The organism is Flavobacterium kochi (assembly GCF_048286715.1).
Lineage (GTDB): Bacteria > Bacteroidota > Bacteroidia > Flavobacteriales > Flavobacteriaceae > Flavobacterium.
This window is the reverse complement of the sequence record NZ_JBLVPW010000014.1, coordinates 57,672-115,342: the sequence shown is the minus strand read 5'-3', so window position 1 is coordinate 115,342 and position 57,671 is coordinate 57,672. Positions and strand designations below refer to the sequence as shown.

General features: G+C 36.4%; 53 protein-coding genes and 3 pseudogenes (2 of these 56 cut by a window edge). 37 read left to right on the top strand and 19 right to left on the bottom strand.

Annotated features, from left to right (window positions below):
- From ACNQGH_RS13690 to ACNQGH_RS13550, 29 genes and pseudogenes are all read left to right on the top strand, one after another.
- Positions 1-2,933, top strand: partial view of a CusA/CzcA family heavy metal efflux RND transporter gene (locus tag ACNQGH_RS13690; protein WP_417956572.1) — the 3' portion only. It extends 1,378 nt beyond the left edge of the window; only the last 2,933 of its 4,311 coding nucleotides appear in the window; the start codon falls outside the window, past its left edge; its stop codon occupies positions 2,931-2,933.
- Positions 2,934-2,942: 9 nt separating this feature from the next.
- Entirely contained in the window at positions 2,943-4,196 is a 1,254-nt protein-coding gene (locus ACNQGH_RS13685) for an efflux RND transporter periplasmic adaptor subunit (RefSeq protein WP_417956571.1), read from the top strand.
- Between the two features lie 12 nt (positions 4,197-4,208).
- Positions 4,209-4,940: a ZIP family metal transporter gene (locus tag ACNQGH_RS13680; RefSeq protein WP_417956570.1), complete on the top strand. Its 732-nt coding sequence runs from the start codon at positions 4,209-4,211 to the stop codon at positions 4,938-4,940.
- Positions 4,941-4,964: 24 nt separating this feature from the next.
- Entirely contained in the window at positions 4,965-7,007 is a 2,043-nt protein-coding gene (locus ACNQGH_RS13675; protein ID WP_417956569.1) for a heavy metal translocating P-type ATPase, read from the top strand.
- A 14-nt stretch (positions 7,008-7,021) separates the two neighbouring features.
- Positions 7,022-7,324 carry a hypothetical protein gene (locus ACNQGH_RS13670; protein ID WP_417956568.1) on the top strand — a complete coding sequence of 101 codons (303 nt, stop codon included), beginning with the start codon at positions 7,022-7,024 and terminating at the stop codon, positions 7,322-7,324.
- Positions 7,325-7,438: pseudogene (locus tag ACNQGH_RS13665) on the top strand (cadmium transporter); the annotation flags it as partial.
- 157 nt (positions 7,439-7,595) lie between these two features.
- Positions 7,596-7,865 (top strand): hypothetical protein, encoded by a 270-nt coding sequence (locus ACNQGH_RS13660; RefSeq protein ID WP_417956567.1) that lies wholly within the window; start codon positions 7,596-7,598, stop codon positions 7,863-7,865.
- Between the two features lie 215 nt (positions 7,866-8,080).
- Positions 8,081-8,464 (top strand): DUF3943 domain-containing protein, encoded by a 384-nt coding sequence (locus ACNQGH_RS13655; protein WP_417956566.1) that lies wholly within the window; start codon positions 8,081-8,083, stop codon positions 8,462-8,464.
- Positions 8,465-8,674: 210 nt separating this feature from the next.
- Positions 8,675-9,043, top strand: a complete 369-nt coding sequence (locus ACNQGH_RS13650) for a hypothetical protein (RefSeq protein ID WP_417956565.1) — start codon at positions 8,675-8,677, stop codon at positions 9,041-9,043.
- A gap of 157 nt (positions 9,044-9,200) precedes the next feature.
- On the top strand, positions 9,201-10,061 hold the full coding sequence (locus tag ACNQGH_RS13645; protein ID WP_417956564.1) for a DUF3347 domain-containing protein: 861 nt from the start codon (positions 9,201-9,203) through the stop codon (positions 10,059-10,061).
- 19 nt (positions 10,062-10,080) lie between these two features.
- The gene (locus tag ACNQGH_RS13640; RefSeq protein ID WP_417956563.1) at positions 10,081-10,698 is read left to right on the top strand and encodes a heavy metal-binding domain-containing protein; all 618 of its coding nucleotides are present in this window, start codon (positions 10,081-10,083) and stop codon (positions 10,696-10,698) included.
- A 59-nt stretch (positions 10,699-10,757) separates the two neighbouring features.
- Entirely contained in the window at positions 10,758-11,102 is a 345-nt protein-coding gene (locus tag ACNQGH_RS13635; protein ID WP_417956562.1) for a heavy metal-binding domain-containing protein, read from the top strand.
- Positions 11,103-11,335: 233 nt separating this feature from the next.
- Positions 11,336-12,055, top strand: coding sequence for a DUF3347 domain-containing protein (locus ACNQGH_RS13630; protein ID WP_417956561.1), 720 nt, complete (start codon positions 11,336-11,338; stop codon positions 12,053-12,055).
- A 78-nt stretch (positions 12,056-12,133) separates the two neighbouring features.
- Entirely contained in the window at positions 12,134-12,646 is a 513-nt protein-coding gene (locus ACNQGH_RS13625) for a DUF3347 domain-containing protein (protein ID WP_417956560.1), read from the top strand.
- Between the two features lies 1 nt (position 12,647).
- Entirely contained in the window at positions 12,648-13,118 is a 471-nt protein-coding gene (locus ACNQGH_RS13620) for a heme-binding domain-containing protein (RefSeq protein ID WP_417956559.1), read from the top strand.
- Between the two features lie 5 nt (positions 13,119-13,123).
- A complete protein-coding gene (locus ACNQGH_RS13615; protein ID WP_417956558.1) occupies positions 13,124-14,413 on the top strand; it encodes an efflux RND transporter permease subunit in 1,290 nt (429 codons plus the stop codon).
- 88 nt (positions 14,414-14,501) lie between these two features.
- Positions 14,502-16,439, top strand: a complete 1,938-nt coding sequence (locus ACNQGH_RS13610; RefSeq protein WP_417956556.1) for an efflux RND transporter permease subunit — start codon at positions 14,502-14,504, stop codon at positions 16,437-16,439.
- Positions 16,426-17,679, top strand: a complete 1,254-nt coding sequence (locus ACNQGH_RS13605; RefSeq protein ID WP_417956555.1) for a TolC family protein — start codon at positions 16,426-16,428, stop codon at positions 17,677-17,679. The genes ACNQGH_RS13610 and ACNQGH_RS13605 overlap by 14 nt, the downstream gene beginning before the upstream one ends.
- Before the next feature lies 1 nt (position 17,680).
- Entirely contained in the window at positions 17,681-18,928 is a 1,248-nt protein-coding gene (locus ACNQGH_RS13600; RefSeq protein WP_417956554.1) for a heavy metal-binding domain-containing protein, read from the top strand.
- 2 nt (positions 18,929-18,930) lie between these two features.
- On the top strand, positions 18,931-20,145 hold the full coding sequence (locus tag ACNQGH_RS13595; RefSeq protein WP_417956553.1) for a heavy metal-binding domain-containing protein: 1,215 nt from the start codon (positions 18,931-18,933) through the stop codon (positions 20,143-20,145).
- Between the two features lie 18 nt (positions 20,146-20,163).
- Entirely contained in the window at positions 20,164-20,250 is an 87-nt protein-coding gene (locus tag ACNQGH_RS13590) for a cation transporter (protein WP_417956607.1), read from the top strand.
- 163 nt (positions 20,251-20,413) lie between these two features.
- On the top strand, positions 20,414-20,953 hold the full coding sequence (locus ACNQGH_RS13585) for an AAA family ATPase (protein WP_417956551.1): 540 nt from the start codon (positions 20,414-20,416) through the stop codon (positions 20,951-20,953).
- Positions 20,950-23,487, top strand: a complete 2,538-nt coding sequence (locus ACNQGH_RS13580; RefSeq protein ID WP_417956550.1) for a heavy metal translocating P-type ATPase — start codon at positions 20,950-20,952, stop codon at positions 23,485-23,487. The genes ACNQGH_RS13585 and ACNQGH_RS13580 overlap by 4 nt, the downstream gene beginning before the upstream one ends.
- 34 nt (positions 23,488-23,521) lie before the next feature.
- Positions 23,522-24,766, top strand: coding sequence for a hypothetical protein (locus ACNQGH_RS13575; RefSeq protein ID WP_417956549.1), 1,245 nt, complete (start codon positions 23,522-23,524; stop codon positions 24,764-24,766).
- Between the two features lie 47 nt (positions 24,767-24,813).
- A complete protein-coding gene (locus tag ACNQGH_RS13570) occupies positions 24,814-25,842 on the top strand; it encodes a Vgb family protein (protein WP_417956548.1) in 1,029 nt (342 codons plus the stop codon).
- A 147-nt stretch (positions 25,843-25,989) separates the two neighbouring features.
- The gene (locus ACNQGH_RS13565) at positions 25,990-26,475 is read left to right on the top strand and encodes a DUF305 domain-containing protein (protein WP_417956547.1); all 486 of its coding nucleotides are present in this window, start codon (positions 25,990-25,992) and stop codon (positions 26,473-26,475) included.
- Positions 26,476-26,513: 38 nt separating this feature from the next.
- Positions 26,514-29,177 (top strand): multicopper oxidase domain-containing protein, encoded by a 2,664-nt coding sequence (locus ACNQGH_RS13560; RefSeq protein ID WP_417956546.1) that lies wholly within the window; start codon positions 26,514-26,516, stop codon positions 29,175-29,177.
- A gap of 656 nt (positions 29,178-29,833) precedes the next feature.
- Positions 29,834-29,962 (top strand): annotated as a pseudogene (locus ACNQGH_RS13555) (heavy metal-binding domain-containing protein); the annotation flags it as partial.
- 60 nt (positions 29,963-30,022) lie between these two features.
- The gene (locus ACNQGH_RS13550) at positions 30,023-30,466 is read left to right on the top strand and encodes a universal stress protein (RefSeq protein ID WP_417956545.1); all 444 of its coding nucleotides are present in this window, start codon (positions 30,023-30,025) and stop codon (positions 30,464-30,466) included.
- Positions 30,467-30,693: 227 nt separating this feature from the next.
- Here ACNQGH_RS13550 and ACNQGH_RS13545 read toward each other — a convergent pair whose 3' ends face one another.
- The 3 genes from ACNQGH_RS13545 to ACNQGH_RS13535 all read right to left on the bottom strand — a co-directional run bounded on the left by ACNQGH_RS13545 (position 30,694) and on the right by ACNQGH_RS13535 (position 32,671).
- Positions 30,694-31,329, bottom strand: coding sequence for a DUF4136 domain-containing protein (locus ACNQGH_RS13545; protein WP_417956544.1), 636 nt, complete (start codon positions 31,327-31,329; stop codon positions 30,694-30,696).
- Between the two features lie 61 nt (positions 31,330-31,390).
- Positions 31,391-31,960 carry a hypothetical protein gene (locus ACNQGH_RS13540; protein WP_417956543.1) on the bottom strand — a complete coding sequence of 190 codons (570 nt, stop codon included), beginning with the start codon at positions 31,958-31,960 and terminating at the stop codon, positions 31,391-31,393.
- 90 nt (positions 31,961-32,050) lie between these two features.
- A complete protein-coding gene (locus ACNQGH_RS13535) occupies positions 32,051-32,671 on the bottom strand; it encodes a c-type cytochrome (protein ID WP_417956542.1) in 621 nt (206 codons plus the stop codon).
- Between the two features lie 890 nt (positions 32,672-33,561).
- Between ACNQGH_RS13535 and ACNQGH_RS13530 the strand changes: the two genes are divergently transcribed.
- The 6 genes and pseudogenes from ACNQGH_RS13530 (at position 33,562) to ACNQGH_RS13505 (ending at position 43,285) form a co-directional block, all read left to right on the top strand.
- Positions 33,562-37,890, top strand: coding sequence for a CusA/CzcA family heavy metal efflux RND transporter (locus ACNQGH_RS13530; protein WP_417956541.1), 4,329 nt, complete (start codon positions 33,562-33,564; stop codon positions 37,888-37,890).
- Positions 37,891-37,902: 12 nt separating this feature from the next.
- A complete protein-coding gene (locus ACNQGH_RS13525; protein WP_417956540.1) occupies positions 37,903-39,747 on the top strand; it encodes a heavy metal translocating P-type ATPase in 1,845 nt (614 codons plus the stop codon).
- A 106-nt stretch (positions 39,748-39,853) separates the two neighbouring features.
- The gene (locus ACNQGH_RS13520) at positions 39,854-40,981 is read left to right on the top strand and encodes an efflux RND transporter periplasmic adaptor subunit (RefSeq protein ID WP_417956539.1); all 1,128 of its coding nucleotides are present in this window, start codon (positions 39,854-39,856) and stop codon (positions 40,979-40,981) included.
- 24 nt (positions 40,982-41,005) lie between these two features.
- Positions 41,006-41,620, top strand: coding sequence for a class I SAM-dependent methyltransferase (locus tag ACNQGH_RS13515; RefSeq protein ID WP_417956538.1), 615 nt, complete (start codon positions 41,006-41,008; stop codon positions 41,618-41,620).
- A gap of 189 nt (positions 41,621-41,809) precedes the next feature.
- Positions 41,810-42,756: pseudogene (locus tag ACNQGH_RS13510) on the top strand (HAD-IC family P-type ATPase); the annotation flags it as partial.
- Positions 42,757-43,012: 256 nt separating this feature from the next.
- Positions 43,013-43,285, top strand: a complete 273-nt coding sequence (locus ACNQGH_RS13505) for a hypothetical protein (RefSeq protein ID WP_417956537.1) — start codon at positions 43,013-43,015, stop codon at positions 43,283-43,285.
- A 40-nt stretch (positions 43,286-43,325) separates the two neighbouring features.
- Here the strand turns inward: ACNQGH_RS13505 and ACNQGH_RS13500 are convergent, their stop codons facing one another.
- From ACNQGH_RS13500 to ACNQGH_RS13425, 16 genes are all read right to left on the bottom strand, one after another.
- Positions 43,326-43,610: a molybdenum ABC transporter permease gene (locus ACNQGH_RS13500; protein ID WP_417956536.1), complete on the bottom strand. Its 285-nt coding sequence runs from the start codon at positions 43,608-43,610 to the stop codon at positions 43,326-43,328.
- A 141-nt stretch (positions 43,611-43,751) separates the two neighbouring features.
- Positions 43,752-44,210, bottom strand: coding sequence for a DUF3872 domain-containing protein (locus ACNQGH_RS13495; RefSeq protein ID WP_417956535.1), 459 nt, complete (start codon positions 44,208-44,210; stop codon positions 43,752-43,754).
- An 11-nt stretch (positions 44,211-44,221) separates the two neighbouring features.
- Positions 44,222-44,734, bottom strand: coding sequence for a conjugal transfer protein TraO (locus ACNQGH_RS13490; protein WP_417956534.1), 513 nt, complete (start codon positions 44,732-44,734; stop codon positions 44,222-44,224).
- 73 nt (positions 44,735-44,807) lie between these two features.
- Complete coding sequence (gene traN / locus ACNQGH_RS13485) at positions 44,808-45,701, bottom strand: conjugative transposon protein TraN (protein ID WP_417956533.1); 894 nt, start codon at positions 45,699-45,701, stop codon at positions 44,808-44,810.
- 25 nt (positions 45,702-45,726) lie between these two features.
- On the bottom strand, positions 45,727-47,052 hold the full coding sequence (traM, locus tag ACNQGH_RS13480; protein ID WP_417956532.1) for a conjugative transposon protein TraM: 1,326 nt from the start codon (positions 47,050-47,052) through the stop codon (positions 45,727-45,729).
- Complete coding sequence (locus tag ACNQGH_RS13475; RefSeq protein WP_417956531.1) at positions 47,039-47,326, bottom strand: nitrogen regulatory IIA protein; 288 nt, start codon at positions 47,324-47,326, stop codon at positions 47,039-47,041. The genes traM and ACNQGH_RS13475 overlap by 14 nt, the downstream gene beginning before the upstream one ends.
- Positions 47,327-47,337: 11 nt before the next feature.
- Entirely contained in the window at positions 47,338-47,961 is a 624-nt protein-coding gene (traK, locus tag ACNQGH_RS13470; RefSeq protein ID WP_417956530.1) for a conjugative transposon protein TraK, read from the bottom strand.
- A gap of 20 nt (positions 47,962-47,981) precedes the next feature.
- Positions 47,982-48,977, bottom strand: coding sequence for a conjugative transposon protein TraJ (gene traJ, locus ACNQGH_RS13465; RefSeq protein WP_417956529.1), 996 nt, complete (start codon positions 48,975-48,977; stop codon positions 47,982-47,984).
- 3 nt (positions 48,978-48,980) lie between these two features.
- Positions 48,981-49,613 (bottom strand): DUF4141 domain-containing protein, encoded by a 633-nt coding sequence (locus ACNQGH_RS13460; RefSeq protein ID WP_417956528.1) that lies wholly within the window; start codon positions 49,611-49,613, stop codon positions 48,981-48,983.
- Between the two features lie 27 nt (positions 49,614-49,640).
- Positions 49,641-52,145: a TraG family conjugative transposon ATPase gene (locus ACNQGH_RS13455; RefSeq protein ID WP_417956527.1), complete on the bottom strand. Its 2,505-nt coding sequence runs from the start codon at positions 52,143-52,145 to the stop codon at positions 49,641-49,643.
- Positions 52,142-52,474, bottom strand: a complete 333-nt coding sequence (locus ACNQGH_RS13450) for a DUF4133 domain-containing protein (protein WP_417956526.1) — start codon at positions 52,472-52,474, stop codon at positions 52,142-52,144. Before ACNQGH_RS13450 ends, ACNQGH_RS13455 begins: the two co-directional genes overlap by 4 nt.
- 10 nt (positions 52,475-52,484) lie before the next feature.
- Positions 52,485-52,790 (bottom strand): DUF4134 domain-containing protein, encoded by a 306-nt coding sequence (locus ACNQGH_RS13445; protein WP_417956525.1) that lies wholly within the window; start codon positions 52,788-52,790, stop codon positions 52,485-52,487.
- A 198-nt stretch (positions 52,791-52,988) separates the two neighbouring features.
- Entirely contained in the window at positions 52,989-53,813 is an 825-nt protein-coding gene (locus ACNQGH_RS13440; protein WP_417956524.1) for a hypothetical protein, read from the bottom strand.
- A gap of 38 nt (positions 53,814-53,851) precedes the next feature.
- On the bottom strand, positions 53,852-54,484 hold the full coding sequence (locus ACNQGH_RS13435; RefSeq protein WP_417956523.1) for a conjugal transfer protein TraD: 633 nt from the start codon (positions 54,482-54,484) through the stop codon (positions 53,852-53,854).
- A gap of 2 nt (positions 54,485-54,486) precedes the next feature.
- Positions 54,487-54,894 (bottom strand): DUF3408 domain-containing protein, encoded by a 408-nt coding sequence (locus tag ACNQGH_RS13430; protein WP_417956522.1) that lies wholly within the window; start codon positions 54,892-54,894, stop codon positions 54,487-54,489.
- Positions 54,895-54,898: 4 nt separating this feature from the next.
- Positions 54,899-55,666, bottom strand: a complete 768-nt coding sequence (locus tag ACNQGH_RS13425; RefSeq protein WP_417956521.1) for a ParA family protein — start codon at positions 55,664-55,666, stop codon at positions 54,899-54,901.
- Positions 55,667-56,371: 705 nt separating this feature from the next.
- Here ACNQGH_RS13425 and mobA point away from each other — a divergent pair.
- Positions 56,372-56,809 (top strand): conjugal transfer protein MobA, encoded by a 438-nt coding sequence (mobA, locus tag ACNQGH_RS13420; protein ID WP_417956520.1) that lies wholly within the window; start codon positions 56,372-56,374, stop codon positions 56,807-56,809.
- A 1-nt stretch (position 56,810) separates the two neighbouring features.
- A protein-coding gene (gene mobB / locus ACNQGH_RS13415) for a conjugal transfer protein MobB (RefSeq protein ID WP_417956519.1) crosses the window boundary here: on the top strand, positions 56,811-57,671 show its 5' portion. 438 nt of this gene lie beyond the right edge of the window; the window shows 861 of its 1,299 coding nt (coding positions 1-861); it begins with the start codon at positions 56,811-56,813; the stop codon falls past the right edge of the window.

The following is a 57,671-nucleotide window of genomic DNA, read 5'->3' as shown; positions in this document are numbered from 1 at the left end:
ATTTTCCTATTTTATCATTAGTAGGAATTGAAGGAAAAATGTTTGGCCCAATGGCAAAAACGGTTTCGTTTGCAATCATAGGTGCAATGATACTATCACTAACCTATATCCCTATGATGAGTGCCTTATTTTTACCTAAACACATAAGCCATAAAAAAACATTTTCTGATAAAATGATGGCTTTTCTGTATAAAAAATACGAACCTCTTTTAGTAAAAGTTATAGATATAAAATACAAAGTTGTTGGTATTACTGTTGCTTTGTTATTAGTTACCTTTTTTGTTTTCAGTAAAATGGGAGGCGAGTTTATCCCAAATTTAGCTGAGGGAGATTATGCATTTGAATTTAAAATGCCTCTCGAAACTTCTTTAACTCAAAGTATCGAAACTTCAATGCAAGCCTCAAGAATTGTCAAGCAATTTGAAGAAGTAAAAATTGTAGTAGGAAAAACTGGTTCTGGAGAAGTGCCTACTGACCCAATGCCTCCCGGAGCAACAGATTTAATGATTATTCTGAAACCACAAGACGAATGGAAATCTGGAAGATCCTATGATGAACTGGGTGATGCATTAGAAGAAAAATTAAGTGTGATACCGGGCGTGTTTGTCGAAAAAAGCCAACCCATTCAAATGCGTTTCAATGAACTAATGACGGGAATTAAACAAGATGTTGCCATAAAAATATTTGGAGAAAACTTGGATAGTCTTTCTGTATACGCCAAAAAAGTGGAAAATGTGATTGTAAATGTAAAAGGGGTTTCATCACCCCAAGTGGAACAAGTCGATGGTTTACCGCAAATTAATATCGAATACGACCGTTTACGTATTGCAAATTATGGATTAAATGTTGAGGACATCAACAGTATTGTAAGTACCGCTTTTGCAGGAAAAGCTGCAGGTGTAGTTTACGAAAACGAACGAAAATTCGATTTAGTGGTACGTTTAGACAGTACGTCAAGAAGAAGTATCGACGATGTAAATAATCTATTGATACCAACACCTACAGGCAATCAAATACCGTTATCACAAGTGGCAAAAATAGATTTCAAACTTGGTCCGGCACAAATAAGTCGTGAAGCAGGAAAACGCAGAATTGTAATTGGTTTTAATATCCAAGATAGAGATGTACAAAGTGTGGTTAAAGAAATTCAGGATAAGTTGGCTACGAAAGTAAAGTTACCATCGGGTTATTATTTTACTTATGGTGGAACTTTTGAAAATCTGCAAAAAGCATCCAATCGTTTGATGATTGCTGTACCAATATCGTTACTGCTTATTTTTATGCTTTTATATTTTACGTTTAGTTCTATGAAACAAGCCAGTTTAATATTTTCAGCAATTCCAATGAGTGCCATTGGTGGCGTGTTCGCTTTGCTAATTCGAGGAATGCCTTTTAGTATTTCCGCAGGTATTGGTTTTATCGCATTGTTTGGTGTAGCCGTATTAAACGGAATTGTATTAGTGGGCACATTCAACCAACTCGAAAAGGAAGGTTGGGATGATGTCATAAAACGAGTAATTGAAGGGACAAAAATCAGACTACGCCCAGTATTAATGACGGCTACCGTTGCCTCTTTAGGCTTTTTACCAATGGCATTGTCACACAGTGCGGGTGCCGAAGTACAAAAACCATTAGCAACCGTAGTTATTGGCGGACTAATCACAGCCACATTCTTAACCTTATTTGTATTGCCTTTGCTTTACATCATATTCAACACAAAAATTAAATTGAAAAGAAAATCAATTACTACCGTTCTTATTATTGGACTATTATTTTCATCAAATATTGGTCAGGCGCAATCCCGAAAAACCATTGATGAAGTGTTGAATTTGGGTTTAAAAGACAATTTGCAATACAACATCAATCAATCTCAAATCTCAAAAAATCAGCTTTTGATAAAGGCAAACAAGGAATTTCCCAAAACGGGCATCTTTGTGGAAAATGAAGATTTGCGACCTTCGGATAAAACGGGTATTTGGAAAATAGGTTTACAACAAAGTTTCTATATGCCACAGGTAAATCAAGCCAAGAAAAATTACTATCGGGAGCAAACCAAATATTATGAATTCAACAAAGAAGTAATCAATACTGAATTGAAGAAAAATATTCGTTCGGTATATTATAAATTATGGTATTTACAAGATAAAACGGCTTTGTATCAGCGATTAGACAGTATTTATATTGGATTGCTAAAAACTACAATTGTAAAAGTAAAAACCGGTGAAAGTGCAGGTATCGAAAAAATTTCGGCAAACGTAAAGTTGAAAGAAATTGAAACCAACATCACCCAACTTCAAAAAGAAATGGTAATGCAACAACAGGCATTAATGCAATTATTGAATAGTTCAGAAGCCATTTTGCCCCTTTCTAAATCGTTGGAAAAGTTAGAATATGGTTTACAAAATGCAACAGAAAACCATCCGAATCTTCTTTTATTACAGCAAAATGTAGCTATAGCCAATAGTGAAATTGCAATACAAAAAAGCAATCGCTTACCAGAATTTTCGGGTCGGTTTTTTTCGCAAAAATTATATGGTGTAGATGACCCATTTAGCGGTTTTTCATTCTCAACTTCATTCCCAATATTTGGAAGCGGTGCCAATAGAAACAAAATAAAAGCAGCCAAAACAGAGAAAGAAGTGCAAGAACAACAATTGCAATACCAAACGCAAATACTGAAATCTTCTTTAGCGCAGCGTCAAACCGAAGTCGAAAAAAGTGTTTCGGGTTTACAATTTTATGAAACTTCGGGTTTGCAACAAGCCGAAGAAATTATAAAAGCCGCTAATCAATCCTATCGAGCAGGAGAAATAAGTTATGCCGATTTTTCATTGTATTTAAGCCAAGCTATCGAAATACGAAAAAATTATTTAGACAACCTAAATGCGTACAACCAAGCGATTATTGAATACAATTATTTCACAAACAAATAAATTAAAAAAATGAAATCTTTAAAAATAAAATATAAAAATTGCCTATTTCTAATTGTCCTTTGCCTATTTCTAATTTCCTGCGGTAATAAAGAGAACAAACCCCAAGAGGAGGAACAAAAAGTAGTAAAAGAAGAAGCAGAACCAACAATTGCTTCGCTCACAGCCGAACAAATAAAAACGGTTGATGTTCAATACGGAACAATCGAGCAAAAACAGTTAACGGCAATACTCAAGGCAAATGGTGCTTTGCGGGTTCCTAATAATAACAAGGCCAATGCAACTTCACTGTATGGTGGCGTTATCAAAACCATCAATGTACAGTTAGGAGATTTTGTAAAAAAAGGACAAGTAATTGCTACAATCGCCAATCCACAATTCATACAATTGCAAGAAGAATATTTGAGTATCGCCAGTAAAATAATCTTTGCAGAACAAGAAGTAGCAAGACAAAAAGAGCTCAACGAAGGCAATGCAGGCGCATTGAAAAATTACCAAAGTGCCAATGCGGAACTAAAATCAATGCGAACTCGAAGAGCCTCTTTACAGCAACAAATTCAAATGATGGGTATCAATCCAAATAGTTTAAACAACAGTAATTTGCGTTCGGCATTGTCAGTGACAAGTCCTATAAGTGGTAGTATAAGCAATGTATTTGCAAAAATTGGAAGTTATGTTGATGTCTCTTCACCAGTTGCTGAAATTGTGGACAACTCACAATTACATTTAGATTTGAATATATTCGAAAAAGATTTGCCAATGCTAAAAGTGGGACAAATTATTCATTTTAGAATAACCAATAATTCAGGCCAAGACTATAATGCAAAAGTGTATTCAATAGGTGCTTCTTTTGAAAGTGACAGTAAGTCAATACCAGTTCACGCGACAGTTCAAGGCAATAAATCGGGACTAATTGATGGAATGAATATAACCGCAATTGTAAGTTTAAATGATGTTACTACTAATGCAGTCCCAACAGATGCCATAGTAAGTGCAGATGGCAAAGACTATATTTTTGTTGTTACCAATAAACAAGCCGAAGAAGAAAAACCGGAAGAAGGTGAAGTGGAGAAAGAAACGGAAACAAAAGATAAAGAACAAGAAGCTAAAAAAACCAATTACGAAAAAATTGAAGTGGTAAAAGGCGTTTCCAATATGGGCTATACCGCAATCACGTTAGTAAAAGACATTCCAACCAATGCCAAAATTGTAACAAAAGGAGCCTTCTTTGTAAACGCAAAACTGACGAATAAAGGAGAAGAATAATAAAAATGCAATATGACAGCAATTTCAGATGTTTATTTATATGCCTTAATACCTGTAATCTCTATCCTTTTGGGTGGAGTTACAGGGTTATTCAAAAATCCAAGTGGCGCTTTCAAAAGTTCCGTTCTTCATTTTGCAGGTGGTGTAGTTTTTTCGGTAGTTGCTGTAGAATTATTACCCGATATTGTCAAATACCACAAACCTATTGAAGTTGCTATTGGCTTCGGATTAGGAATATTTACTATGTTATTAGTAAAATATTTCGCAGAAAAATTTGAAGCAAAACAAGAAGGTAAAATGACTAAAAATGCTTTACCAATGGGTCTATTAATTGCATTGGGCGTCGATTTAGCAATTGATGGTTTACTTTTAGGAGTAGGTTTTGCCGCAGGAAATACCGAAGGAATTTTATTGTCAGTAGCATTGGCATTAGAAACCTTTTCCTTGGGTTTAGCAGTAGTTTTGGCGTGTAAGGATTATCATTTTACAAAACAAAAAAACATATTAATTCTATTTATTTTAGGTTTAATATTTTTCGTTGGAGCTATTTTAGGAATTACTTTGTTGTCACATTTATCGCAAGAATGGTTAGAATTGGTTTTATCATTTGGTTTAGCCGCATTATTATTTCTTGTAACCGAAGAATTGCTTATAGAAGCCCACGAGGAAAAAGAAACCTTGTTACAAACTGCAATGTTTTTTGTAGGGTTTCTAATATTTTTATTAATTGGAATGGTAGCATAATATAAATTTAAAAATAAAATAACAATGATAAATACAGACCCAAAACACAAACATACTTTTGACGCTCAAGGCAAACAGCTTTGTTGCACACTCGAAGAAAAAATAAATCGTAAAACCGACAATCAAACAGGATGTTGTTCAACTCACAATGAACCCGAAAACCATTCTGATGATGACGAACACGACCACGACCATTCCGGCGGAGAACAAACTATATTTCAAATGTTCTTGCCGGCAATCATAAGTTTTTCATTATTGATTATTGCAATTGGTTTTGATAATTATTTTGCACAAACTTGGTTCATTGGTTGGCTACGCATAGCTTGGTATATCGTTGCCTATATTCCAGTAGGTTTACCGGTTCTAAAAGAAGCGTTTGAAAGCATCCGCAAAGGTGAAATATTCTCCGAGTTTTTATTAATGAGTATTGCCACAATCGGAGCATTTGGCATTGGTGTATATCCCGAAGGTGTTGCCGTTATGCTGTTTTACGGCATTGGCGAAATATTCCAAACATTAGCAGTGCAAAGGGCCAAATCAAATATTAAAGCATTATTAGACCAAAGGCCAGATACTGCAACTATAATGGAGGGTAAAAATGCTATTTCTAAAAAAGCATCTGAAATCACAATTGGGGAAATTATTCAATTACGACCAGGAGAAAAATTAGCGTTAGATGGAAAATTGCTTTCTGATACAGCCTCGTTCAACACCGCAGCACTAACAGGAGAAAGTAAACCCGATACCAAGCAAAAAGGTGAAACTGTTCTTGCAGGAATGATTAACCTTAATACCGTTGTTTTGGTTGAGGTAACTACCGCTTACTCCGATAGTAAATTATCTAAAATCCTTGAAATGGTGCAGGAAGCAACCGCCAAAAAAGCGCCAACCGAGTTATTCATAAGAAAATTTGCCAAAATCTATACGCCATTAGTTGTGTTTCTGGCAATTGGAATTTGTTTGCTTCCAATACTATTTGTTGATAATTATGTGTTCAACGATTGGTTGTACAGGGCTTTAATTTTCTTGGTGATTTCTTGTCCTTGTGCGTTGGTTATCTCTATCCCATTAGGTTATTTTGGTGGTATTGGCGCAGCGAGTAAAAACGGAATTTTGTTCAAAGGTTCTAATTTTCTTGATATAATGGCTTCCATTCAAGTGGTGATTATGGACAAAACAGGAACATTGACCAAAGGTGTTTTTAAAGTTCAAAAAGTAGTTGCCGTAGGTATTCCGGAAGCAGATTTAGTAAAATTTACAGCAGCACTCGAAACTAAATCCACACATCCGGTTGGAACTGCTATTATCGAATATGCAAAAGGTTCAGAAAAAAACGCAACTGTTACTGATGTAGAAGAAATTGCAGGACACGGACTAAAAGGAAAAGTGGACGGAAACGAAATCTTGGCAGGAAATGTAAAACTGATGAAGAAATTCAATATCAGTTATGATGCAGAAATTGACAACACACCTTTTACAATTATAGTTATTGCAATCGATCAAAAATATGCCGGCTATTTTCTAATTGCTGACGAGATTAAAGAAGATGCAAAAGAAGCCATACAAAGTTTACACAAGTTAAATATCAAAACCGTAATGCTTTCAGGCGATAAACAAGCAGTAGTTTCAGCAATTGCCAAAGAATTAAACATTGACCAGGCTTTTGGAGATTTGTTACCCGAAAACAAAATCCAAAAAGTTGAAGAACTTAAAAAGCAAAACCTAAGAATTGCCTTTGTGGGTGATGGGGTAAACGATGCGCCGGTTGTAGCCCTTGCCAATGCAGGAATTGCAATGGGTGGCTTAGGGAGCGATGCCACTATCGAAACTGCCGATATCGTAATTCAAAACGACCAACCCACAAAAATTTTTACAGCCATAAATATTGGTAAAAAGACCAAACAAATTGTTTATCAGAACATAGGCTTGGCATTTGCAGTAAAAGCCATTGTTTTGGTTCTTGGTGCAGGAGGTTTAGCCACTATGTGGGAAGCCGTTTTTGCCGATGTCGGAGTTGCTTTATTGGCGATTTTAAACGCAGTTAGAATACAACGAATGAAGTTTTAGATAAAATAAAGTTTATGGGAATAGAATTAGAATTAATAATACTATTGATTATACAGACAATTGGTAGTTCGTTTTTTGCAAAATTTGAAATAGAAACACCTATCCTAAAAAAAGTATTCAAATGGCTGGCGATTGATGCTGTTACCATTGGTTTATACTATTTAATAAACCATTATGCAATTCTGTTTCCAGTAATAATGATTGCAATAGGCTCAATTGTACATTTCAGAATTTGCAAAAAAAATGGAATTGACCCGTTCTTAGCTACGCCAAGAAAAAAATATTACAAATTAAGAGGATGGAAATGGAAAGAATAGCTAATTTTTGGTGTAGGAAGTTTAGCCACAATGTGGGAAGCTGTTTTTGCCGATGTTGGTGTAGCACTATTGGCAATTTTGAACACGGTTAGAATACAACGAATGAAGTTTTAAAAATCGATAAAAATTATAGCTTTGGATAAATACTCTTTCCTGCTTAAATAACTCTATTTAAGCAGGAAATCTTTTTACAAGCTATTTGAAAGAACACTAAATCTGAGATTTACACTTGACAATAACAATATTACCGAAGTATATTTTTATATTACAGATGATTCAAACAAAGAAAAAAAAAATTTACAGCTTACTTTTTACATTCATAGGAGTTGTCACATTTGGGCAACAATTCAATACGACTGGCACTAATCAATTCTCAATTGACAACTCATTAGCCAGTTTCAATTCTAGTAGCGATATAGCAGAGAAGACCAATACTGCGGCTTATAGTATTGACCAAAATAATTCTTTTCAATTAAATACTTCTTTACAACTTAAAGATTCTATTCTATATCCTCCTGTAACGAGAGATTATAAATACTAGGCTACAATACTTCTATTGTTCTTGGAACTACTATTGTTGCTTTTGGTATTTTATGGGCACTCCCAGAAAGCTTCACAAAATGGGATAAGGAAGAAATGAAAAAAAATGGCATCGGAGCCAAATGGAAAGAAAACGTTAAGGCAGGTCCCGTGGTAGACGAAGATAATTTCTTTTTAAATTATGTAATGCATCCTTACTTTGGAGGGTTATATTAGATGACTGCCAGAAGCAATGGTTTTAATATTTTTGAATTCTTTGCTTACTCGGCTATAATGTCAACTTTCTTTTGGGAATATGGGATTGAAGCTTTTGCAGAGATTCCATCTGTGCAGGATTTAATTGTCACACCTGTCTTGGGTTCCGTAGTAGGAGAAGGCTTTTTCTATGCCAAGAAAAGCATTCTTAAAAATGATTCCAGAGTTTTAAATTCGAGATTCTTGGGTAAAACCTCTTTGTTATTGATGGATCCACTTAATACTATTCTTGATGGCTGTGGGTATAAACCAAAAGTTAAGCCTTCATTGAACGTTGTCCCTGTCGGATTCAATCCAAATACCAAAAGTGCCACTTGGGGGCTTAGTTTTTCGGCTAATTTTTAATTCTTTCTGCTATTTGTAGTAAAAGTAATTGTTCTTGTAGCCGGAGGTCTGGCAACAATTTAGGAAGTTTTAGAGATTATAATTATTTAGATTAAAGGTGTTTGACTTTAAAATTCAAACACTTTTTTCAATTGCTAAAACTATGTTTTAACACATAATTAGTAATCAATAAATATAATTTGATTACATTTGATTCAAATTAAAGTACAAATGAAAAAGTTTCACATTATAGTAATCGCATTATTTGGTTTCTTATTGATGCCAAGTAATTCTTTTGCATGTGGAAACAATTCTTCTAAACATTCTTCTACAAAAGAAACATCCTCAAAAATGGATAAAGATGATTGTTGCAAAAACGACAATCATTCCAAAACGAATAACCACGATGGTTGTGGAGGAAAATGTAGTCATTCAAAATGTGGCTGCGCTTCTTCATGTAATAGTTCAATTTCAATTAATGGATTGAATTTAAACAACAATATTTTTAATTTTTCATGCGAAAAACAAAATTTCTATAATTCAGAAACCTTCATTTCTTCTGGTTTCTATTCTCTTTGGCTTATACCAAAAATAAGCTAAATTCCAATTTTGACAGCCCTAATTGTGTCAAATCAAAAGCAATTATTGCTTTAAAATCATTTATTTTATCAGTTAATTTCATTTTCAAAAGGTTGGCTTTGTTATGCTTTCATTTTGTTATTGTTTAGCTAATTCAATTTAAAATTATTTACATACAATGAACTCATTAAAAAAAATGATGATGGCAATAACTCTATTGTCATCCGTCATGGTATCCAATGCGCAAATCAAAAACGCTAAAACCGAAACCGTAAAAATATTCGGGAATTGCGCAATGTGCGAAACTACAATAGAAAAAGCAGGAAGTCTCAAAAAAATTGCCAAAGTAGATTGGAATAAAGATACCAAAATGGCTACACTTACTTATGATGCTAAAAAAACCAATCAAGACGAAATACTAAAACGTATTGCACTTGCAGGTTATGATAGCGAAAAATTCCTTGCTCCAGATGCTGCATATTCAAAACTTCCTGAATGTTGTCAATATGTTCGTGAAGCAAAAGTAGCAGTAAAAACGGAAACAAAATCCGAAGAAACTAAAATGGAAATGGCAGGAATGAAAATGTCTAACGATTCTTCTATGTCTGAAAATCAAGAAATAAATCAACTAAAACCAGTTTTCGACAATTATTTTTCATTGAAAGATGCCTTGGTAAAAACAGATAGTAAAACGGCTTCCGCAAAGTCAAAAGATTTATTAACAGCTATCACTTCTGTAAAAATGGAAACATTGAAAATGGATGTACATATGGTTTGGATGAAAGTTTTTAAATATTTAACTGCTGATGCTAAAAGTATTTCTGAAACACAAGATATCAAAAAGCAAAGAGAACTTTTCAAATCATTATCTAAAAATACGTATGAGCTGATAAAAGTTTCAAAATTTACTGAACCAGTTTATTATCAATACTGTCCTATGCAAGATGCCAATTGGTTAAGCAAAGAAAATGCAATCAAGAATCCATATTATGGATCTCAAATGCTTTCTTGTGGTAAAACAGTAGAAACAATAAAATAATATTAAAAATAGTAAAAAGATGAAAACAATAATTATCGTATTAAGTGCATTTTTTGCATTTAATTCAACCGTAATAGCACAAACAGCTACAAAAAATGATGAACAGAAAGCAATTTACATTTGTCCAACACATCCTGACGAGATGAATCCAAGCTCTGGAAAATGTCCAAAATGTGGAATGGAATTGACAAAAATCACCGAAAAAATAGATACTCACGCTACAAAAGGAAGTCAACCTATGAGTAAAACTGTGACAAAATATGTTTGTCCTATGGATGGCTCAACTTCTGATAAACCAGGGGAATGTTCTAAATGTGCAATGAAGATGATAAAAACCACCGAAAAAATAGACACCCACGCTCTAAAAGGGAGTCAGCCTAGAAGTGAAATTGTGACAAAATATATTTGTCCAATGGATGGTTCAACTTCAGAAACTGAAGAAAAATGTTCTAAATGTGGAACGAGAATGGTAAAAATTACCGAAAAAATAGATACCCACGCTACAAAAGGAAGTCAACCTAAAAGTGAAATTGTGACAAAATATGTTTGTCCAATGGACGGTTCAACTTCTGATACCAAAGGGGAATGCCCTAAATGTGGAATGGAAATGACTAAAAAAGAGTCCAATAAAAAGTAAAAAACTAACAATGAAAAATGTTGCCAATAATAACAATAAACAATTTAAAATTAAATAAAATGAAAAATCTAATTATCGTACTAAGCGTATTCTTAGCAGTTAGCACAGTAGCATCAGCTCAAAAAGTTACAAAAAACTCAAAAAAAGAGGTTCAAAAAACAACTTACACCTGTCCGATGCATCCCGAAGAAGTGAGTTTAATACCAGGAGGTTGTAGTAAATGTGGAATGACAATGGTAAAAACAACCAAACGCAAACACAATCCAGCTATTAAAGGAAGTCAAACAAGCAGTGAAGTTACTACAAAATATGTTTGTACAATGGATGGCGCAACTTCTGATAAACCAGGAAAATGTCCTAAATGTGGGATGGAAATGACCAAAATGGAGGATAAGAAAAAATAATCCAGTCGCATAAATTTTTAATTTCCTTTTAGTTTAATTCAATGCACATGATACCAAATTATCAAAGGTGTATTTATGATACCAATTATAAGGATACAATGATTTTAATGATCCTATAAAATGAAAAAAATAGTTTCGATATTAAAATAGATTTTCAAAAAAATATTTATCAAAAAATGTTGTCAATAGCTGCATACTTTCTAATAATTAACAATTAATAAATTTCAAAAAAAATGAAAAATATAATTCTTTCAGCCATAGTAACGGTATTAATATTAATGTCTTGTAACCAAAAAAACAAAGAAGGGGTGACAACTGATTCAGAAAAAACTGAAAGTATCTCACAATTGTATGCGTGTTCAATGCACCCGGAAATTACAGGTAAAAAAGGCGAAAAATGTTCTAAATGTGGTATGGAATTAACAGAACTGGTGGCTCAAACAGAAGCTACTCACGAACACCACGATGGAGACAAACACGAAGAAGCAAATGCAGAAACTACAAACGTAACTGCCCAATCTACGTTTTCTATCAACACAATCGTAAGTAATTATTTGACTTTAAAAAATGCATTAACGAAAGATGACACAAAAGGAGCTGCAAACGCAGGAGAAGCATTATACGCAACTTTTAATAGTGTAAACCCCAATTCAATAGATGCAAAATTAAAAAAAGAATATCTAGACATTGCTGATGATGCCAAAGAACACGCGGAACATATTGGTGCTAATGGTGGAAAAATTGAGCACCAAAGAGAACATTTCGCCATGTTGAGTAAAGACATAAATGATTTAGTAAAAATTTTTAAATCAGAGCAAAAATTGTATCAAGATTTTTGCCCTATGTATGATGGTGGAAAAGGAGCTATTTGGATAAGCGAAACTAAAGAAATCAAGAATCCATATCAAGGAAAAAAAATGTCCACCTGTGGTTCAATGAAAAAAGAACTATAAAGCAGTAAACGACTTACAAATATATTTCCAGAAAAATCTATAACAACATATTTTTTTAAACAATTAAAAATCAGCAAAATGAAAAATGTAATTCTTTCAGCCATAGTAATGGTATTCGTAATGGTTTCTAGTAATGCACAAAGCAAAAAAGCAGAAGCAAAATTTTCAACTTCAGAAATTATAAGTAATTATTTAGCTTTAAAAAATGCTCTGACAAAAGACGATTCCAAGGCAGCAGCCAGTGCAGGGAAAAAATTGTATGCAGTTTTTAATAAAATAGATGTAAAAAAAATGGATGTGAAATTGAAAACAGCGTATTTGGATATTGCAGAAACTGCCAAAGAACACGCAGAACATATTGGTTCAAATGGAGGAAATATTGAACACCAAAGAGAGCATTTTATTTTGTTGAGCAAAGACGTAAATGATTTAATTAAGATTTTTGGGACAAAACAAAAATTATATCAAGATTTTTGTCCAATGGCTAACGATGGTAAAGGGGCTATTTGGATAAGCGAAACTAAGGACATCAAAAACCCATATTACGGAAAAAAAATGTCTACATGTGGTTCAATAAAAAAAGAATTGTAAAATGAAAAAAACCATCAAAAGAATATTCATTGTTGGGTTTATTCTTTTTTTATTGATACAATTGTATCAACCTGCTCGTAATGAATATTATGGGCGAGTTTTACCTATCGATTTTACAGAAGTCTATAAAGTTCCTAAAAATGTAGAAACCATTTTAAGGACTTCCTGCTACGATTGTCATAGCAATAATACAAACTATCCTTTGTATTGCTACGTTCAGCCAATAGGTTTTTTTATGGAAAAACATATTAAAGAAGGGAAAGAAAATTTAAACTTTAGTGAATGGGGAAATTATAGTAGCCGTAAGCAAAGTAATAAATTAGATAGAATTGCCAAACAAATAAAATCAGATGAGATGCCTTTGGTATCGTACACTTTAATTCATAAAAATGCAATACTTTCTAGTAGTCAAAAACAGGAAGTAATTAATTGGATTCAAAAAACAGCCGATAGCCTTTCAATAGAAAACTAAAAATAATGGTAGAAAAATTAATAACATTCTCACTACGAAATCGATTTGTAGTCTTGCTTGTTTCAGCCTGTTTATTTGGCTGGGGTATTTATAGCGTGCAACAAAACCCTATTGATGCCATTCCAGATTTGTCCGAAAATCAAGTCATTGTTTTCACGGAATGGATGGGAAGAAGCCCGCAGGTTATAGAAGCACAAGTAACCTATCCTTTGGTCTCTAACCTGCAAGGCATTCCAAAAGTCAAAAACATTCGGGGTGCATCAATGTTTGGAATGAGCTTCGTGTATATTGTTTTTGAGGATGATGTTGATATCTATTGGGCTAGAACCCGGGTTTTAGAAAGGTTAAATTATGCACAAAGATTGTTGCCACAAAATGTTGTCCCAACATTAGGACCAGATGGTACAGGTGTTGGTCACGTTTTTTGGTATCATTTGAATGCTAATGGTATGGACTTGGGAGAGCAAAGAGCGTTGCAAGATTGGTATGTAAAATTTGCATTGCAAACCGTTCCCGGTGTGGCAGAAGTGGCTTCCTTTGGAGGTTTTGAAAAACAGTACCAATTGGTGTTGGATCCTCTAAAAATGCAGTACTATAATGTAAGCATGATGGAAGTGATGAATGCGGTCAAGGCGAATAACAACGATGTAGGGGGACGGAAATTTGAGATGAGCAATATGTCCTATATCGTAAGAGGTTTAGGCTACATAAAAAACATAAAAGATGTAGAAGACATTGCCATCAAAAATTACAATTCTGTTCCCGTAAAGGTAAAAGACATTGGTTCAATACAAATGGGTGGCGATTTGCGGTTGGGAATTTTTGATGAAAATGGTACAGGCGAAGTAGTAGGCGGAATTGTAGTGATGCGTTATGGCGAAAATGCTGATAAAGTAATCACAGCGGTAAAAGAAAAAATGAAAGAAGTCGAAAAAGGATTACCCGAAGGCGTTACTTTTAAAACTTCTTATGACAGAAGCGAATTGATTGAAAAAGCTATCGCATCGGTTAAAGGAACTTTAATCGAAGAAATGATTACCGTTTCTATAATAGTTCTTCTTTTTCTTTTTCATTGGCGAAGTGCCTTAATCATTTTGATCCAAATACCAATATCCGTTGCGGTTGCATTTATCTTTCTACAAGCTTTTGGAATATCTTCCAATATTATGTCACTAACGGGTATTGCGCTGGCAATAGGTGTTATTGTTGATGACGGAATTGTGATGGTAGAGAATGCTTATAGGACAATTTCGGAGAGACAGGAAGAAATGGATAATAATCAACAATCGACTTAAAAATGAAATCGCCATGATTCAAAAATATAAGCACTAATGAAGAATGGCGATTACATATGACCGATAAAAAACAATAAATACCAGCCATATGAAAGATAAACTAAAAAAAATATTCAAAAAAGAAAACGACCCGTTGTCTTCTGATGAAAAGTTGCAACTTATTGAAAGCTCTTCTAAACTAGTTGGACCAGGTGTTTTTTATTCAACCGTAATTATAATTACATCTTTCCTGCCAGTCTTTCTACTTACGGGCATGGAGGGAAAACTCTTTAGCCCATTGGCTTGGACAAAATCGTTTATACTCATTGTCGATGCTTTTTTTGCCATTACACTTACGCCTGTTCTAATTAGTTTTTTACTCAAAGGCAAACTTCGCCCAGAAAACAAAAATCCAATTAATAGAAAACTGGAAAGCATCTATACTCCAATTTTAACACTTTGTTTAAAATGGCGAAAAACAGTATTGGGCATCAATATAATTGCTCTATTAATTGGTGTATTGATGTTTACGCGTCTGGGCTCAGAATTTATGCCACCATTGGATGAAGGTTCCATATTGTTCATGCCTGTAACCTTGCCTGATGTTTCCAATTCTGAAGTAAAAAGGATTTTGCAGATTCAGGACAAGCTGATAAAATCGATACCCGAAGTGGCTCACGTTTTGGGAAAAGCCGGACGCGCTAATACAGCAACCGACAACAGCCCGATAAGCATGATTGAAACGATTGTTTTACTAAAACCCCAACAAGAATGGAGAGCAGGCAAAACAAAAAATGATGTTGTTAATGAAATAAACAACAAACTGCAAATTCCTGGTGTAACTAATGGCTTCACACAACCCATCATCAATCGCATCAACATGCTTTCGACAGGTATCAGAACCGATGTTGGAATTAAAATTTACGGAGCAAGTTTAGATACAATAAACGCATTATCCCAAAAAATAAAAAAAGCACTCGAAGGCACAGCCGGAGTAAAAGATTTATATGCCGAACCCATAACCGGAGGAAAATACATTGACATAGAAGCAAAACGGGAAGTAATTGGTAGATACGGCCTTTCAATTGACGATATCAATACTGTTGTTGAAGCGGCTATTGGAGGAATGAAACTCACCACAACTATCGAAGGAAGACAACGTTTTTCGGTAAATGCAAGGTATGCACAAGAATATCGAAACAGCTTGGAAGCCTTGAAAAAACTGCAAGTCCAAACGATGCAATTTGGACCAATTCCGTTAGAAACGGTTGCGAATGTAAAAATAAGTGATGGTCCGCCCATGATAAACAGTGAAAATGCAATGCTTCGTGGCAGCGTATTGTTTAATGTTCGGGAGCGTGATTTAGGAAGCACAGTGAAAGAAGCACAGAAAAAACTGAATGCGATGATGACTAAAATGCCAAAAGGGTATTATATAGAATGGAGCGGACAATGGGAAAACCAAATTAGAGCCAACAAAACTTTAAGTATGATTTTGCCTATAGTAGTTATCATTATTTTTCTTGTTTTATACTTTACGTATCGTTCCATGAAAGAAGCTCTGATAACTATGATAACGGTGCCGTTTGCTTTAATTGGAGGTGTTTTTATGGTCTATTTTTATGGTATTAATTTATCGGTAGCCGTTGCCGTTGGTTTTATTGCACTGTTTGGTTTGGCTGTAGAAACGGCTATGCTAATAACAATTTATTTAAATGAGGCGATGAACAAAATGGTAGCAAAACATGGGAACAGTACAGCAACAATTACAGAAGATATTTTGAGAGAATATATTATTGATGGTTCAGCCAAAAGATTGCGACCAAAACTAATGACTGTTTCCGTTTCATTATTTGGATTAATACCTATTCTTTGGGCAACTGGGACGGGTGCTGATGTGATGCTTCCTATCACGGTTCCTCTCATTGGTGGTACAATCACCTCGACTATTTATGTATTATTAGTAACACCGGTTGTTTTCGAAATGTCAAAACTTCGTGAATTAAGAACAAAAGGTAAAATAGATCTTATCGATGCAAAACATTAAATATTATTTCGTTGTAAGTTGTTTGATTTTATGCACTGCTAATGTATCTGCACAAACACTTTCGTTGGATACCGTTTTGACGACTATCAAAACGAATAATCCACAGTTAAAAATGTACGATGCTGATATACAAAGTATGGATGCAGCGGCAAAAGGTGCAAAAAGCTGGATGGCACCACAAGTGAGTACAGGTTTTTTTATGACTCCTTACAATACTAAATTATGGAAAGCCGATGACATGGGGTCTGGTATGGGATTCTATATGTTAGGTGTAACCCAAATGATACCTAATGCTTCAAAACTAAAAGCCGATTTTAATTATATGAATGCGATGTCTTCGGTCGAAGCCGAAAACAAAAATTACACCATCAATCAGTTAAATGCCATTGCAAAAACGAATTATTACCAATGGCTGGTACTGAATAAAAAAATGCAACTTGCCAACGATAATTTATTACTTCTGGACTATATGATTAAAAGTATGGAAATTCGCTACCAGTATAATATGGATAAATTGCCAACGTATTACAAAGCCAAATCGCAATACAGCGCATTACAAAGCATGATAGTTATGCTACAAAATGACATCTCCCAAAAACGGATTATGCTTAATACTTTGATGGCAAGGGATAAAAATATCTCATTTGATATTGATACAACCTATAAACTAAATGAATTTAATGTGATGCCATCAGATACAACATCACTTTCTCAAAACAGAAGCGATGTTAGGGCTATTGAAAAAACAATGGCGTTAAATCATCTGAAAATAGAGGCCGAAAAGACAAAATTATTACCCGATTTTGGTGTCAGATATGAACATATGTTTGCATTTGGTCAACAACCGCAACAATTTACTTTAATGGGAATGGTTACTATCCCTATGCCTTGGTCTACCAAAATGAATAAAGCCAATATCAATAGTTTTCGAATTAAAAACGAAAGCCTTAATTGGCAAAAACAAATGATTCTTAATGAGGCCTCCGGCATGATTTCAGGCATGCAAACTGAATTGGTAAACCTGAAAAAACAATATGATATTGCTGAAAAAAATATCATTCCAGCCTTACGAAGAAATTATGATACTGCCATTTTAGCATGGCAAAATAATACGGGAGATCTGTTTGTTGCTCTCGATGCTTGGGAAGCATTAAATATGGCACAGATTGACGCTTTAGATAAATTACAATCCATTTTGAATGCACAAGTGGAAATTGAAAAACAACTGGAAACTAAATAATATGAACAGATATTTAAAATATGGGTTGGTAGTTATAGTCCTTTCAATTATTGGATTGGCAATATATTTCTTTGCAACAAAGTCAAATGAACCAGTAGAAAATAAGCATCAAAAAGAAGTATACACCTGTCCTATGCATCCGCAAATTATCCGAGATAAGCCTGGTAATTGCCCCATTTGCGGAATGGCATTGGTGAAAAAAACAGTCCAAAATCATGTTGTGGAAAGCAACTTAATTGAAAACCTTTTAAAACCAACCGATAATTTTATCGTCGGGAATTATCAAACTACAACAGCTAAAGACACTACATTAAGTAGTGAGATAAACTTACCTGGTATAGTCGCTTACGACCCAAATTCGTCTGTAAATATTGCGGCAAGAATAAGTGGCAGAATAGAAAAAATGTATGTAAACTATAAGTACCAAAGAGTAGCTAAAGGACAGAAATTATTTGATTTATACAGCCCTGAATTATTGACAGAACAGCAAAATTTTATTTATTTAGTTTCCAATGATTCCGATAATACATCAATTATTAAAGCCTCAAAGCAAAAATTATTGCTTTATGGAATGACTAAAAATCAGATAAATTCATTGTCTTCCGCCAAAAGAGTAAACCCGGTAATTTCCATTTATAGTCCTGCTAACGGAATTATACAGGGAACGGAAAGCATGACCAAAAGTGCCGATGTGACAATGCAAAATTCTAATACAATCACAGAAAATTTAGCAATAAAAGAAGGTGACTACATCAAAAAAAGTCAGATTGTTTTTAAATTAGGGAATACCGATAAAGTATGGGGCGTTTTTAATGTCTTACAAGGATACAATAACCTAATCAAAACAAATCAATCTATTGCTATTACATCAGAGTTAGACGAAAATGAAATCATCAACGCACAAATAAATTTTATAGAAACACAATTCAATCCAACGGATAAATCCAATAGAATTAGAGTTTATTTAAACAACAATAAATTAAAATTACCTATTGGTATCCGATTACAAGGCATTGTGAAAACAAATCCCATTAAGGCTATTTGGTTGCAAAAACAGGCATTAGTGAGTATTGGAAACAAAAAAATAGTTTTTATAAAAATGGACAATGGCTTTAAAGCAGCAGCAATAAAAACAGGAATTGAAATCAATGATTTTGTTCAAATTATTAATGGGATTTCTATTCAAGATACCATTGCCAACAATGCACAATATTTAATTGATAGCGAAAGCTTTATTAAAACCGAGTAATCATGAAGGCATTAAAAAAAATCAGTATTCTATTTATACTATTCTCTGCGCTTGTAGCTTGTAATACTAAAAATAAGGAAGACCAAAGTACTCATCAAGCTAAAGGAAGTGGTTTCTACACTTGCTCGATGGATCCACAGGTAAAGGAAGACAAACCGGGTAAATGCCCTATTTGCCATATGCCTTTAACCCAAATAAAAAGTGGTGATACGGAAGCTAACGAAATAAGCTTGAGTAAGCAACAAATACAATTGGGAAACATCACCACACAAACTATTGCAGAAAGTCAAAGCAGTTTAGAACAAGCCTATACGGGAGTTTTAACGATTAATCAAGAAAAAATCAAAACCATTTCTGCTAGAGCAATGGGGCGAATTGAAAAGTTATACTTCAAAACGGTTGGAGATTATGTTGCTAAAAACGAACCAGTATATCAATTATATAGTGAAGATATTGCCATAGCCAAACAAGATTACTTCACAGCATACAAACAACTTACCATGCCAGGTGATTTTGGAAAAAATGCACGTACGATGCTCATTGCTGCCAAACAAAAACTATTATTCTTTGGTTTATCCAATGCCCAAATTGAAACTATAAAATCGAGTAAAGAAATTTCTCCTTACACTATTTTTTACAGTACTAGCAGTGGAACTATCTCAGAGATAATAGCAACAGAAGGCAGTTATGCGATGGAAGGTGCCGGTATAATTAAATTGACAGATTTAAATAGTCTCTGGCTTGAAACACAAGTAAACGTAAACTATGCGAAAAGCATGCACCTTGGGCAAAACGCCAAAGTTTCATTTTCCGATTATCCTGATAAAACTATAAATGCAAAAATATCCTTTATCAATCCGGAAATAAATCCAGACACCAGACTGCTTTTGATCCGAATGGAAATACCCAATCAAAATTTGGTGTTAAAACCCGGAATGCAGGCGATTGCAAAATTGACACAATCGAATATAAAAGGGATATTTATACCAACTGATGCTGTCATCAGGGAAGAAAATGCTTCTTATATCTGGATTGAAAAAAGACCAGGAGTATTTGAAAGCCTAATGGTGGAAACAGGGTTGGAAACCAATGGGATGATTGAAATTAAATCGGAAATAGATCCAACAAAAAAAGTAGTGATAACCGGAGCCTATGCCATAAACAGTGAATATAAATTCCGCAAAGGAAGCGACCCTATGGAAGGAATGGAAATGTAATATAAAAAAACAAAATAAATGACACATACTTATACTGTTAGTGGAATGTCTTGCGATAGCTGCCGTTCTAAAATCAAAAAAAACGCAATGAAATTGTGGCGGTAATTACTTTAAATCCACCCTTATTCGCTATTAAAATGAAAAAAATAGTACAGTTTCTGTCATGCAAAAATCATTGATAACGGTTGGAAAACTATAACAAATAAATAGCGAATTGAAACTAGTAAGAATAAAGCATATTCTACTTACAATTTTAAAAGTGATGAAAATGGATAATCAAAAAGCAGATACCAATTGGTACGTTATTACAGGTGGACCCAGTACAGGTAAAACAACAGTAATTGATATATTATCTAAAAGGGGCTATAAAACAACTATTGAGCACGCTAGGCATTATATTGATAGTATGAGGGAAGAAGGTAAAAGTCTAGAAGAAATAAGAGAAAACAAAAGAAAATTTCAATTAGCTGTGCTAGATATGCAAATTAAACAAGAAGCGGAATTATCACCTACTGAAACTGTTTTTCTTGACAGGGCTATTCCTGATGCGATGGCCTATTATCAGTTTTTAAATCTTGATTATGACGAAAAATTACTTAATGCCATTAAGAGGGTATCTTATAAAAAGATTTTTATTTTAGACCGATTACCATTTACAAAAGACTATGCAAGAACAGAAGACGAAGAAGCACAAAAAACCATTCATAGATTAATTATTGAGGTTTACAATTCATTACGTTTCCCAGTCATTTTTGTTCCATTATTAACACCAAATGAAAGAGTAAATTTTATTTTAAAAAATATATGATACATACTTATAAGATTACGGAAATGACTTGCGATAGCTGTCGTTCTAAAGTGGAAAAAACATTAAATGCAATTGAAGGAATTCAAGCAACGGTTACTTTGGATCCTCCAATTGCTACAATATCAATGGAAAAACACATTCCATTGGATCAATTGCAAGAGACATTAACAACCGTTGGAAAGTACACTATAGAAATGAGTAACTCTAACGATACAACTCACAAAACTGTCAATGAGCCAATAGTAAAATCGTGTTGCAGTACTAAAACTAATGATAACAGGAATACAATACCTGCACTAAGTAATGCTCAAGGCAAATACTATTGCCCGATGCATTGTGAAGGAGACAAGGTTTACGATAAACCCGGCAGTTGTCCAGTATGCGGAATGAATTTAGAAAAAGTTCATGAATTGACTACGGTCAAAAAATTATACACCTGTCCGATGCACCCCGAGGTAATCAAAGAAGAACCTGGGTCCTGCCCAATTTGCGGAATGGATCTAGTACCAATGGAACCTACAGATAGTGAGGACAAAAAGGTTTACAATGATTTGCTTAAGAAAATGAAAGTAGCAACAGCCTTTACAATTCCTGTTTTCGCAATAGCTACTATAGAAATGATGTCAAATAATCCGTTAGAAAAGATAATGGACATTTCATACTGGAATTGGGTACAATTGATATTGACGCTTCCCGTGGTTTTTTATGCGTGTTGGATGTTCTTTGTTCGTGCTTGGAAATCGATCATTACTTGGAACCTCAATATGTTTACGCTGATAGGAATTGGTACTGGAGTAGCTTTCTTGTTTAGTTTGGTTGGCATGTTTTTTCCTGATATTTTCCCAGATGAATTTAAAACCGAAAGCGGTACAGTGTTACTTTATTTTGAAGCAACAACGGTCATATTAACCTTGGTTTTGTTAGGCCAATTATTAGAAGCAAGAGCACACAGCCAAACCAGTGGTGCCATAAAAGAATTATTGAAATTAGCACCCACCGAAGCGACTTTGGTTATCGAAGGAGGGGACAAAGTAATCTCGATTCACGACATCAAAAAAGGAGATTTATTACGAGTAAAACCGGGAGATAAAATTCCAGTGGATGGAAAAATTACTGATGGAGAAAGCACTATTGATGAATCTATGATTTCAGGAGAGCCTATTCCTGTTGATAAAAAAAGGGATGATTCCGTTATAGCGGGAACCATAAACGGAAATAAATCCTTTGTTATGATTGCCGAGAAAGTTGGTTCAGAAACTTTGCTTTCGCAAATTGTTAAGATGGTAAATGATGCCAGTCGTTCAAAAGCACCCATTCAAAAACTCGCGGATAGCATTGCTAAATATTTTGTCCCAATTGTAGTTGTAGTTTCTGTACTAACCTTTTTTGTTTGGGCAAAATTTGGACCGGAACCTGCAATGGTTTATGGATTTATCAATGCAATTGCGGTATTGATTATTGCCTGTCCTTGTGCTTTGGGATTAGCCACACCAATGTCGGTGATGGTTGGTGTTGGGAAAGGCGCGCAATCGGGAGTTTTGATAAAAAACGCCGAAGCTTTAGAGAATATGAACAAGGTAAATGTTCTGATAACCGATAAAACAGGTACCATTACCGAAGGAAAGCCTTCTGTCGAAAAAGTATTTTCAGTGCAAAATGACGAAAATTCTTTATTGCAAAACATCGCTTCCTTAAATCAGTATAGCGAACACCCATTGGCGCAAGCCGTAGTCAATTTTGCGAAAGCTAAAAACATTTCATTAATCGAAGTAAAGGATTTTGAAGCTATTGCTGGAAAAGGAGTTATTGGGACGGTAACCAATAAAAAAGTGGCACTCGGAAATAAAAAACTAATAGAGCAAGTGAACGCCACAGTTTCTGATGAATTGGAAAATAAAATTGTAGCCGAACAAAAACTAGGAAAAACCGTCTCCTATATTGCTGTAGATGGAATTGTAATTGGTTTTGTTGCCATTGCAGACAAGATAAAAGAGACAAGCAAAGAAGCAATAAAAGAACTGGTGCGTCAGGGTGTTGAAGTAATAATGATAACGGGCGACAATGAAAACACCGCAAAAGCCGTTGCCACCGAACTCGGCCTTAGTTCATTCATCGCAGGAGCCCTCCCCGAAGACAAACTAAATGAAATAAAACGCCTCCAATCCCTAGGAAAAATTGTCGTCATGGCAGGAGACGGCATCAACGATGCCCCTGCATTAGCACAGTCAGACATCGGAATTGCCATGGGAACCGGAACTGACGTGGCGATAGAAAGTGCTAAAATAACTTTAGTAAAAGGCGATTTACAAGGTATTGTGAAAGCCAAAAATTTGAGCCACGCAGTAATGAGTAACATTAAACAAAATTTGTTTTTTGCCTTTTTCTATAATGTACTGGGAATTCCAATTGCTGCAGGGGTTTTGTATCCGTTTTTTGGAGTTTTGCTTTCGCCAATGATAGCAGCTTTGGCAATGAGTTTTAGTTCAGTATCCGTAATTGTAAATGCGTTAAGATTAAGACGTTTGAAACTTTAGAAAATAAGAATAGAAATTTATATAATGAATTAAAATGAATAACCTTACTCAAATCATTCAACAATACAAAACCGATACCGAAAGTGTTTACAATACTTGGTTTGTCGATAACGACCAAAGACTAAAAGCGTTTCGAACCATTCGTAGAGGAGTTTTACAAGTCATTGACGATATAAAAAACAAAACTTTCCCGAATGATTTTAAAGGCAGTAGTTTAGAATTTGTATTGAGTTGTATTGCAGAACAAAAACAAATTTTTGTTGGAGTTGCACATCCTTTTTATTGGAAACCAAAATTAAGAATTCCAGATATTTACGAAAATCAAAATAATAAAATCGCTTTTGGGCAATTTCTCGAAAACTGTATCAATGCCAAAACCGAAGAACAAGTTGTAAAAGAGATTGTAAAATTAGATGAATTAAAAATAAAAGGTTTAGGTCCGGCAGTAGCCAGTATTTTATATTTTTTACACCCAACTTGGTGCCCGCCGTTCAATACGGCAATTCTCAACGGATTTAACTTTCTTTTCAAAGACAAAAAGAAGTTAGGAAGTTGGACAGAATATCTTAAAATTCGAGAAACATTAATAGAAACCAACAGCAAATATAAATCTGAATTATCAAATGATTTAGGAGCGATTGCAGGGTTGTGTTTTGAAATTGGAACCCAAAAAATGCTAATTGGGAACGATGAATATTTAAGCGAAGACGAACGTACTCGATTTGAAAAGAATATTTTAAAACGACAAAAAGAAATTCAGGAAGAAAAATTGGCAGAAAATCTTCATAACGAAATGCAATACCACTTACTTAAAATTGGAGTTTCATTGGGGTATGACGTTACACCAGCCAGTAATGATAAAAGTAAAGCGTTTAATGGTCAAAGTTTTTCGTTTATATCAATTAGTAAATTTCCAGAATTACCAACGGACAAAGACACCCAAAACACGATTAAACTCATTGATGTACTTTGGTTTAAAAAAGGAACAAACAAAATCATCGGAGCTTTTGAAGTAGAAAAAAGCACCAGTATTTATTCAGGTATTTTACGTCTTTCTGATTTATATTTTAGTATTTCCAATGGCGAAGAGGTATTTTATATCATCATTCCGGACAGTCGCGAAAAAGATGTGATACAACAATTGAATAGACCTGTTATTAAAAATTCAAAAATGAATATCAAATACATTCTGTTTTCAGAATTGCGAAGTCAATGTGATGCGATTTGCAAATTTGGTTCAGATTATTCAATAATGGAAAAAGTAGCAAAATCAACTTAAATAATAAAAAAATGGAAAATCTTGTAGTACTCAAAAAATTTCAGATTATGGTAGTATTAGTAGTGGCTGGCTTAATAATTGGCAGCTGCAATAATCCAAAAAAAACAATGCAATTAGCAAAAGTATATGTAGCCAATGAGGATGGAGGTAGTATTTCTGTTATAAACCTTCAGGACAGTACAAAAAATACAGAAATATCAATTAGTGACTCTTCAGGAATGATGTTTATGGCTCATAACGTACAAGTTGCACCTGATGGAAAATCTGTTTGGGTGACGGCAATACCTATGGATAGTACAGCAACAAACCAATTGATAGTAATCGATCCAAACACTAATTCAATAAAAAAGCGTATTGAACTTGGTAAGGATTTGCATCTGGCTCATGTAGTTTTAGATAATAAATCAGAATATGCTTATGTAACTGCAAATGAAACAAATCAGATATTTCAAGTTGATGCCAAAACATATAAAATAACTCAAAAATTTGAGTTAGGAAAAGGCTATTTACCACACGGTTTTAGACATCAAAACGGAAAACTTTATGTTGCAAATATGGATGCAAAAAGTTTGTCGATCGTTACTATTGCTGATGGCACAATAACAGACATTCCACTGGGAGGAGTGGCTGTGCAAGTTGCAACTACACAAGATGAAAAATTTATTTTTGCGAGTTTGTATGATACTAAAGAAGTAGTAAAATATGATATTAAAAATGCTCAAATAACAAGAATAAAATTGCCAAATGATGCGCAAGGTCCAATTCAATTATATGCCACGCCAGACAGCAAATTTTTATATGTAGCCGATCAAGGGGAAACAATGGGTAGACCTGTTTCAAATAAAGTTTTTGTAATTGACATAACCAGTAACAAAGTTATTAAAACTATAACCGTAGGTAATAAGGCACACGGTGTAGTGGTTAGCAAAGACGGTAAAACAGTTTATGTAACCAATAGTGGTGACAATACTGTTTCAGTAATAGAGGTGGCAACTCAAAAAGTAATTAATACAATTGCAGTAGGCAAAAAACCGAATGGAATAAGTTATTGGTCCGAAGCTGGCGGAATGGAATAGAAAATTAACAAATACAAATTATAATACATTTTGTTTTCAGAGTTGCGAAGTCAATGTGATGCGATATGCAAATTTGGTTCAGATTATTCCATAATGGAAAAAATAACAAAATCAATTTAACCAACTTTTAAACCAAAAATTATGGAAATGAAACACACAACACAGCAACACACAAAAGAAGCAGGTTCATCAATGTACAAGAAATTAGCACTTATGATAGTATTGTCGTTTGTAGCGATGTATACGCTAATGTATGCAATGGTAGATGTTTTTGCCAATGTAATACCCAATATAAACCAATTTTACATGGCTGGACTGATGACCATGCCGATGCTCATAATTGAACTTCTAGTAATGGGTAGCATGTATGGAAATAAGAAATTAAATATTTCACTGGTTGTTACTGGTTTTATTGCTTTCATTCTATTTTTTGCAGGTATTAGGCAACAGGCAGCGGTTGGAGATAGAGAATTTTTAAAATCAATGATACCGCACCATGCCGCAGCAATATTAATGGGGAAAGAGGCATCGGTTACCGACCCCGAAATAAAGGAATTAATTAAAAATATCATTACCAGCCAACAGGCAGAGATTGACCAGATGAAAGCAAAGCTCAAAGAATTAGACAAATAATTCCATAAGAATTAGTCACTCAATTTTAAACTAAAAAAATGAAAAAAATTATAGTATTACTATTCATTATGTCTATTTATTCCTCTGCCCAAGCACAGGATATGAAAGGTATGGATATGTCAAAAAAAGAAAAGGCGCAAAAGGTACAGCCCGTAACGTACACCTGCCCAATGCACCCCGAAATTCACGCTGACAAGCCAGGGAAATGCCCTAAATGCGGGATGACTTTGGTAAAGGAAAAACCGAAATCAGTTAAGAAATCAGTAGTTAAAAAGCATGATAAAATGCAAATGCCCATGAAGAAGACTTCTGAAAAGAAAGACAGCATGGACAATATGAAAACGGATACTAATGAGGCTCCTAAAAATCATGACATGAGCAATATGGATATGCCAAAAGCAAACTTAGGCTCTATAAAAACAATTGTAAACAATACACCGCCAAGAACAGTTCGATACGATTTATATGTGCGAGACACCATCGTAAATTTCACAGGTAAGCCTAAAAGAGCCATTGCCGTAAACGGACAAATACCTATGCCTACGCTCACGTTTACAGAAGGCGACACCGCTGAAATTTATGTGCACAATGAATTGGACGAAGAAACATCGTTGCATTGGCACGGTCTAATGTTACCCAACCGATACGATGGCGTACCCAACCTTACACAAATGCCCATAAAGCCGCACACTACGCATTTGTATACCTTTCCAATTATTCAACACGGAACCCATTGGTACCATAGTCATACAGGATTGCAGGAACAAATTGGAATGTACGGTTCTTTTATTATGAATAAAAGAGAAGAACTTGACATTCCCACCGTGCCCATAGTTTTGAGTGAGTGGACAGATATGAATCCCAATAATGTACATCGAATGTTGCATAATGCTTCGGATTGGTTTGCTATTAAAAAAGGAACAACCCAAAGTTATGCAGAAGCCATAAGAAGCGGCTATTTCAAAACCAAACTTAATAACGAATGGAAGCGAATGAACGCGATGGATGTGAGCGATGTGTACTACGATAAATTTTTAATAAACGGAAAAAGCGAAAGCCAACTTTCACAATTTAAAGCAGGCGATAAAGTCCGATTACGAATTGCAAACGGCGGTGCCTCCACTTATTTTTGGCTTACGTATGCCGGAGGTAAAATGACTGTTGTAGCAAGCGATGGTAACGATGTAGAACCCGTTGAAGCAGATCGGTTAATCATTGCGGTTTCCGAGACCTACGATGTTATCGTTACCATTCCTGCCGATAAGACGGCCTATGAATTTTTAGTTACATCCGAAGATCGCACAAAATCAGCTTCCTTATATTTAGGTGATGGTATTAAGCAATTAACGGCTCCGCTACCCAAGTTAAAATATTTTGAAGGAATGAAGATGATGAACGGCATGATGAAAATGAACGGAGATCTAGACGATATGGGAATGCAGATGTCGCTTAACCAAATGGACATGAACGTAGTCATGTATCCGGAAATAACTGGCGAGCTAAAGAAAAAAGGCGACGATAAAATGCCAGGCATGAATATGGAGGGAGATAAAATGAATGGAATGGAGATGAATAAAGAGGAAATGAAAGATAAGGATATGGGCAATGAGAAAAAAGATGCGATGAATATGGGAGACCATAAAATGCACGGGATGGACAATCAATATGATTCCAATGCACTTTCTGATATCGTGACCTTGAACTATGCCATGTTGAAATCTCCAATCAAGACAACCCTTCCTAAAGTTGCACCAGTAAAAGAATTAAAGTTTGAACTTACCGGAAATATGAATCGTTATGTTTGGAGTCTGGATAACAAAGTAGTTTCAGAAAGCGATAAAATCTTAATCAAAAAAGGAGAAATCGTACGCATGATACTTCACAACAATTCTATGATGCGTCATCCAATGCACTTGCACGGACATGATTTTAGGGTAATCAACGGACAAGAAGATTACGCTCCAATGAAAAACATCATTGACATCATGCCAATGGAAACTGATACGCTCGAATTTGCAGCCACCGAAAGTGGCGATTGGTTTTTTCATTGTCATATTTTATACCACATGATGAGCGGAATGGGCAGGGTTTTTAGTTATGAAAACTCACCTGCAAATCCCGAAATACCAAACCCTAAATTGGCACAACGCAAATTATTTGCAGACGATAGAAAATTTCATTTTATGGCCGAAAATGATTTTGCCACAAACGGAAACGATGGAGAAGCAATGTATCAAAGTACACGTTGGAGCATAGGAACAGAATGGCGTTTGGGTTACAAAACTATGCACGGCTACGAAACCGAAACTCATATTGGGCGATATATCGACAAAATGCAATGGATTATGCCTTTTGTAGGTTTTGATTGGAGATATAGAAAAATGGGAATAGACGAGCAAGAAAGAAATCTATTTGGGCAAACAAATACCAAAGACAAGAGAGCTGTTTTTAGTGCAGGGGTTAATTATACTTTGCCAATGCTTATAATGGCACAAGTCGAAGTATTCACCGATGGAAATGTACGTTTACAGTTTGAACGAAAAGATATCCCGGTTTCTAAAAGACTACGAATGAGTTTAATGTGGAATACCGACAAAGAATATATGGCAGGCTTACGTTATATTATCAAAAGAACCTTTGGAATAACTACGCACTATGATAGTGATATGGGATTGGGTTTTGGTGCTACTTTGAATTATTGAAAAACTCAAATTTAAAATTTGTAAAAAGAGGCTGTGTCACAATTCGTGAAATAGCCTCTTTTTCTGTTTTTTTGTTCGGACTCCTATCGGAGACTATGTCTCGAATATTCAATTCTCAAGGACTTGTTTTAGTTTTGAGACAGCCTCTTTTTTTGTAGTTACAATTTCTTAAATTCCGTTATACATACTTGGTAGTGTGTAAATTAAGTAACTATTTTTATAAAATTCCCTCGCCATTTACAGCTTAAAAAGCTACCTTTATACTACGGAAATTCATTCACAATTGAAATTTAACAGGATGAGTCATCGAAAAATTAAAAGTTGTAACGAAGCATGTCAGAATGTGCAGTGAAGTGTTTGCATTTTTTTTTTAGCTCCGTCATCTTATGAGCACAAGGAATCAAAAGCAATATCATCCGCGGAATCCAAGATTAGTATTTTTAGATCGCTTTTATTCACCGTACTGCTAATTGCAATTCTTATCGAATATTTATAGATAAATCTATAACATTGTTTAAAGCATCAAAAAAAACCAACAATAAAAACAAATCACGATGACAACAATTATCATTTTAACACAATTACTACAGGCAAACCAGAATAATTATAACTGGATAATATTCGCAATTATTCTAGCTGCTTGCTGTGTTTTGCCTATGATGAGGATGAGACACAGAAAAAATAATCAGGGAAAACCGGACACCTACACCTGCCCGATGCACCCCGAAGTGCAATCAGATATGCCAGGTAGTTGCCCTAAATGCGGGATGACTCTCGTAAAAAAATAAATTAACAATAATTAAATCCATCTATTTAAAATGAAAATTCAAAAAGAAAAAAGAGCTATGAAGATACTCCTAGCTACAGATGGTTCTTCGTATAGCAAAGCAGCTGTTAACGAAGTTGCAAACAGACTATTTCCAGTGAACACTAAAGTATGCATTGTTTCTGTTTATAAAAGAATGTCACTAATAAATACTCTTGAGCCAATGGGAGTTTCACATGAGTATTATGCTGAAATTGACCACAACGCTTTTAAAGCCGCAGAGAAAATCACGGAAAATGCAGTGGAAATTTTGCGTGCTAAAAATCCAACTTTAATTGTAACTACAATAGTTATTGATGGTTCTCCAAAAAGTGCAATACTCAAAGAAGCTGAAACATTCGGTGCCGATTTGATTATCGTTGGCGCTCATGGTCATGGGGCTTTAGAAGGCTTTCTACTTGGCTCGGTTTCCCAAGCGGTGGCATTACATGCAAAATGTTCTGTGGAGATTGTTCGTAAATAAAACACTAAACAATGGACAAACACATATCCATTTTGTAGTACGGTATTGTTGAACTTACTGGTAGATTTAACAACCTAATGCAAGTTCGTTATTGTAAATATATTATGAAAAAGATTTATAGGTGTTTTGTATTCATGAATTTTTCTTGGTCTCTTGTTTAATCTGGTCATTACCAATAGAGATTCTAATGAATTGAACTTTTTTCCATTATATTTAGTCTATATAGTTTACATCTTTTTTTTCGGACGTTTGTGTCCATTAAGAGGTTTTATGGGATAATTATCAAGAATGTCATACACAGCAGGATGTAGATTATCCCCGATATAAGAAGGGTCATATAAATCCCCTTTAGCAGTTCCCGTCCACACAAGCCTATTCAGTTTCCTGTCAATTATATTCAGCGTGATTGCGCCTTCTGTATATTCTACCTTTTGGGTTACATAAGTGGTATAGTTGTAATTATAGTGATGGAGGTAATAGTGATTGCTGGGATAATGATAGTAATAGGGGTTGTGATAGTACCAGCCCGAAGGATAAGTATAAGCAGGAGTACTGACTATTTTTTCCTTTTTAACGGCAGTGATAACTAAGTCAAGAAAAACATCTGGTGTATCAATGCTTATCTTGTATCCTCTATCCCCCATGCAATGAGTGAAATAGTTACGCGTATTATTGCGAATAATCTGGTTATTATATTCGCCTTGAGCTGTGTCTTTATCCGGTAGCCATGCAAAAGTTTTGTATTTTGTAAAATCAACACTGCGATCATAATCGGAACTGATATTCGTATAAACTCCGCATCCGGCAATAGCGAGGAAAAGAAGGCCAATTAAATGGGGGAATAATTTTTTATGTGTTTTCATGTTTCTGTTTTTTATGCAACACTTTCTCAGTGAAGCTATTGTTATTTGATTTGAATGGATTTCACTGGTTTGATTTCTTAAGCAATGCCTGAAAAATTTGTATCGTTATCTCGTTGTTCCATCCTTCTGGCAAATCAATCCCAAAATCACTTAACCGCAATTTAAAATTGAGTGTAAGCAAACAGGAAATGGTTTCGTTACTTGCAATGTGTTTAAGCAATCCATTTACATATATTGTTTTCACCATTCCATTCAAATGTAGCTCTGCTTCGAAATTTAGTTTGTAATCTGGATGTTCTAATGTCTTCACGTAGGGAATGTTCAGTTTTCCTTTCAGGATTACGGGTCCTATGGACGATTTAATAAGTTTTACATTCAATGAATCTGTTGTGGTGCGTAAAGTAGTCAGATTAAGTGTTAATCCGATTTCAGCAGTTTCATAATTGATTAAAACAAACAAATGATTGCTATTGGCTATTATTATGGAATCTTTGTGCGAGCCAATAACCTCAATACTTCCTTCCCTAGTTTGGTATCTTTGTTGTGCCTTAGCCGAAAAGCCCCATAGTAGTAATACTATAATGGTGCATACCCATACTTTTGTTAGAATTTTCACCATTACTTGATACATAATTACGATATATATTTGTTTGCAATTGCTTTTCTGAATTTGAAATATTCTCCATTCCTTTTAAAAGCACTTCGGTTATTATCATTTGAATTATTCATGCTTTTTTTTAATGATTTTGCTCATGTGTTCCATCATTTCGTCTGAATTTTTTAGAGAATTTACATATGCATAAACAGAAAGGATTTCTTCTTCGCCCAAAGTGTTTTCCCATGCTAGCATTGCAGTTCCTTTCATTCCTTTTTTTATGAGGTATATTCGTCCTTGATTTGAATAAAATGACGAATGTTCAGGGTCAGTAAAATCGGCTGGCTTTGGTTGTAATGTTGTTGCCCCTGGACCATCACCTTTACCGCCGCTACCGTGACAAATAGCACAATATTTTGTGAATATATCTTTGCCGTGTACAAGTTGTTTCTCTGTACCAAAAGATATGGGCTGACTATATTTTTCGCCCAATTCCAGTTTTAACCATTCGCGAGTTTCATTCATTTGTTGTGAATGCTCGCTATGTTCATGGTTGTGATTTTCTTCTCTCTTTTGCTGAGGATGGTTCTGTTCAACTTGTTTCTGTTTTTTTTCTGAATTCCTGCAGGAAGTGAGCATCAGCAGTGCATACAATGTGGTAACAATTGCAAATTCGATTTCGGTAGTTCGGAAGAGTTTACGCAGAGTACGACTGAAGAACTCACCATATTGTTTTGATTTTTTCATAGTTGTCGTTCTAGTTTTTAAATTAAACCATCAACCAAATACAAATTCTCAATACTTTTTATCACTAAAAAACGCTTGAATTATATGCAAAGTACTATTATTCAGTAATTTAATATAAATTTACGGTTTATTTAAGGATGTAACTTGGAATTTTTTAAATTTTTATTTTCACAAATAAATAATATATTTCATGCCGAAGGAATGATTAACTTCATAAAACAATTACGAGTTTTATCACCTTTTCATTCCGTGCATATCGTCTTGCCTAATAATATTTTATCTATGTTTATAAAAGTAAAAAGACATTACAGAAAATAGTATGTGAATAAAACCACATACTATTTTTTATTAAATAAATACTGTACTTTTACAATCTTGAAAAAATCAATTGCCATATCACTCCTATTTATTTTTTTGTGTACTAACACTGAAATGGGGCAATTGTTGAAACTACCCAACTTAATGCATCATTATATTGAACACGAAGAGAGCGACAACAGTATTTCTTTTGTCGATTTTTTGAATATACATTACAACAAAAACACAAATCATTCGGGCAATAATAAACACGACCACCAAAACCTGCCATTTAAAACAGTCTGTTCCCATTCGGTTAACACTATTATTGCTTTTGAAAATCAAACTTTTTTTTCGTTTAGAAAAATAATTTTAATTACTTCAAAAATTAAAATTCCCTTTTGTCAACAATTTTATTCTTCTTTTGCTTTTGCAAATATCTGGCAACCGCCCAAATTATTTTAATGATTCTTTAATGTAGTATCAGTAATTAGAGATTTTATAAATTTTCCTAATTACTACATTATCCTTTACTAATAGTATTTGCTTTTTGCAAAATGCTTTTGGTTATAATTTCATTAATCTTACTAATTATGTTAAATAAAATCATTGAGTTTTCAATCAAAAACAAACTCATCATTGGGCTTTTTATCTTTGCCCTTATTGGATATGGTAGTTATCAATTTACAAAACTACCCATAGATGCTGTACCAGACATTACGGATAATCAAGTTCAAGTAATCACTTCAGCACCATCACTTGGAGCAACGGATATTGAGCGCCTCATTACCTTTCCAATCGAACAAGCCAATAGTAATATTCCGGGACTGAAAGAAATTCGTAGTTTCTCTCGTTTTGGTTTATCAGTTGTAACCATTGTTTTTAATGATGATACGGATGTGTATTGGGCACGACAACAGGTAACAGAAAGATTAAGTGCTGTCAAATCCCAAATTCCAAAAGGCATTGGAGAACCATCTTTAGCACCGGTAACAACTGGTCTGGGCGAAATATACCAATATGTGGTTAGAGTAAAACCCGGTTATGAAAAAAAATATGATGTAACCGAGTTGAGAACCATCCAAGATTGGATAGTTCGCCGTCAATTATTAGGGGTTGAAGGTGTTGCAGAAGTAAGTAGTTTCGGTGGAAAATTGAAACAATTTGAAATTGCCATAGACCCCAATAAATTGCAATCGTACAATATTACAATTACCGATGTTTTTTCTGCTTTAGAAAAAAACAATCAAAATACAGGTGGTGCTTATATCGAAAAAGGGCCTAAAGTTTTATACATCCGAAGTGAAGGATTAATTAATACTATCGAAAATATAAAAGACATTTCTATTAAAAACATTAATAGCGGAAGCCCTTTATTTATTCGTGACATAGCCGATGTTCGTATTGGTAGCGCAATTCGTTACGGAGCAATGACTTACAATGGCAAAGGCGAAGTTTCGGGCGCAGTAGTGATGATGTTAAAAGGGGCAAATAGTAATGTAGTTATAAAAAACATCAAAGACCGTATCGCACAAATTGGAAAAACTTTACCTGAAGGTGTTGTTGTAGAGCCTTTTTTAGACCGAACCAAAATGGTAAATAATTCCATTTCTACAGTAGAAAAAAATTTATTGGAAGGAGCATTAATAGTTCTATTTGTACTGATCTTCTTTTTAGGAAATGTAAGAGCAGGATTGATTGTAGCTTCGGTTATACCTATGGCGATGTTAATAGCAGTAATCCTAATGAATATGTTTGGCGTTAGCGGAAATTTAATGAGCTTAGGAGCATTAGATTTTGGATTGATTGTAGATGGCGCTGTTATTATTGTTGAAGCCTGTTTGTTTAGTTTACACAGCAGGAAAGCTTCTCGAATCTCACAGCAAGAAATGGACAACACAGTATTAAAAACATCTATAAAAATGCGTAATGTATCTGTTTTTGGTGAACTGATTATATTAATCGTGTATATCCCAATTTTCACCTTACGGGGGATTGAGGGGAAAATGTTTTTACCAATGGCACAAACTATAGCTTTTGCATTATTTGGCGCATTTATTTTGTCGCTGACTTATGTCCCGATGATGACCGCTTTATTTTTGAGCAAAAACATAAGCCGTAAAAAATATTTTTCAGACAGAATGATGGAGAAATTGGAGAATTTCTATCAGCCTCTTTTAAGTAAAGCATTGGCAATACCGAGAACAATTATCGCAACAACTTTGGGGTTATTCGTTTTAGCACTGATTACACTTTCGTTTATGGGAGGCGAATTCATGCCCTCGCTTGAAGAAGGAGATTTCGCTGTAGAAACAAGAGTTTTACCGGGAAGTAATTTGCAAACTTCTATGACAGCCATTTCTCAAGGAGCAAAAATATTATTGGAGAAATTTCCAGAAGTAGAAAAAGTAGTTGGAAAAACAGGAAGTAGCGAAGTTCCAACCGACCCTATGCCAATTGATGCCAGTGATATGATGGTGATTTTAAAAGACAAAAGCGAGTGGACTTCTGCTAAAACTTTTGATGAATTATCAGCAAAAATGGCAAAAGAATTAGAAGCCGTTCCAGGCGTTTCTTATGGTTTTCAATACCCAGTTCAAATGCGTTTCAATGAATTAATGACAGGAGCAAGACAAGATGTAGTGTGCAAAATATTTGGCGAAAATTTAGATACCTTGGCATTATATGCTAACAAATTAGGCAAAGTAATTAATACCGTTGAAGGAACTTCTGACCTTTATGTAGAAACAGTTACAGGAATGCCACAAATTGTGATCAATTACAATCGTGCCACTATTGCACAATACGGTTTAAATATCGAAGATATTAATCGAATAGTAAACACCGCATTTGCAGGACAAAGCACAGGAGTTGTTTACGAAGGTGAAAAACGGTTTGATTTAGTAGTTCGATTAGAAGGCGAAAAGCGAAAAGATTTATCGGATGTTCAAAATCTATTAATTCCAACGTCCACGGGTTCGCAAATTCCTTTATCTCAATTGGCCAAAGTTGAAATTACCGAAGGCCCAAATCAGATACAAAGAGAAGATGCTAAACGCAGAATTGTAGTTGGTTTTAATGTTCGTGGTCGTGATGTGCAAAGTATCGTGAAAGAATTGCAAGGAAAAGTCGAAACCAAAATAAAATTTCCTGCGGGTTATTATCCTACTTATGGTGGTGCTTTTGAAAACTTAAACGAAGCCAAAAATCGTTTGATGATTGCTGTACCGGTTTCATTACTATTAATATTTATTTTGCTCTATTTTGCATTCAATTCCGTAAAACAAGGGCTATTGATTTATTCCGCAATCCCACTTTCGGCAATTGGAGGTATTTTCTTTTTAGCGTTGCGGGGAATGCCGTTTAGCATTAGTGCCGGAGTTGGTTTTATTGCTTTATTTGGTGTAGCAGTTCTGAATGGCTTGGTATTGATTGCAGAATTCAACAGCATTCGAAAATCGGGTGAAACCGATTTAAAAGCGATTGTTTTACAAGGTACCAAAATACGTTTACGTCCTGTTTTAATGACTGCATTTGTAGCATCATTAGGTTTTTTACCCATGGCATTAAGCAATGGTTCTGGTGCAGAAGTACAAAAACCTTTGGCAACTGTGGTAATTGGCGGACTACTGATTGCAACGTTCTTAACTTTATTTGTTTTACCAATTTTATATATCATGTTTGAAAAAGGAATTAAATTAAAACCAAAAAAGATAAAATCAATTACAACTATCGTTGTTTTGGGAATGTTTTTTTCTTTTCAAAATGCAGATGCTCAAGAAAAAATTTCAATTGATAAAGCCATTGAAATTGCTTTGCAAAACAATATCAAAATTAAAAACGAAAAATTAAATTCCGAGTATTTACAAAAAATGACAAAGACAGGTTATGATATTCTCAATACGGGAATTATTGGGGAATACGGTCAGTTTAACAGCAATGCAAATGATGTGAAAATTGGTATTTTGCAAAGCATAAAATTCCCAACCGTTTACAAAAGGCAGAAACAACTTTTAATAGAAGAAGCCAAAAAAGGGCAATGGAACGAAGCTTTGCAAAGAAAGGGATTGACCAGACAGGTAACAATCGTGTTTTACGAAATAATGTATCTAAAAGAAAAGGAAAGATTATTGCTAAAAAGCGATAGTATTTATTCCGAATTTTTAAGAAAATCAATGCTTCGTTTTGACAAAGGCGAAAGTAATATATTAGAAAAAGCAACCGCTGAAAACCAATCTGGACAAATAAAAATTCAACTTCTGGAATTACAAAGTGATTATAAAATAATACAATCACAATTCAAGTATTTACTTAATTCTGATAAAGACTTTATCCCCGTTTCAGATAAATTCAAAATGGATTTTATCGAAAATTCAGATAAAAGTGCTATTGGCAATCAACCCAGTATAAAATTATTTGAGCAAGAAGTGAATAGCAGCAAAGCGGAAATTTCACTTGAAAAATCTAAAAAATTACCCGAATTAATAGGCGGTGTTTATTGGCAGACATTCAAAGCAAATACTGCGATTAAAGACGGCTATAATGGCATTTACGGACAATTTGGAGTTGCAGTACCACTTTTTAATTCGACCATAAGAAACAGACAAAAAGCATTAAAAATCAACAGTCAAATTGCAGAAAATAATTTGAATAATGAAAAATTAAAATTGCAAAGTCAGTATAAGGAATTAATTCAAGAATCTAAAAAACACAAAGAAACTATTGCCTATTACGAAAGTCAAGCGTTGAAAAATGTTGATTTAGTAACTAAAGCCGCCAATGATAAATTTATCAATGGCGACATCAATTATCTGGAATTGGTAATGCTTATTAATCAAAGCACCGAAATTCAAAGTAATTACATCGAAGCGATTAGAAAATTGAACACCACTGTTATTGAAATCAATTCATTAACCAATTAAAATAGTTTAATTATGAATTTTACACAAACATTTTTTTCGCGACAGTTCCTTTGGGAAATTGTGCGGATAATAACAGTGGGCATAGCCTGTTTATTATTTTATTTCGATGTTATTCCATTGCCCATTTTGATAGTCGCAATGGCTTTTGGGCTTTTTTCATTAGTGAAAACTGCTGTATTGGATATAATAAAAGAAAAAAAAATTGGGACAGAATTATTTATAGCCATAGCGGTAATTGTTTCTGTTATTGGTAAAGAATATTTGGCTGGTGCTGTTGTGCTTATGATTATTCTTATCGCAGAATATATTGCAAGTGCAAGTACAGAAAAAGCAAGATCGTCTATTAAAGAGTTGATTGGTTCAGTTCCAAAAACGGCAATAGTAAAAAAAGATAATCAGGAATCCATAGTACAAATAACGGATTTAAAAATAGGTGATATTGTTCTGGTAAAAGCCGGAGAAAAAATCCCTGTTGATGGTAAAGTAATTGGCGGATCTGGTTCCGTTAATCAGGCACCAATAACGGGAGAAAGTGTTCCGCAAGAAAAAACAGTTGGAAGTGAAGCATTTGCCGGAACCATACTGGAATTAGGTGCGCTCGATATAGAAATGACAAAAGCAGGATTAGACACCGTTTTTTCGCGTATTATTTCATTAGTCGAAGATGCAGAAAGTCAACGAGCGCCTATTGAAAAATTCACTGATAAAGTAGCGGCGTGGCTTATTCCGGTGGTATTTATTTTTGTTGGTGCAGTTTACTTTTTTACCCGTGACGTTAAATTGGTTATTGCATTGCTGATTTTTACTTCACCTGCTGAATTGGGATTAGCAACTCCGCTTGTAACCATTTCCGCCATTGCACGTGCTGCCAGAGAAGGTATTTTGATAAAAGGAGGTTTATTCTTAGAAGAACTTGCTAAAGTTACTACCATTGTTTTTGATAAAACAGGCACATTAACGATCGGAAGTCCTACGGTGAACAAAGTTGAAATAATAGACACTAATTATAATGAGCAACAATTGGTACAATTGGCTGCTACTGTAGACCGACGTTCCAGCCATCCATTAGCAAAAGCAATCTTAAGCTATGCGGATCAATTAAAACTTACCTATGGCGAGCCTGAAAATTTCGAGGTGGTAAAAGGACGGGGTGTTTCCGCAAAAATAGATGGTAAATTGGTTTTATTAGGGAACAAGCTCTTTATGGAAGAAAGTAAAGTACCTGTGTCGAAATCCTCAGAAAGTATTACCGATACTGCTATTCATCTTTCTGTAGATAATAAATTGACGGGTATCTTTTATATATCCGATGCGATACGTGAAGGTGCAAAAGAAATGATTGAAGGTTTAAGAAAAAGTGGAATTCAAAACATAATTATGCTTACCGGTGATAATCCTGAAACTGCCAAGCACGTTGCCAATCAGATAGGAATTACCGATTTCAGAGCCAATTTATTGCCCGAAGACAAAATCAATATCATAAAAGAACTGCAAAAAGACGGTTCTAAGATTGCAATGGTGGGCGACGGCATTAATGATGCGCCTGCTTTAGTCCAGGCAAATATAGGTATAGCAATGGGTGCTATGGGAACCGAAGCAGCTATGGAAGCAGCTGATATCGTTCTGATGCAGGATAAGTTGGAAAAAATCGCCAAGGCACGTGCTATCAGTAAAAGAGCCTATCGAACTATTCGTGAAAATATTTTTGTAGGGGTTGGTGTCGTTCATGTAATTGGAATTACCCTTGTCTTGCTTAAAATAATTGGACCGATTGAAGCAGCAGCTATTCATTTGCTTCCTGACACTTTAGTCTTTATTAATTCCATAAAACTCCTTCGCGTTAAGATTGATGCCTGACCGATTAGCAATGGCAATGAAATTTTAAATAACAAACACTATCTTAATATTCAAAATAAATAAAATGAAATCGCAGATTCACAAACACCTAAATAAAAATACTATCATGAGTAAAAATACAATCATTACAATAATGGCAATAGTATTCCTTTCTTCATGTGGAGATAAGAAAACAGAAAGCGAAGCAGAAGCCACTCCAACTATCGAAAACACGACAACACTTACCGATGCACAAATAAAAAATGCAGGTATTGAAACTGGGAAAATCGAGCAAAAAGAAATTTCATCTACCTTAAAGTTAAATGGAAAAATAGATGTGCCGCCTCAAAATTTAGTTTCCATAAGTGTGCCGATGGGTGGTTATTTAAAATACACCAAACTTTTAGAGGGAATGTATGTAACCAAAGGACAAGTTTTGTGCGTCGTAGAAGACCAGCAATACATTCAACTGCAGGAAGATTACCTTTTGGCGAAAGCAAAAATAGGGTACGCAAAAGCCGAATTCGAAAGACAAAAAGAACTCAACCAAAGTAAAGCAAGTAGTGATAAAGTCTATCAACAAGCACAAGCCGAATACAATTCGCTTTCAGTAATGGTGCAATCGTATGGAGAAAAATTGAAATTCGCGGGAATAAACCCAAACAATGTATCGGCAAAAACAATTTCAAAAAGTATTAATGTATATTCGCCAATAAGCGGTTATATTTCTAAAGTAAATGTAAACACAGGCAAATATGTAAACCCAAGCGATATTTTATTTGAGATTGTTAATCCTTCGGATATTCATTTGGCATTGACCGTTTTTGAAAAAGACATCAATAAATTGACTATTGGCCAATCAGTTATATCCTATACAAATACCAATCCTGAAAAAAAATATCTTGGCAAAATTATTTTAATAGGTAAGGATTTTTCCGAAAACAGAAGCACTGAAATGCATTGCCATTTTACAAATTACGACAAAGCACTTTTACCAGGAATGTATATGAATGCCGAAATAGAATTAAAAAGTCAGCAATCAAATGTATTGCCATCTGATGCTATAGTGAATTATGAAAACAAGAATTATATTTTTGTTGCCAAACAAAACAAACAATTTGAAATGAAAGAAATTAGAATTGGAACAGCTGAAAATGGGTTTACAGAAATTCTTTCAGACGATTTAAAAGACGAAAGAATTGTTATCAAAGGAGCTTATGCACTTTTGATGAAAATGAAAAATGTAGAAGAATAACAAAAAACAGGATACATTAAAAAAATGGAAAATAAAAAATCACATTGGGAAAATGTTTTTGCCACAAAAGCACCAAATGAAGTAAGTTGGACACAAAAGTATCCAAAAATTGCAATGAATTATTTAGAAAATTTAAATCTATCAAAAACTGCCAATATCATTGATATTGGTGGTGGCGATAGCAATCTAGTAGATGCGTTATTAGACAAAGGTTTTCAGAATATATGGGTTTTAGACATATCAGAATTCGCATTAGAAAGAGCAAAAAAGCGTTTAGGTGAAAAAGCCAATTTAGTGCATTGGATAGTTTCAGATATTACAGAATTTAAACCCGCAGTAACCTTTGATTTTTGGCACGACAGAGCGGTTTTTCATTTCTTGACAGATGATGAAAGCACCAGTAAATACATAGCAATTGTTGAAAAATCAATCAATAAAAATGGTGATTTTTTATTAGGAACTTTTTCAGAAAACGGACCTTTAAAATGTAGCGGATTAGAAATAAAACAATATTCTGAAACTACAATGAAACATACTTTTAGTTCTCAATTTGAAGCCGTAAAATGTTTTACCGAAAATCATAGAACACCATTTGATACAATTCAAAACTTTCAATATTGTGGTTTTAAGAAAATATAAGTATAAAAGAATCAATTAGATAGATACTGGCTGGATTACGAAAAAATATTTGGATGAAATAAGGAGTTGTATTTCTGACGGTTGTTTCATGAAAAAGTCAATTAAAAAACTTAATACTGTATTTTTTATTCTCTAAATTTTGACCTTCTAAAATTTATTTTTTTTAAATGCATTTAATAGTTTGAATTAATTGAAACGGCCTACACCGATAGTAAATTATCTAAAATTCTCGAAATGGTGCAAGATGCAACACCCAAAAAACACCGACTGAATTATTCATTAGAAAATTTGCCAAAATCTATACGCCAGTAGTTGTATTTCTGGCAATGGCGATTTGTTTACTTCCAGTGCTATTTGTCGAAAACTACGATTTTAATGACTGGTTGTACAGGGCATTAATTTTCCTGGTAATTTCTTGTCCTTGTGCGTTGGTAATTTCCATTCCATTAGGCTATTTCGGTGGTATTGGAGCAGCAAGTAAAAATGGAATTTTATTCAAAGGGTCAAATTTCCTTGATCTAATGGCTACCGTTCAGGTAATAGTCACAATAATCGTTATTGCAATCAATCAAAAATATGCAGGTTATTTTCTAATTGCCGATGAAATTAAAGAAGATGCTAAAGAAGCCATACAAAGTTTACACAAGTTCAATATCAAAACTGTAAAGCTTTCAGGCGATAAACAGGCAGTAGTTTCAGCAATTGCCAAAGAACTAAACATCGATCAGGCTTTTGGCGATTTGTTACCCGAAAACAAAGTGGAAAAAGTGGAAGAGCTTAAAAAGCAAAACCTAAGAATTGCCTTTGTGGGTGATGGGGTAAACGATACGCCGGTTGTAGCCCTTGCCGATGCCGGTATTGCAATGGGCGGTATAGGAAGTGATGCAACAATTGAAACTGCTGACATTGTGATTCAAAACGACCAACCTCATAAAATATTCATAGCAATAAACATTGGAAAACAAACTAAGAAAATTGTCTGGCAAAACATCACTTTGGCATTTGTGGTTAAAGGGATTGTTTTGGTACTCGGTGCAGGTGGTTTAGCGACCATGTGGGAAGCCGTTTTTGCCGATGTCGGAGTTGCTTTATTGGCGATTTTAAACGCTGTCAGAATTCAGAGAATGAAGTTTTAGAGATAATAAACTGCCTCTGGGCAGAGCCATCGAGGTATTAATAGAAAATATATTTTTAGTTTTATGAAAAACCTAGGTTTTCAAACTTTCCTTTACCGAAGCGGAGCTTCGGAGAATTAAACCAAATGAGATTAAACTTAAAGGTGTTTGTTTCTAAAATTCAAACACCTTTTTCAATTGCTAAAACTACATTTTAACAATCCATTAGCAATCAATCAATATGATTTGATTTTATTTGATTAAAATTAAAGTACAAATGAATAAATTTCACATTTTAGTAATCGTATTATTTGGTTTCTTACTGATTCCAAGTAGTTTTTTTGCCTGTGAAAATAATTCATCGAAACATTCTTCTTCAAAAGAGACTTCCTCAAAAATGGATAAAGATGATTGTTGCAAAAACGGCAATCATTCCAAAACGAATAACCACGAAGGTTGTGGAGGAAAGTGCAGTCATTCTAAATGCGGTTGTGCTACTTCTTGCAACAGTTGTACTGTTGCTATCAATGAATTGAAATTTATCATTTAATGAAACTGAAAATCTTGAAACTGAAACCAATCTTTTCTGTTTATTTTTCATTCATCAATTGCTTATCAGTTATAGCCTCCTGCTCAATCTTCTTTTTTTCTCTGGAATAACCCCATAAGAACACTAGTCCAGCTATAATTAATATAAAAGCCAGCCAGCGGCCGATTCGTTCCAAAAAACGAATCAATACTGCTTTTTCGTAGCTTGTAAAGCCTTCAACACCATTAGGATTACGTCTGTTGAACTGCCTTTTACCGATCCAATACCATAAAAAAAGTCCTATTGACAGCGCCAGAATTCCCATTATCAGTAATGTATAGTCCATAATTTTCTGTTTTAGTATTAAAAAAAGAAGGAATTAAAGAAGTTAAATTAAAGATTTAAAACCTAAAAAATAAATCGTAAAAAATTGACCTGCCGTATTTTAGCAGGTCAATTTACTTTATATGAATCGTCAATGATTTTATCAATCGCTGCTGTTCAACTGAAAACTCAATTGCTTCTCATTACCAAAGTTATCTGAAATCCATACCTCGAAAGATTGTGTCACACTAGACTGTGAAGTATAATACAGTCTAAACTGCTCAGCTGGTAATGGATACAAATCATTGGGGAGATAAGGCAGCTCATTGAAGTATTGCAGTGTACCTTGACCATCATATTGAAAATAGCGGATATAATATTGAGTCCCGTTATAATTCTCAGCCCTTTGAATTGCAAGTCTTATTTCAATTGTTTGACCATTAGCAATCTCGTCAGGAACCGGCATTGCCACAACATCAAATGGAAAACCTTTTTGGATTTTCAAATCTTCCTTATCGCATGAAGAAAGGAGGCATGCGCTTATCAATATTGCAAAAAATAGACATAGATATTTAATACATGCTGCGAACCGTTCACTATTGTAATTGATTAATTGTTTCATAATTGCTGTTTTTAAAAGTTATATCGTAAACCAACACTTGCAGACGGTCGAAGCTGTTCTAGTGATGTTCCCCAGAATACTTTTGCCCTTGCCTGAACCAGCAATACAAAATGATCGGATAGATAGGTTTCCAGGGACAGTTTTCCTCCCGCACCGTAGATAAAGTTCTCTTCATTGAGAATCTTTGCACCATCATATAGTATGTCATTTCCACGATTGATGGTTTCATAACCGATAAGCCCGGTGATGGCTGCATTTAGGGAAATATTTTTCCGTATATCTCCAAACAGGTAAAAACTGTAGCCACCTTCCATACTGAACGTTTCCTGTGGTATTCTCAGCTCTTTGTATGTTGAATATTGATGGGTATATTCCAATGCCCATAACCGGTAATTACCGTTTCTGCCATTTACAGTCAGCCCTATGCTGAGGTAATAATTCCTGCCGGGACTATCGCTGGATAAGGTTCCTGTGTTGATTTCCAGCCCTTTTTGTTTGGGCAGCATTCGCTGTGCCTGCACCATGATGCTGTTTGTTACTACAAACAGCACCGCCAATAGATACTTTTTCATTTATTGTTTTTTTTTATTGGGGTTACTATATTTTCAGGTGCATATCCTTAATCAATCGGGCTCTTATCAAATCCGAATTTTCCACCTGAAGTGTTTGGTGCCTGCCACCGTTCTTCTCGAAAATTTCGATCAACAATACCTTGTCATCGGCAATGGTAAACTGGTCCAGCAGGAACACATTTTGTTCGATTGTTTTCCCGCAAATCTCATCCAGCGGCTTGTAAGTACGAAGTGGTATCATTGGTCTTTCTTGTACTACGGTACGTTTGGCTAACTTTTTGTCCACCACCTTGAAATTGATAAAATCAATCTGGAAAGGGACATTGGTGCGGTTGGCAAGTTCCGTATGGAAATAGTATTTTCCGTTGTGGATGTAAATGCCTTTCAGGATAAACTGTATGCCGAAACTTTTAGCGCCGATATGCTTTACAATGTGCTTGTCCTTTTTGTAGATCGTTTCCAGTAACAGACCTGCCAGAGATGGCGGGTTGTTTCCCAACTCCTCAAAAAGCACATCGTTTCCGCTGGCCTTATCCACCGTTTTTTGCATAGTCTGCAGGTCATAGCTCAACGTCTGTGGACAGGAACTGTAATACACATTGAAGCTGTAAAAGCGGCCGTCGTTGGTAATCACCGAAAAATTGGTTTCGGGTTCAAACTGCTTTACCGAGGCTTTTATACGCAGCACATTTTCCGCATCATCAGCTTTTCCTGCAATCAGGTATTCGCTTCCGAGATCCACATAACGGATAGCGGTCGGGAAAATCAGATGGGAAGTCTTGTCGTAAGTAACTTCCATTTGGTACGGTTCTATCTTGCCCAAAGCAAGTGGCGATTTTACAGTATCCTGTGCCATAGCCGGTACGAAGGAGCCGATCATCAGGGCAAAAGCCCAAAAGGTTTTAAAATGATTTTTCATTGTTTAATTGATTTTAAGTTTACTATTATTTTTTAGAAACCAGGAACAGTTGATGCCCTGCCTTTAGGGTGACTTTCGGTGTCCTTACTTTTTTGGAGAAGTACCCCGAGATTCCCTGAACCACTCCTTTGCTCATCTCTGCGGCTATTTGCTGTCCTGCCGATTGGGTCAGCATGAGGCTTGTTCCCGAAGTCTGGCTCATATTGCCAGCCATTTCGGTAAGGGCATTCATTTCCGGTGAATACGGCACTAACAAACCTTGCTGACCGTCTAGGTCATAAATGGTGATATCCACCGGGATGATATTGCCCTCCAGTTCTATGGAAGTAACCTTTAACTGTAAACGTCCTGCCTGAATCTTAGTATTAGCCGTTAAGATTGTGCCCTTCGGAATTATACGGTTAGGTGTTTTAGCAGGCTCCAATAAACGCAGCTGTACCATGCTTTCGCCGATAATGGTCTGTGTTTCCTGTACACAGGCTTTGATGCTGTTTTTTGGCTGTATCACTTGCTGCACCGTACCTGCTGTATAAAAACTGCGGTTTCTGGTTTGGCTCCAGTCGGCCAAAAAGATACTGTCAATGGGTTCACGGTACAGCACTGATACAACACTTTTTCCTGCCGGGGTGAATGGGGCAAAATATTCCTTCTGCGTAGTCCCAGGAGTAACAGTACTACTGTTGCTGTTTGCACCTTCGCTGGTATTTGTTCCTGAAGGAAGGTACTTTGCAGCCATCTGATAGGATTTCTCCATCAAAGCCAGTTGGTCATCTGCGGTTATACCGGCAGGCACTTCCTTTTCAGCCAGTTTTTCTTTCAGCTCGTCCAATTGCCTGCGGAGTTCCTGTGTTTCGCCATTATCGTCCTGATAGAAAGAACTCAGTGTGCTTTGTGCGTTGCGATAGCTGTTTAGTGCCGGATTGCCGGGTTTTCCAGTGCTGCCGCCAGTTCCACTGCCTGGGTCTTCTTCATCAGCTGCTGCCTCTGTTGCGTCATCGGATGAGCGGTCCTCATTCCAATAGTCGGACAGTGTGGTAAGAGCGTTACGTTTTTCCTGTTCTTTCTGTTCCAGCATGTCCTGTTCGTAGGCCTTTTGCTTGTCTGCCTGCATTCCTGCATCGCTCGCCTCCGGAACGGCATCGTTCAGTCCGATGTTTTCGATTTCCTTTTTCTCGGAAGACGGTTTAAATATCAGATACATACAGCCTAAAAACACGATGCCCATTAAAACGAATATCAGTGGCTTTTTAAGCCGTTCCTTCTTGCTTTTTTCATCATCGGGTAGATTGGATGTTTTGTTTTGGCCGCCTTCCTCAACAAGAATGCTGACCTTTTTTTCATTTTCCTTCATAAATCTTATTTTTTAGAATTGTTATCAAAGTGTCCTGTATCGTTGCAGGACTTTCTTTCTTTTTACCGACAGGGTTTTCAATATGCTTTATCACCATGTCATTATCGGATCTTGTCGTATCGAGTCCTACTTTAAAAATGACCCCTATGGTAAGCAGCAGATACCCTGTAAAAAAGCACAGTGTATAGCTGTGTTGTTTCCTTACAGGAAGCGCCTGCCAGCGCTGGTCCAACCTGTCAAACCACTCGTTCATATTTGTTCTTAAATTTTTCATACGGCATTTTTTTAGCGTTCGATGACCTCAATATCCTTGTTCTCCGTCACTGCGAACTTTTCGATATTGAAGCCTTGCGGGTTATTGTCCGAACGAACGGAGTTTACTAGAAAACAGGACGTAACCAGATTACGTTTTGTCACGTTGCTGGAACGGATGATGAACTGTTTGGCATAGGTGCGTACAGCATAGGGATAGGTATCGAAATTGCAGACCACACTGTCTATTTCGATGCGCTGCTGTACATTGCCCGATATGATGCGGTTGAAATACCCTTTTTCCGAAAGGTCCTTGTAATAATCGAAGGCACTTTTATCGGCGATATTGAACGCCCGTTTCATATTGCTTTCAATGGCGTTCTTGTCGGGAGCGAGCGTAAAGAACAGTTCGTGAAAACGTCTTACGTGTTCCCGGGCTTCCACCGGACGGTTGATGGATGCATCCTGCGCGAGTGCCAGCATCAATGATTTGCCATTGTCCAGGACATAGATCTTCTGCCGTTGCTGTTCCGCAAAACGGTAGGAATGCCATACGGCATATCCTGTGACCCCTGTACAGAGTACAGCAAACACAATAGCGTATAATCTGATCTGCCTGAAACTGTTTTCTATATTTCTTAGCGTTTTAAATTCCATTTTCCTGAGTGATTAATTGTTTACTTGTTCACTAGCCTGCCACCGATATTACCCACTGCGGAACCGGTTCCGGCCCCGGCTATATTCCCGGATTTCATGGCGGTCTGGTTGACATTACGGGTAAAGTTTCCTGCCCCGCCGGCCTGAATAATCCAGCCTGTTACGGTCGGAATGGTGAAGTAGCCCACAATGCCTATAATCATAAAGATGATATACACAGTGTTTGAAGTATCTGGGATGAAAGTGGGATCGGCAAGCATTTCAATATCCCGCTCTATAATCAGGGATTGGATTTTGGCAAGCATCGAGCTGAACAGGTCTGCTACCGGAAGCCATAAATACACGCTGACATATCGGGTGAGCCACTGTGTAAGCGTGGATTGAAAGCCGTCCCATACTGATATGGCAAAGGCTATTGGCCCGAGTATGGACAGGACTATCAGGAAAAATGTCCGTATGGTATCAATGACCAAAGCGGCTGCCTGAAAAAGTATTTCCAGCAAATTGCGAAACCATTCCTTTATTGCTTTCTCTATCTTGTAAGCCTGTCTGTCCATATACATTCCTGCCATTGTGCCAACATCGGCGGGCGACCAGCCCAATTCTTCCAGTTTTTTGTCAAATTCTTCGTTCGACACCAAATAGGCAGTTTCAGGATTGCGAAGCATCGCTTCCCGATCCAGCCGGTCTTTTTTTGCCTGTAAATCGTTCAGGTCAAGCACCTGGTCTTCGAGTATGGAATGGGTTCCTGTAACTACGGGGCTTAGAACCGCATTGATGGTTCCCAGTACCACGGTCGGGAAAAACATAATGCAAAGGCCTAATGCAAACGGGCGCAGTAAAGGGTACATATCAATCGGCTCTGCCCGGCTGAGTGCCTGCCATACCTTAATGGCTACATAGAACAAGGCTCCCAGACCAGCCAGACCTTTGGACACTGCCGCCATATCGGCGGACAGTGGCAGCATCTCATCATACAGGGAGCGCAGGACTTCGTGAAGATTATTAAATTCCATAGCTTACCAGTATTTTTGGTTTGGGGTTCCATAGAGTTCCAGTACTCTTTTGGTATTGTTCTGCTTCTTTGCCCTCAGGATGCTTATGGAGATATTCTTGTTGGTATAGTAGCGTACCAGGCTGTGGTATTCTTTCACTTCTTTGTAAACACGGTCAATAATATCCATGCGCTCTTTGTCATTCAGGGAAAGGCCTGATGAGCTTACAATCTGTTTGAGTTCTTTCAGCAGCTCGGTACTCTCATTGAGCAGTGCTGAATAGCCATTGGCAATAGCTGCCAATTCCTGGGCAGAAAAGTTGGGATCATTCATCATCTTGCCAAAATTCTGTACATATATTTCCGACACATCGCCCACCAGCAGTACAGTCTGCTGTACTTTGCGTGCATCTTTTACCAGATTGTTTACCGCCTGCAACTTGTCGTAATATTCTTTGCCCTGTTTATATACCTTTTCCACTTCCTTGAAATTTTTAATAACATTGGATACCGTGGATGAAGTCTGTATGATTTCATTGGCACTGTTGAGAATCCCTGAAGCCAAATTTGCCGGATCGGTAACTACAAATTGAGCTTTCGCTGAAGGTGTGGCGGCAAGCATTATTGCCGTACACACCAGTAACATTAATTTTTTCATTGTTCTTCGTTTTTAAATTAGTAATCATTATTGATCTGCTTTATCACACCGCTTGATAGCGATGTGCTTGATGGCGAGTTCTACATTGCCGTCCAGTTCGGAAGCAAGCTGCATCACTTCCATTTTCTCAGTTTCTTCGGTGGTATAGGCGAGATACTCCTCGAGACTAACTTCTGTGGCATATACCGCAGAGTGTGTACCGCCCAAGCCTATCCATACTTCCTTATAGAGCCGTGAAGGATCATTGTTCATATTAATAGAAAGTACTTGTGCCTTCTCCTTATCAGTCAGACCCAGCATTGTCTGTATATCATCAAACTTGTTCATGTATTTGCGCTGGTCGAGCAGGATTTTACAATCGGAATTGTTGATGATACTTTCCTTGACAATGGGCGACTGTATGATGTCGTCCACTTCCTGCGTGACCACAATGGCTTCACCGAAAAACTTCCTGACCGTTTTAAAGAGGTACTTAATATATTCCGCCATTCCTTCTTTGGCGATGGCTTTCCAAGCCTCTTCAATAAGGATGAGCTTACGGATACCTTTGAGCCTGCGCATCTTATTAATGAACACCTCCATAATGATGATGGTCACAATTGGAAAGAGGATTTTGTGGTCTTTAATCGCATCAATTTCAAACACGATAAAGCGTTTGGAAAGCAGGTCTAACTGCTTATCGGAATTGAGCAGGTAATCATACTCGCCACCTTTGTAATACGGTTCGAGTACATTGAGGAAATTGGCAATATCAAAGTCTTTTTCCCTTACCTGTTTTTCTTCCAGTACCTTGCGGTAATCGCCCTGAACGTATTCATAAAAACCATTGAAAGAAGGATATACGTCACTTTGTTTGATACGTTCGATATAACCGCTTACCGCATTGGACAATGCCACCTCTTCGGAACGGGTTGGTGGTTCATCATCTCGTTTCCATAAGGTGAGTATCAGGGTTTTGACGCTTTCTCTCTTTTCAATGTCAAACACACCGTCATCGGTATAGAAAGGGTTAAAGGCAATCGGGTTGTCTTCGGTATAAGTAAAATAGACGCCGTCTTCGCCTTTGGTTTTACCTTTGATGAGTTCGCACAATCCCTGATACGAGTTACCGGTATCTACAAGCAGGACGTGTGCGCCCTGCTCATAATACTGCCGGACCATGTGGTTGGTAAAAAAAGATTTACCGCTGCCCGAAGGACCGAGTATAAACTTGTTCCGGTTGGTGATGATACCTCGTTTCATGGGCAAGTCTGAAATGTCCAGATGGATGGGTTTGCCTGTGAGCCTGTCTGCCATCTTGATGCCAAAAGGCGATGGTGAATTGTGGTAGTTGGTTTCTTCAGTAAAGAAGCACAAAGCCGGTTCAATGAACGTGTAAAAGCTTTCCTCTCTTGGGAAATCCCCGGCATTGCCGGGCATTCCTGCCCAATACAGCGTAGCTGTATCGATAGTGTTGTGGCGGGGCTTGCATTCCATTAGAGCGAGTGCGCTCCCGCTGTCATTCTTTATCTGTTTGAGTTCGCCGGGATCTTCCGACCATGCCATGATATTAAAGTGCGCCCTGATGGACGACAGCCCAAAAGAATGGGCTTCGTTCAGGTAACGCTCAATCCATTCCTTGTTAATCTGGTTGGCACGGCTGTAACGGGCCAGTGAGTGCATGTTTCGTGCGGACTTTTCAAACTTTTGCAGGCTCTCATCACTGTTATCCAAAAACAGGTATTGGTTGTAAATATGATTGCAGCTGAGCAGCAATCCCACAGGAGCAGCAAACGACAAACGGCAGTCGCTGCGGTCGGTAGATAGTTTTTCGTAACGGGTATCTGCCGATACCGTTCCGGGCAGGTCGTCCGTGTCGGATAAGGTGTGCAGGCATAGCCTTTTGTTTCCGATACGTACCTCTTCGCCTCCGAGTGCGATGTCCTGCATTGGTGTTCCGGCTTCCCTTGATAGCGTTAAATACTGTTCCAGTAATCCTTGTTTTCCTTCTGCACCGATGATGTCTTCTTCGCTCAGGCGCTGCAGTTTGACAAATCCGCTATCGTTAACGATGCGCTCAAATTGTGCCACCGCTTCCATAAAGCGATGGATCGCTTCTTTGTCTCTGATTTCCTTTGGTATAAGCGAACCTTTGCAAAGCGATGAGAAATTGCTCTGCATACGCATTCTTTCTTTGGTGGTCTTGGTCAGGAACAGGTAGCAGTAATGATTCAGGAACGGGCGCTCGTTGAAATGGCGTTGGTAGGACTTTGCCAAAAAACTCTGGTCGTCTTCTGTCATATCAGGTGCGTAGCTCTCTTTGATGTACCAATCCTGTTTGTGTACCACCGTAAAATCAGGCAGGGTCTTGATGGCTTTATGCCAAGCGGAATGAATAGCTTCGTATTCGGCGGAAGCTACCGTGAACAGTTCCGGCAAATGCACCTGAAAGCAGGCGGTAATGTCCGCATCTTTTGACAGGATACAATTGTTCTCTACCGCAAGTAATGGGAACTTGCTTTCCAGTGTTGTGATCTTTGCTGCATTTCTCATACGACACTGGATTTAGGGTTGAATTTTAGGTAGCGATGTACAGGCTTGCGGCAGATGATGTAATGGGGATGCCTTTTTCTTGCACCGACTTTCATCAGTCCATGTTCTCCATATTTTTTGTTCAGCGAGAAGGTCTGCCATACGATCAGCGAAGCGCCGCCGGCTCCAAGAAAAAGACAGATATAGGAATTGACCCCTGCCATATAAAGTATCATGACCAGGATAAGTGTTCCGAGCAATCCGCCAGCGAAGATGAACAGGTATTGTGCCTTGAGCCCTTTAAATTCTACTGTTCTTCCGATACCTTTATTGATATTGTAATTGTTCATATATCAATTTTTAAAGGAAGAATGAACGGAGAATGGTAGCCGCTACAATCAGGAAGATACACGCACCAAACCAGCTTGCAGCGGTCTTACTGGTATCGGGATCTCCGCTGCTGAATTTGTTATACACTTTAACTCCACCGATGAGGCCAACCACTGCTCCAATGGCGTAGATAAGCTGTGTGGCGGGATCGAAATAAGATGTCACCATCTGGGTTGCTTCATTGATACCGGCTGTACCGTTTCCTTGGGCCAACGCACCGTAGCCTGTCAGCATTACTACTGTTGCCAGCAGGACTTTTTTTCTTTGTTTTTCCATCGTTAAACAAATTAATTGTTATTGTTTTTCCGCACTCTGCGGGCTTTCGGAACAAAGATGTTATGGAAATAGAAGCATTGTAACAAAGTGGCAGTAAGTGGAATTCTTTGGCTGAAAGCGGCATTTCGTATAGAGGATATGCATAAAAAAAGCGTCAAACAAGGAATGTTTGACGCTCTATTATCATTTAATATTGTCCTACATTTTTCGACCTTTTTTTTTCGTAGGATTATCAGGAGTTGACTGTGATTGTCCAGGTTTCATTTTTTTGGACTGTAACCTTTTCAGGTTTTCTTTTATAGTTTCATCGATGCCGGTTTCATTCCAGGGAATTGTCCGCGCTTTAAACTGAAGCTTCAAACCTATTCTTTTTAAATTTTGGGTTTCATCAAATCCGTTTCGCCTGTTCCAACCTATGGGATCGAGTTTATATTCATGGGGAAATTCTATTGCTAACAGTTCTTTCGGATATTCCGTGATGTTATCATAATCCAGTTCCTGAAACTCATGTGTCGTGGGATTGTATGGAATAATGTAGCAGTTTTTCTCTTCATCGAAATAATGGTCAATTTCTGAGAAACGGATACCCATAGTCGTATAATCGTCCTTCGGTCTCAGCAGGTCTATCCTCGCATCTGCGTAAAACGTATGTCTGGCAATATCAACCGTTGGAAGGTGGCCTAACCGGATACGTTTTTGAAGCGCATCCTGATCAACCATTAGATCAAAATCAGACTTGCTGGTAACATCGGTAATGTTATACTTTGCTGCCATGCCCTCCGGGTCAAGCTTAACCAATTCCGGTATCGTTACTGTTATTTTTTTATTGCTGGAAAACAGGTGTGGAATATTCTTTTCTTGTAAACCATAGGAGAACTCATAACCGTCTCCCAAATCCCGCATGTGAAAAATCGATATGATATTCTTTGGATTGCTTTTTTCCGACAACTCCAATTTGTTTACATCGACAAGGAACTCTGTTGCCTCGATATTAATCGTTGGTAACGCTCTTTTTTCTTTCATAATTATTCTATATTAAAAGACAATGGGAAGATGTCTTTTCAGACAAACTCCCCAATGTCAAAATCTTCCAAATCATTTTTCCGCAAAGTGGAAGAACCGGTATCCGTTTCAGAAGAAAGACTCCCGTCTAATAGCTCGGCTATCTTACGAGAGGCACTTTCCATGGAATTTTCCAGCAAGCTGAATAATTCGGTTCCCTGTGTTTTCTGAACAATAGCAACCGCTGTTTCCTTTTGAGATGGCTCCAATTTTTCTTTTTGCAGCAGCAACCCCACGGAGCTTAGTTCTTCAAAGGTAACCCCTTGGGCAAAACCGTAATCCTCACCAGATATTCCATACCTGTTCCATTCTTCTTCCTCTTCCTCAAAATCAGGCATGTTTCTGAAAATATTGTCCAGTTCTTCCTGCGGAATTTCTATGTCAAAATCGTTTTCTTCGATTTCTGATTCAAAATTATCAATCTCCTTTACCGACTCTTCGTTTAGGCTTTTAGAGGCTCTACTTGGCACTGAAAGGTTTCTCGTTGGTTTGGGAATACCCATTATTTCAGGCAGATTGGGATTTACGAATGGTGGCTTTTCTTGTTTTGAAACCGCCTTTTTTATGGTGATCTTGTCCTTTGATAAAAGGACAATTACGATCAACAGGCATATAACAATCACTATTTCCATGGCTAAAAAATTGGTTTATGCTTATCATTATAACTCTTAGTAATCTGTTCTCCAAACTCTTGAAAATGGTACTCTAACAAATTATCCAGATAGGCATAAATGGTTATTTTATCTTCACCGATAACCTGTACGATACGGGACATCTTTTCGTGAAAATCAGGACGTATGTATACCGATTTTCCATTTCGGGCATTGGTTTCAGCTCTCTTGAAAAATATTTTTTCGTAATCCGTTTCATTTATCTTTTTCACCTTGCTTCGCTCTTTGATTACCAGTTTTTCTTGTTCTGGCTCTTTCGCTTGTTCACGGGGAATTTGCATGCCTTCCTTTTTCACGCCATCCTCCATTATAGCCATCATCAGTTCTTCGTCGATTTCAGGTATAACTTTTTCCTTATCATCTTTTTGCATAGAATTATAATTGAATTGTTCTTAAAAACTCAGCCATAAACTGGTCTAGTCGACAGGCTTTCATCAGCCGTTCATCCGGAGGCAGTAGGGTTGAACGAAATACGGTCTTGGCATCGGCTTCACTTTCCTTGCGAAAACGCATGCTGTTCATGATTTGGGATTGCATAAGGGTTAATCCGAGATCGCTGATGAGTTCGTTGTAGATGTCATAGAGCGGTGAGCGTTCACGCCCATCCACCTGATTCCAGAATAGGCTGATATTTTCTATAGATGTTTCTCCCTTTTTCATGATAACGTCCGTCATCAACTGCGTAAAAACGAGTGTACTTTCCATGACCAAACGGTCAGCCGTAATAGGCGTAAAAATATGGTGCATTCCTGCCAAAGCTTTTAAAATCCCAGGTGTATTCACCGTTCCTGGAAGGTCAAAAAAGATAACATCAATGGGCACTGTCGACGACTCTGCGAAGTCATGTGCATCTTCCAGCAGACCTTCTGCTTTATGCTTCATAACAGGATAAGCCTTTTTGTTGATGGTTGTGAACTGCTTATAAGCCATCCGTTTGAATACATCGTTTTCCATGACTGTAGCCTTATCACGAGTACGCATTTTTATCAAACTGTATTGTGGAAAGTCACAATCAAATACGGCTACATTATAGCCGAGCCGGTAGTGTAAGATACTAGCAGCAATTGCTGTAAATGTACTTTTGCCAACACCTCCCTTTTGAGAAGAAAAGGCAATAAATAGTGTTCTGTTTTTTGTCTTCATTTGTATAACTGTTTTTAATTATATATTCACCTACAATGATCTACACCATCCTATGTGTGACATCATCTATATGGCACTGCACATATTTGTATGTCTTCTTATGTACTTTTCTGCACACAGTCCCATTTTCATACATCAGCGACTATTTATATCTGTATCTCTTTATAATTGTCCGTCCGCGCATAGAAAGCAATCTATTCAAGTACTGACCTGCATAATTTCGTGCATTTGCATGTAGGGATCTGAATGCCTATGATTTCAAGTCCTTAGCTACCATTCTATGTATTTCTGTAGCTACACAGTTACGGTGGTGCATATAGGACTAAGCGTGAATGCTGGTACAAAGAAATGCAGATACATACCAGCTCATATCAACCTGTCCATCATTGGCATTAGGTGGCACGCTTTGGCAGTAAAACACACTGCAATGGTTCCATTTTGAGGACTTTACTTTGTAAAGGTTTTGATAAGTCGAACAGATGAAAAGCTCAAATCAATTTGTGGGTAATAACCAGAACGGCGTCAAGCCGTTTATCCCTGCTAACTTTAATCCGCCTGAAAGGGCGGATTTTCCTTTCACCCGAAAGGAGCAAGTTGTGTTTTGAGCTGCTCGAAATGAATTCCGCTGCTCAAAACAACTTGCCCCGCTGGGGGCTGAAAAACATCCTCCGAAGTCGATGTTTATAATTTTATAACTGGATTTTTATGGACCAAAGCAATAACAGACAACTAAGGAAATCAGGACGAAATCCTAAAAAGGATCCTGCTGTATTTCGTTATTCCATTAGTTTGAATGAAAAAGAAAACGCCCGTTTTCTTTCTCTTTTTGAACAATCAGAAATGAATGTAATGGCACATTTTATCACTGCCTGTATCTTTCAGAAGACCATTAAGACCATCAAAGTTGACAAGGCTACCATGGATTATTATATGCGACTGACCACACTGTACGGTCAGTTTCGCTCAGTTGGAGTGAATTATAACCAGATTGTAAAGCTGCTTTATCGCAATTTTTCGCAGAAAAAAGCAGCCGCTTATCTCTATAAACTTGAAAAGCATACAACTGAAATGGCAGGATTATGTCAGCAAATCATACAGCTTACAGGAGAATTTGAAACAAAATATCTTAAAAAAAACGACTGAGATGGTGGCTAAAATCGGCAGGGGACAAAATTTGACAGGTGTACTTACCTATAATCAACTCAAAGTGGAGAAAGAAAATGCAGAGGTTCTCTTTACCCATAAGATACTGGAAACGCGTGATGGTCATTATTCTGTTACTCAAATGTTCCACTCTTTTGAGCCCTATTTGCTGGCAAATCGCAAAACGGAGAAAACGGTACTGCATATTTCCCTCAATCCCGATCCAATGGACAATGTCAGTGATGAAAAATTTAATGCTATTGCACAGGAGTATATGCAAAAAATGGGATACGGGGAACAGCCTTTCGTAGTGTTCAAGCATACTGATATTGAGCGTACCCACATTCATATCGTTTCGGTTTGCATAGACGAACAAGGCAGGAAGATTTCAGATAGTTATGAGCGTAAACGTTCGATGGATTTATGTCGTGAGCTGGAACGAAAATACGGATTAGCCTGCGCAACAGATGCAGTGAACAAACAAAACGAGAAAGCATTCCGCCCGGTGAATTATAAAACCAATGACATTAAAGGCCAGATCGCTTCGGTGGTACGGTATCTGCCCAAACACTATCAGTTCCAAAGTTTGGGCGAATACAATGCTTTGTTGTCCCTGTTCAATATTACGTCAGAAGAAGTCAAGGGAGAGCTGCACGGGAAGCCTAAACAAGGGCTGATCTATTTTGCACTGAATGAAAATGGTGAAAAATCAAGTAATCCGTTTAAAGCATCTCTTTTTGGAAAAAGCGCAGGATACATTGAGCTTCAAAATCATTTTATAGCATCCAAAGAAGCACTTAAAGAAAGTGATGCGAAACTATCCATCAGGAAAGCAATTGAAACGACTCTGCGATCGACCACT

Bases quoted from the DNA above. Each gene is read 5' to 3' on its own strand.
- ACNQGH_RS13685 (WP_417956571.1), top strand. From the start codon at position 2,943: ATGAAATCTTTAAAAATAAAATATAAAAATTGCCTATTTCTAATTGTC.
- ACNQGH_RS13680 (WP_417956570.1), top strand. From the start codon at position 4,209: ATGACAGCAATTTCAGATGTTTATTTATATGCCTTAATACCTGTAATC.
- ACNQGH_RS13675 (WP_417956569.1), top strand. From the start codon at position 4,965: ATGATAAATACAGACCCAAAACACAAACATACTTTTGACGCTCAAGGC.
- ACNQGH_RS13670 (WP_417956568.1), top strand. From the start codon at position 7,022: ATGGGAATAGAATTAGAATTAATAATACTATTGATTATACAGACAATT.
- ACNQGH_RS13660 (WP_417956567.1), top strand. From the start codon at position 7,596: ATGATTCAAACAAAGAAAAAAAAAATTTACAGCTTACTTTTTACATTC.
- ACNQGH_RS13655 (WP_417956566.1), top strand. From the start codon at position 8,081: ATGACTGCCAGAAGCAATGGTTTTAATATTTTTGAATTCTTTGCTTAC.
- ACNQGH_RS13650 (WP_417956565.1), top strand. From the start codon at position 8,675: ATGAAAAAGTTTCACATTATAGTAATCGCATTATTTGGTTTCTTATTG.
- ACNQGH_RS13645 (WP_417956564.1), top strand. From the start codon at position 9,201: ATGAACTCATTAAAAAAAATGATGATGGCAATAACTCTATTGTCATCC.
- ACNQGH_RS13640 (WP_417956563.1), top strand. From the start codon at position 10,081: ATGAAAACAATAATTATCGTATTAAGTGCATTTTTTGCATTTAATTCA.
- ACNQGH_RS13635 (WP_417956562.1), top strand. From the start codon at position 10,758: ATGAAAAATCTAATTATCGTACTAAGCGTATTCTTAGCAGTTAGCACA.
- ACNQGH_RS13630 (WP_417956561.1), top strand. From the start codon at position 11,336: ATGAAAAATATAATTCTTTCAGCCATAGTAACGGTATTAATATTAATG.
- ACNQGH_RS13625 (WP_417956560.1), top strand. From the start codon at position 12,134: ATGAAAAATGTAATTCTTTCAGCCATAGTAATGGTATTCGTAATGGTT.
- ACNQGH_RS13620 (WP_417956559.1), top strand. From the start codon at position 12,648: ATGAAAAAAACCATCAAAAGAATATTCATTGTTGGGTTTATTCTTTTT.
- ACNQGH_RS13615 (WP_417956558.1), top strand. From the start codon at position 13,124: ATGGTAGAAAAATTAATAACATTCTCACTACGAAATCGATTTGTAGTC.
- ACNQGH_RS13610 (WP_417956556.1), top strand. From the start codon at position 14,502: ATGAAAGATAAACTAAAAAAAATATTCAAAAAAGAAAACGACCCGTTG.
- ACNQGH_RS13605 (WP_417956555.1), top strand. From the start codon at position 16,426: ATGCAAAACATTAAATATTATTTCGTTGTAAGTTGTTTGATTTTATGC.
- ACNQGH_RS13600 (WP_417956554.1), top strand. From the start codon at position 17,681: ATGAACAGATATTTAAAATATGGGTTGGTAGTTATAGTCCTTTCAATT.
- ACNQGH_RS13595 (WP_417956553.1), top strand. From the start codon at position 18,931: ATGAAGGCATTAAAAAAAATCAGTATTCTATTTATACTATTCTCTGCG.
- ACNQGH_RS13590 (WP_417956607.1), top strand. From the start codon at position 20,164: ATGACACATACTTATACTGTTAGTGGAATGTCTTGCGATAGCTGCCGT.
- ACNQGH_RS13585 (WP_417956551.1), top strand. From the start codon at position 20,414: ATGGATAATCAAAAAGCAGATACCAATTGGTACGTTATTACAGGTGGA.
- ACNQGH_RS13580 (WP_417956550.1), top strand. From the start codon at position 20,950: ATGATACATACTTATAAGATTACGGAAATGACTTGCGATAGCTGTCGT.
- ACNQGH_RS13575 (WP_417956549.1), top strand. From the start codon at position 23,522: ATGAATAACCTTACTCAAATCATTCAACAATACAAAACCGATACCGAA.
- ACNQGH_RS13570 (WP_417956548.1), top strand. From the start codon at position 24,814: ATGGTAGTATTAGTAGTGGCTGGCTTAATAATTGGCAGCTGCAATAAT.
- ACNQGH_RS13565 (WP_417956547.1), top strand. From the start codon at position 25,990: ATGAAACACACAACACAGCAACACACAAAAGAAGCAGGTTCATCAATG.
- ACNQGH_RS13560 (WP_417956546.1), top strand. From the start codon at position 26,514: ATGAAAAAAATTATAGTATTACTATTCATTATGTCTATTTATTCCTCT.
- ACNQGH_RS13550 (WP_417956545.1), top strand. From the start codon at position 30,023: ATGAAGATACTCCTAGCTACAGATGGTTCTTCGTATAGCAAAGCAGCT.
- ACNQGH_RS13545 (WP_417956544.1), bottom strand. From the start codon at position 31,329: ATGAAAACACATAAAAAATTATTCCCCCATTTAATTGGCCTTCTTTTC.
- ACNQGH_RS13540 (WP_417956543.1), bottom strand. From the start codon at position 31,960: ATGTATCAAGTAATGGTGAAAATTCTAACAAAAGTATGGGTATGCACC.
- ACNQGH_RS13535 (WP_417956542.1), bottom strand. From the start codon at position 32,671: ATGAAAAAATCAAAACAATATGGTGAGTTCTTCAGTCGTACTCTGCGT.
- ACNQGH_RS13530 (WP_417956541.1), top strand. From the start codon at position 33,562: ATGTTAAATAAAATCATTGAGTTTTCAATCAAAAACAAACTCATCATT.
- ACNQGH_RS13525 (WP_417956540.1), top strand. From the start codon at position 37,903: ATGAATTTTACACAAACATTTTTTTCGCGACAGTTCCTTTGGGAAATT.
- ACNQGH_RS13520 (WP_417956539.1), top strand. From the start codon at position 39,854: ATGAGTAAAAATACAATCATTACAATAATGGCAATAGTATTCCTTTCT.
- ACNQGH_RS13515 (WP_417956538.1), top strand. From the start codon at position 41,006: ATGGAAAATAAAAAATCACATTGGGAAAATGTTTTTGCCACAAAAGCA.
- ACNQGH_RS13505 (WP_417956537.1), top strand. From the start codon at position 43,013: ATGAATAAATTTCACATTTTAGTAATCGTATTATTTGGTTTCTTACTG.
- ACNQGH_RS13500 (WP_417956536.1), bottom strand. From the start codon at position 43,610: ATGGACTATACATTACTGATAATGGGAATTCTGGCGCTGTCAATAGGA.
- ACNQGH_RS13495 (WP_417956535.1), bottom strand. From the start codon at position 44,210: ATGAAACAATTAATCAATTACAATAGTGAACGGTTCGCAGCATGTATT.
- ACNQGH_RS13490 (WP_417956534.1), bottom strand. From the start codon at position 44,734: ATGGTGCAGGCACAGCGAATGCTGCCCAAACAAAAAGGGCTGGAAATC.
- traN (WP_417956533.1), bottom strand. From the start codon at position 45,701: ATGAAAAATCATTTTAAAACCTTTTGGGCTTTTGCCCTGATGATCGGC.
- traM (WP_417956532.1), bottom strand. From the start codon at position 47,052: ATGAAGGAAAATGAAAAAAAGGTCAGCATTCTTGTTGAGGAAGGCGGC.
- ACNQGH_RS13475 (WP_417956531.1), bottom strand. From the start codon at position 47,326: ATGAAAAATTTAAGAACAAATATGAACGAGTGGTTTGACAGGTTGGAC.
- traK (WP_417956530.1), bottom strand. From the start codon at position 47,961: ATGGAATTTAAAACGCTAAGAAATATAGAAAACAGTTTCAGGCAGATC.
- traJ (WP_417956529.1), bottom strand. From the start codon at position 48,977: ATGGAATTTAATAATCTTCACGAAGTCCTGCGCTCCCTGTATGATGAG.
- ACNQGH_RS13460 (WP_417956528.1), bottom strand. From the start codon at position 49,613: ATGAAAAAATTAATGTTACTGGTGTGTACGGCAATAATGCTTGCCGCC.
- ACNQGH_RS13455 (WP_417956527.1), bottom strand. From the start codon at position 52,145: ATGAGAAATGCAGCAAAGATCACAACACTGGAAAGCAAGTTCCCATTA.
- ACNQGH_RS13450 (WP_417956526.1), bottom strand. From the start codon at position 52,474: ATGAACAATTACAATATCAATAAAGGTATCGGAAGAACAGTAGAATTT.
- ACNQGH_RS13445 (WP_417956525.1), bottom strand. From the start codon at position 52,790: ATGGAAAAACAAAGAAAAAAAGTCCTGCTGGCAACAGTAGTAATGCTG.
- ACNQGH_RS13440 (WP_417956524.1), bottom strand. From the start codon at position 53,813: ATGAAAGAAAAAAGAGCGTTACCAACGATTAATATCGAGGCAACAGAG.
- ACNQGH_RS13435 (WP_417956523.1), bottom strand. From the start codon at position 54,484: ATGGAAATAGTGATTGTTATATGCCTGTTGATCGTAATTGTCCTTTTA.
- ACNQGH_RS13430 (WP_417956522.1), bottom strand. From the start codon at position 54,894: ATGCAAAAAGATGATAAGGAAAAAGTTATACCTGAAATCGACGAAGAA.
- ACNQGH_RS13425 (WP_417956521.1), bottom strand. From the start codon at position 55,666: ATGAAGACAAAAAACAGAACACTATTTATTGCCTTTTCTTCTCAAAAG.
- mobA (WP_417956520.1), top strand. From the start codon at position 56,372: ATGGACCAAAGCAATAACAGACAACTAAGGAAATCAGGACGAAATCCT.